Source organism: Hydrogenophaga taeniospiralis CCUG 15921, assembly GCF_001592305.1.
Taxonomy (GTDB): Bacteria; Pseudomonadota; Gammaproteobacteria; order Burkholderiales; family Burkholderiaceae_C; genus Hydrogenophaga; species Hydrogenophaga taeniospiralis.
Window position 1 is genome coordinate 166,531 of record NZ_BCWR01000011.1, and the last position, 54,483, is coordinate 221,013.

The 54,483-nt window shown below is 63.7% G+C and carries 63 protein-coding genes and 1 pseudogene (2 of these 64 cut by a window edge); 28 read left to right on the forward strand and 36 right to left on the reverse strand.

The window, feature by feature from the left end; genetic code table 11:
* The 7 genes from nifN to nifH all read right to left on the reverse strand — a co-directional run.
* Positions 1-354, reverse strand: partial view of a nitrogenase iron-molybdenum cofactor biosynthesis protein NifN gene (nifN, locus tag HTA01S_RS14970; protein ID WP_068173254.1) — the 5' end (the start) only. It extends 1,047 nt beyond the left edge of the window; 354 of the gene's 1,401 nt are visible here — the first part of the coding sequence; the start codon lies at positions 352-354; its stop codon lies beyond the left edge, outside the window.
* A 21-nt stretch (positions 355-375) separates the two neighbouring features.
* Positions 376-1,875, reverse strand: coding sequence for a nitrogenase iron-molybdenum cofactor biosynthesis protein NifE (gene nifE, locus HTA01S_RS14975; protein WP_068173257.1), 1,500 nt, complete (start codon positions 1,873-1,875; stop codon positions 376-378).
* A gap of 270 nt (positions 1,876-2,145) precedes the next feature.
* Positions 2,146-2,631, reverse strand: coding sequence for a hypothetical protein (locus HTA01S_RS14980; RefSeq protein ID WP_068173260.1), 486 nt, complete (start codon positions 2,629-2,631; stop codon positions 2,146-2,148).
* A gap of 30 nt (positions 2,632-2,661) precedes the next feature.
* Positions 2,662-3,027, reverse strand: coding sequence for a hypothetical protein (locus tag HTA01S_RS14985; RefSeq protein ID WP_068173263.1), 366 nt, complete (start codon positions 3,025-3,027; stop codon positions 2,662-2,664).
* Between the two features lie 144 nt (positions 3,028-3,171).
* Positions 3,172-4,731, reverse strand: coding sequence for a nitrogenase molybdenum-iron protein subunit beta (gene nifK, locus HTA01S_RS14990; RefSeq protein ID WP_068173265.1), 1,560 nt, complete (start codon positions 4,729-4,731; stop codon positions 3,172-3,174).
* Positions 4,732-4,802: 71 nt separating this feature from the next.
* Positions 4,803-6,266: a nitrogenase molybdenum-iron protein alpha chain gene (gene nifD / locus HTA01S_RS14995; protein WP_068173269.1), complete on the reverse strand. Its 1,464-nt coding sequence runs from the start codon at positions 6,264-6,266 to the stop codon at positions 4,803-4,805.
* Between the two features lie 100 nt (positions 6,267-6,366).
* Positions 6,367-7,260, reverse strand: a complete 894-nt coding sequence (nifH, locus tag HTA01S_RS15000; RefSeq protein ID WP_068173272.1) for a nitrogenase iron protein — start codon at positions 7,258-7,260, stop codon at positions 6,367-6,369.
* A 416-nt stretch (positions 7,261-7,676) separates the two neighbouring features.
* Here nifH and HTA01S_RS15005 point away from each other — a divergent pair, with 416 nt between their 5' ends.
* From HTA01S_RS15005 to HTA01S_RS25320, 13 genes and pseudogenes are all read left to right on the forward strand, one after another.
* Positions 7,677-8,285 (forward strand): hypothetical protein, encoded by a 609-nt coding sequence (locus HTA01S_RS15005; RefSeq protein WP_068173274.1) that lies wholly within the window; start codon positions 7,677-7,679, stop codon positions 8,283-8,285.
* Positions 8,286-8,337: 52 nt separating this feature from the next.
* Complete coding sequence (locus HTA01S_RS15010) at positions 8,338-9,180, forward strand: NAD(+)--dinitrogen-reductase ADP-D-ribosyltransferase (protein ID WP_068173275.1); 843 nt, start codon at positions 8,338-8,340, stop codon at positions 9,178-9,180.
* On the forward strand, positions 9,173-10,099 hold the full coding sequence (gene draG / locus HTA01S_RS15015) for an ADP-ribosyl-[dinitrogen reductase] hydrolase (RefSeq protein WP_068173277.1): 927 nt from the start codon (positions 9,173-9,175) through the stop codon (positions 10,097-10,099). Before HTA01S_RS15010 ends, draG begins: the two co-directional genes overlap by 8 nt.
* Before the next feature lie 54 nt (positions 10,100-10,153).
* Entirely contained in the window at positions 10,154-10,402 is a 249-nt protein-coding gene (locus HTA01S_RS15020; protein ID WP_068173280.1) for an FmdB family zinc ribbon protein, read from the forward strand.
* Between the two features lie 10 nt (positions 10,403-10,412).
* Positions 10,413-11,216, forward strand: coding sequence for a hypothetical protein (locus HTA01S_RS15025; protein ID WP_174545195.1), 804 nt, complete (start codon positions 10,413-10,415; stop codon positions 11,214-11,216).
* A 511-nt stretch (positions 11,217-11,727) separates the two neighbouring features.
* Entirely contained in the window at positions 11,728-12,750 is a 1,023-nt protein-coding gene (locus tag HTA01S_RS15030) for an NAD-dependent epimerase/dehydratase family protein (RefSeq protein WP_068173281.1), read from the forward strand.
* Complete coding sequence (gene rfbC, locus HTA01S_RS15035; RefSeq protein ID WP_068173284.1) at positions 12,750-13,280, forward strand: dTDP-4-dehydrorhamnose 3,5-epimerase; 531 nt, start codon at positions 12,750-12,752, stop codon at positions 13,278-13,280. The genes HTA01S_RS15030 and rfbC overlap by 1 nt, the downstream gene beginning before the upstream one ends.
* A gap of 67 nt (positions 13,281-13,347) precedes the next feature.
* Positions 13,348-14,643, forward strand: a complete 1,296-nt coding sequence (locus HTA01S_RS15040) for an NAD(P)H-dependent oxidoreductase (protein WP_068173285.1) — start codon at positions 13,348-13,350, stop codon at positions 14,641-14,643.
* Between the two features lie 39 nt (positions 14,644-14,682).
* Positions 14,683-15,621: a glycosyltransferase family 2 protein gene (locus tag HTA01S_RS15045; RefSeq protein WP_084236132.1), complete on the forward strand. Its 939-nt coding sequence runs from the start codon at positions 14,683-14,685 to the stop codon at positions 15,619-15,621.
* A 71-nt stretch (positions 15,622-15,692) separates the two neighbouring features.
* Positions 15,693-16,466, forward strand: a complete 774-nt coding sequence (gene rfbF / locus HTA01S_RS24760) for a glucose-1-phosphate cytidylyltransferase (protein ID WP_084236146.1) — start codon at positions 15,693-15,695, stop codon at positions 16,464-16,466.
* Between the two features lie 194 nt (positions 16,467-16,660).
* Positions 16,661-16,891, forward strand: a pseudogene (locus tag HTA01S_RS26030) (IS481 family transposase); the annotation flags it as partial.
* A gap of 194 nt (positions 16,892-17,085) precedes the next feature.
* Complete coding sequence (locus tag HTA01S_RS25315; RefSeq protein WP_157572120.1) at positions 17,086-17,343, forward strand: hypothetical protein; 258 nt, start codon at positions 17,086-17,088, stop codon at positions 17,341-17,343.
* 334 nt (positions 17,344-17,677) lie between these two features.
* A complete protein-coding gene (locus HTA01S_RS25320; protein ID WP_157572121.1) occupies positions 17,678-18,217 on the forward strand; it encodes a DUF2059 domain-containing protein in 540 nt (179 codons plus the stop codon).
* A gap of 221 nt (positions 18,218-18,438) precedes the next feature.
* Here HTA01S_RS25320 and HTA01S_RS15050 read toward each other — a convergent pair whose 3' ends face one another.
* Complete coding sequence (locus HTA01S_RS15050) at positions 18,439-20,133, reverse strand: AraC family transcriptional regulator (RefSeq protein WP_068173288.1); 1,695 nt, start codon at positions 20,131-20,133, stop codon at positions 18,439-18,441.
* A gap of 484 nt (positions 20,134-20,617) precedes the next feature.
* Between HTA01S_RS15050 and HTA01S_RS15055 the strand changes: the two genes are divergently transcribed.
* The 12 genes from HTA01S_RS15055 (at position 20,618) to HTA01S_RS15110 (ending at position 28,796) form a co-directional block, all read left to right on the forward strand.
* On the forward strand, positions 20,618-20,914 hold the full coding sequence (locus tag HTA01S_RS15055) for a RebB family R body protein (protein WP_068173291.1): 297 nt from the start codon (positions 20,618-20,620) through the stop codon (positions 20,912-20,914).
* Positions 20,915-21,019: 105 nt separating this feature from the next.
* Entirely contained in the window at positions 21,020-21,289 is a 270-nt protein-coding gene (locus HTA01S_RS15060) for a RebB family R body protein (protein WP_068173293.1), read from the forward strand.
* A gap of 87 nt (positions 21,290-21,376) precedes the next feature.
* Positions 21,377-21,646, forward strand: a complete 270-nt coding sequence (locus HTA01S_RS15065; protein WP_068173295.1) for a RebB family R body protein — start codon at positions 21,377-21,379, stop codon at positions 21,644-21,646.
* A 66-nt stretch (positions 21,647-21,712) separates the two neighbouring features.
* Positions 21,713-21,985 carry a RebB family R body protein gene (locus tag HTA01S_RS15070; protein WP_068173297.1) on the forward strand — a complete coding sequence of 91 codons (273 nt, stop codon included), beginning with the start codon at positions 21,713-21,715 and terminating at the stop codon, positions 21,983-21,985.
* 57 nt (positions 21,986-22,042) lie between these two features.
* Complete coding sequence (locus HTA01S_RS15075; RefSeq protein ID WP_068173298.1) at positions 22,043-22,240, forward strand: RebB family R body protein; 198 nt, start codon at positions 22,043-22,045, stop codon at positions 22,238-22,240.
* Positions 22,237-22,791 carry a RebB family R body protein gene (locus HTA01S_RS15080; RefSeq protein ID WP_068173300.1) on the forward strand — a complete coding sequence of 185 codons (555 nt, stop codon included), beginning with the start codon at positions 22,237-22,239 and terminating at the stop codon, positions 22,789-22,791. The genes HTA01S_RS15075 and HTA01S_RS15080 overlap by 4 nt, the downstream gene beginning before the upstream one ends.
* 40 nt (positions 22,792-22,831) lie before the next feature.
* On the forward strand, positions 22,832-23,173 hold the full coding sequence (locus HTA01S_RS15085) for a hypothetical protein (protein WP_068173302.1): 342 nt from the start codon (positions 22,832-22,834) through the stop codon (positions 23,171-23,173).
* Between the two features lie 49 nt (positions 23,174-23,222).
* A complete protein-coding gene (locus HTA01S_RS15090; RefSeq protein ID WP_068173305.1) occupies positions 23,223-24,323 on the forward strand; it encodes a hypothetical protein in 1,101 nt (366 codons plus the stop codon).
* 4 nt (positions 24,324-24,327) lie between these two features.
* Positions 24,328-24,885, forward strand: coding sequence for a hypothetical protein (locus HTA01S_RS25325; RefSeq protein WP_157572122.1), 558 nt, complete (start codon positions 24,328-24,330; stop codon positions 24,883-24,885).
* A 22-nt stretch (positions 24,886-24,907) separates the two neighbouring features.
* Positions 24,908-26,758, forward strand: coding sequence for a hypothetical protein (locus HTA01S_RS15100; protein ID WP_068173311.1), 1,851 nt, complete (start codon positions 24,908-24,910; stop codon positions 26,756-26,758).
* Positions 26,759-26,764: 6 nt separating this feature from the next.
* Positions 26,765-27,562 carry a glycoside hydrolase family 25 protein gene (locus HTA01S_RS15105; protein ID WP_068173313.1) on the forward strand — a complete coding sequence of 266 codons (798 nt, stop codon included), beginning with the start codon at positions 26,765-26,767 and terminating at the stop codon, positions 27,560-27,562.
* Between the two features lie 58 nt (positions 27,563-27,620).
* The gene (locus HTA01S_RS15110) at positions 27,621-28,796 is read left to right on the forward strand and encodes a PI-PLC domain-containing protein (protein WP_157572123.1); all 1,176 of its coding nucleotides are present in this window, start codon (positions 27,621-27,623) and stop codon (positions 28,794-28,796) included.
* 202 nt (positions 28,797-28,998) lie between these two features.
* Here the strand turns inward: HTA01S_RS15110 and HTA01S_RS26285 are convergent, their stop codons facing one another.
* Positions 28,999-29,115: a TOBE domain-containing protein gene (locus HTA01S_RS26285; RefSeq protein ID WP_407656116.1), complete on the reverse strand. Its 117-nt coding sequence runs from the start codon at positions 29,113-29,115 to the stop codon at positions 28,999-29,001.
* 147 nt (positions 29,116-29,262) lie between these two features.
* Here HTA01S_RS26285 and HTA01S_RS15115 point away from each other — a divergent pair, with 147 nt between their 5' ends.
* The 3 genes from HTA01S_RS15115 to HTA01S_RS15125 all read left to right on the forward strand — a co-directional run bounded on the left by HTA01S_RS15115 (position 29,263) and on the right by HTA01S_RS15125 (position 31,619).
* Entirely contained in the window at positions 29,263-30,027 is a 765-nt protein-coding gene (locus tag HTA01S_RS15115) for an alpha/beta fold hydrolase (protein WP_068173316.1), read from the forward strand.
* A gap of 21 nt (positions 30,028-30,048) precedes the next feature.
* The gene (locus HTA01S_RS15120) at positions 30,049-30,951 is read left to right on the forward strand and encodes an AraC family transcriptional regulator (protein ID WP_084236135.1); all 903 of its coding nucleotides are present in this window, start codon (positions 30,049-30,051) and stop codon (positions 30,949-30,951) included.
* 89 nt (positions 30,952-31,040) lie between these two features.
* Positions 31,041-31,619 carry a carboxymuconolactone decarboxylase family protein gene (locus HTA01S_RS15125; RefSeq protein WP_068173318.1) on the forward strand — a complete coding sequence of 193 codons (579 nt, stop codon included), beginning with the start codon at positions 31,041-31,043 and terminating at the stop codon, positions 31,617-31,619.
* Positions 31,620-31,687: 68 nt separating this feature from the next.
* On the opposite strand, the gene modC is transcribed toward HTA01S_RS15125, so the two are convergent.
* From modC to HTA01S_RS15245, 27 genes are all read right to left on the reverse strand, one after another.
* A complete protein-coding gene (gene modC, locus HTA01S_RS15130) occupies positions 31,688-32,761 on the reverse strand; it encodes a molybdenum ABC transporter ATP-binding protein (protein WP_068173319.1) in 1,074 nt (357 codons plus the stop codon).
* Positions 32,758-33,429: a molybdate ABC transporter permease subunit gene (gene modB / locus HTA01S_RS15135; RefSeq protein WP_068173321.1), complete on the reverse strand. Its 672-nt coding sequence runs from the start codon at positions 33,427-33,429 to the stop codon at positions 32,758-32,760. Before modB ends, modC begins: the two co-directional genes overlap by 4 nt.
* Positions 33,430-33,462: 33 nt before the next feature.
* On the reverse strand, positions 33,463-34,221 hold the full coding sequence (gene modA / locus HTA01S_RS15140; RefSeq protein ID WP_068173323.1) for a molybdate ABC transporter substrate-binding protein: 759 nt from the start codon (positions 34,219-34,221) through the stop codon (positions 33,463-33,465).
* A 30-nt stretch (positions 34,222-34,251) separates the two neighbouring features.
* The gene (locus tag HTA01S_RS15145) at positions 34,252-34,635 is read right to left on the reverse strand and encodes a NifB/NifX family molybdenum-iron cluster-binding protein (protein ID WP_068173325.1); all 384 of its coding nucleotides are present in this window, start codon (positions 34,633-34,635) and stop codon (positions 34,252-34,254) included.
* A gap of 19 nt (positions 34,636-34,654) precedes the next feature.
* Entirely contained in the window at positions 34,655-35,479 is an 825-nt protein-coding gene (locus HTA01S_RS15150; RefSeq protein ID WP_068173328.1) for a TOBE domain-containing protein, read from the reverse strand.
* Between the two features lie 294 nt (positions 35,480-35,773).
* Complete coding sequence (locus HTA01S_RS15155; protein ID WP_068173330.1) at positions 35,774-36,106, reverse strand: DMT family transporter; 333 nt, start codon at positions 36,104-36,106, stop codon at positions 35,774-35,776.
* 94 nt (positions 36,107-36,200) lie between these two features.
* Positions 36,201-36,347, reverse strand: a complete 147-nt coding sequence (locus tag HTA01S_RS25335; RefSeq protein WP_157572124.1) for a hypothetical protein — start codon at positions 36,345-36,347, stop codon at positions 36,201-36,203.
* A 75-nt stretch (positions 36,348-36,422) separates the two neighbouring features.
* Complete coding sequence (locus tag HTA01S_RS15160) at positions 36,423-36,719, reverse strand: 2Fe-2S iron-sulfur cluster-binding protein (protein WP_068173332.1); 297 nt, start codon at positions 36,717-36,719, stop codon at positions 36,423-36,425.
* 65 nt (positions 36,720-36,784) lie between these two features.
* On the reverse strand, positions 36,785-37,630 hold the full coding sequence (locus tag HTA01S_RS15165; RefSeq protein ID WP_068173334.1) for an SIR2 family NAD-dependent protein deacylase: 846 nt from the start codon (positions 37,628-37,630) through the stop codon (positions 36,785-36,787).
* Between the two features lie 41 nt (positions 37,631-37,671).
* Positions 37,672-38,835, reverse strand: coding sequence for a DegT/DnrJ/EryC1/StrS family aminotransferase (locus HTA01S_RS15170; protein ID WP_068173337.1), 1,164 nt, complete (start codon positions 38,833-38,835; stop codon positions 37,672-37,674).
* Positions 38,836-38,940: 105 nt separating this feature from the next.
* Positions 38,941-39,201, reverse strand: coding sequence for a hypothetical protein (locus tag HTA01S_RS15175; protein ID WP_068173338.1), 261 nt, complete (start codon positions 39,199-39,201; stop codon positions 38,941-38,943).
* Positions 39,202-39,203: 2 nt separating this feature from the next.
* Positions 39,204-39,428, reverse strand: coding sequence for a putative nitrogen fixation protein NifT (gene nifT, locus HTA01S_RS15180; RefSeq protein ID WP_068173340.1), 225 nt, complete (start codon positions 39,426-39,428; stop codon positions 39,204-39,206).
* 63 nt (positions 39,429-39,491) lie between these two features.
* Positions 39,492-40,652 carry a cysteine desulfurase family protein gene (locus tag HTA01S_RS15185; protein WP_068173341.1) on the reverse strand — a complete coding sequence of 387 codons (1,161 nt, stop codon included), beginning with the start codon at positions 40,650-40,652 and terminating at the stop codon, positions 39,492-39,494.
* The gene (locus HTA01S_RS15190) at positions 40,649-41,038 is read right to left on the reverse strand and encodes a DUF3024 domain-containing protein (RefSeq protein ID WP_068173344.1); all 390 of its coding nucleotides are present in this window, start codon (positions 41,036-41,038) and stop codon (positions 40,649-40,651) included. The genes HTA01S_RS15185 and HTA01S_RS15190 overlap by 4 nt, the downstream gene beginning before the upstream one ends.
* Positions 41,035-41,313 carry a nitrogen fixation protein NifZ gene (locus tag HTA01S_RS15195; RefSeq protein ID WP_068173345.1) on the reverse strand — a complete coding sequence of 93 codons (279 nt, stop codon included), beginning with the start codon at positions 41,311-41,313 and terminating at the stop codon, positions 41,035-41,037. Before HTA01S_RS15195 ends, HTA01S_RS15190 begins: the two co-directional genes overlap by 4 nt.
* A complete protein-coding gene (locus tag HTA01S_RS15200; protein ID WP_068173347.1) occupies positions 41,310-41,690 on the reverse strand; it encodes a nitrogen fixation protein NifZ in 381 nt (126 codons plus the stop codon). The genes HTA01S_RS15195 and HTA01S_RS15200 overlap by 4 nt, the downstream gene beginning before the upstream one ends.
* Positions 41,683-42,513, reverse strand: coding sequence for a 4Fe4S-binding leucine-rich repeat protein (locus HTA01S_RS15205; protein ID WP_068173349.1), 831 nt, complete (start codon positions 42,511-42,513; stop codon positions 41,683-41,685). The genes HTA01S_RS15200 and HTA01S_RS15205 overlap by 8 nt, the downstream gene beginning before the upstream one ends.
* Positions 42,510-43,085, reverse strand: coding sequence for a tetratricopeptide repeat protein (locus tag HTA01S_RS15210; RefSeq protein ID WP_068173351.1), 576 nt, complete (start codon positions 43,083-43,085; stop codon positions 42,510-42,512). Before HTA01S_RS15210 ends, HTA01S_RS15205 begins: the two co-directional genes overlap by 4 nt.
* Positions 43,086-43,113: 28 nt before the next feature.
* On the reverse strand, positions 43,114-43,515 hold the full coding sequence (locus tag HTA01S_RS15215; protein WP_068173517.1) for a HesB/IscA family protein: 402 nt from the start codon (positions 43,513-43,515) through the stop codon (positions 43,114-43,116).
* A gap of 26 nt (positions 43,516-43,541) precedes the next feature.
* A complete protein-coding gene (locus HTA01S_RS15220) occupies positions 43,542-43,736 on the reverse strand; it encodes a 4Fe-4S dicluster domain-containing protein (protein WP_068173353.1) in 195 nt (64 codons plus the stop codon).
* Between the two features lie 40 nt (positions 43,737-43,776).
* Positions 43,777-45,396, reverse strand: a complete 1,620-nt coding sequence (gene nifB, locus HTA01S_RS15225) for a nitrogenase cofactor biosynthesis protein NifB (protein WP_407656114.1) — start codon at positions 45,394-45,396, stop codon at positions 43,777-43,779.
* A 381-nt stretch (positions 45,397-45,777) separates the two neighbouring features.
* Entirely contained in the window at positions 45,778-46,734 is a 957-nt protein-coding gene (locus tag HTA01S_RS24770) for a carbon-nitrogen hydrolase family protein (protein WP_084236136.1), read from the reverse strand.
* Positions 46,731-49,916 (reverse strand): RNA-directed DNA polymerase, encoded by a 3,186-nt coding sequence (locus HTA01S_RS24775; protein ID WP_169804783.1) that lies wholly within the window; start codon positions 49,914-49,916, stop codon positions 46,731-46,733. Before HTA01S_RS24775 ends, HTA01S_RS24770 begins: the two co-directional genes overlap by 4 nt.
* A 31-nt stretch (positions 49,917-49,947) precedes the next feature.
* Complete coding sequence (locus HTA01S_RS24780) at positions 49,948-50,934, reverse strand: CHC2 zinc finger domain-containing protein (RefSeq protein ID WP_169804784.1); 987 nt, start codon at positions 50,932-50,934, stop codon at positions 49,948-49,950.
* A 952-nt stretch (positions 50,935-51,886) separates the two neighbouring features.
* Complete coding sequence (locus HTA01S_RS15235; protein ID WP_068173518.1) at positions 51,887-53,026, reverse strand: Fic family protein; 1,140 nt, start codon at positions 53,024-53,026, stop codon at positions 51,887-51,889.
* Positions 53,027-53,195: 169 nt separating this feature from the next.
* Positions 53,196-53,897 carry an ABC transporter ATP-binding protein gene (locus HTA01S_RS15240; protein ID WP_068173359.1) on the reverse strand — a complete coding sequence of 234 codons (702 nt, stop codon included), beginning with the start codon at positions 53,895-53,897 and terminating at the stop codon, positions 53,196-53,198.
* A protein-coding gene (locus HTA01S_RS15245) for an ABC transporter ATP-binding protein (RefSeq protein WP_068173361.1) crosses the window boundary here: on the reverse strand, positions 53,897-54,483 show its 3' portion. The gene runs 127 nt beyond the window's last position; only the last 587 of its 714 coding nucleotides appear in the window; the start codon falls outside the window, past its right edge; it ends in the stop codon at positions 53,897-53,899. Before HTA01S_RS15245 ends, HTA01S_RS15240 begins: the two co-directional genes overlap by 1 nt.

The window sequence follows — 54,483 nt, forward strand, 5'->3', positions numbered from 1 at the left end:
CACCGTGGCGATGTAGCCGTCCACGTCGTCGCCCTTGGTTTCGGTGAGGCCCGTGGAGCAGATGGCGATGAGCTTGGGCGCGGCGCGTTTGCGGATGTTGAGCAGCGCCGCCTCGATGTTGTCGTAGCCGCCCAGGATGGAGGTGACCTCGTTCATCGCCGTGGTCTGCAGCGGAATGGCCTCCTTGAAGTGCCGCACCAGCAGCACCAGGCCAAACGAGGTGCAGCCCTGCGAGCCGTGCATCACCGGCATGCAGGCGTCCAGCCCGAGAAAGGCGAAGCTCGCGCCCAGCGGCTGGCTCATCTTGAGCGGGTTGACCGTGCAGGCCTTTTTGGATTCGACGACGCGTGCCATGGTGGTTTCCTGCGGGTTGCGTCAGACCGGGATTTCTTCGGGTTCGAGACCCATCGCTCTTGCCGCGATGCCGCTCAGGTGGTCGGTGGTGGTCGCAACGGTGGACGTGATCGCACCCAGACTCTCACCATCGTCGCCCCAGGGCGCGGGGATGCGCACCTGCTGCCACACCGGGTTGAAGATGGCGCGATCAATCTCGGCCACCAGCTCCACCATGCCCTCGTAGCCGCCATAGGGGTGGTAGCGCTCCTGGTTGATGTCCAGCCAGGGCATGCGAGCCTTGAGCGCGACGAACTGCGAGCGCCCGCCCGACAACATGATGTCGGCCTTGGCGTCGCGCAGCATGGCGTACATCTCGCGCGGCGTCATGTCGTCGATCATGTGGGCGTCGGCGCCCTCGCCCATGATCTCCTTGATCTTTTCCTTGTCTTCTTTCGTGCTCTTCTTGACGCTGGTACCGACGATCTCCATGCCGCCCTCCTGCAGCGCCGCCACCACCGACCAGGACTTCACACCGCCCGTGATCAGCAGCACACGCTTGCCCTGCAGCCGCTTCTTGTATTCGGCGATGCGCTTGTAGGCGCGTGCTTCTTCGACCTCGATCAGGCGTTCGGTGCGTTCGATCAGGTCGTCGGGCGCGCCCTGCTTCACCAGCAGGCTGGCGATCTGGCGCAGGGTCTCGCTCATGTCGCTGATGCCGTAGAACGACCCTTCGAAATACGGGATGCCGTAGCGCTGCTCCATCTTGGTCGCGATGTTGATCATCGACTTGGAGCAGACCATCATGTTGACCTTGGCGCGGTGGGCGCTGGCGATCTCGTTGTAGCGGCCATCGCCCGAGATGCACGAGAGGATGCGGATGCCCAGCGCATCGAGCAGCGGCTTGACCTGCCAGAGTTCACCGACCAGGTTGTATTCGCCAATGATATTGATGTCGTACGGCGTGGTGAACGCCGGCTCGACGGTGCCGATCACGTAGTCCAGCAGGGCTTCGGCGCCGAGCTTGTTGCCCAGGTTTTTCGGACCGGCGAAACCCGGCGCGTTGACCGGGATCACCGGCTTGCCGAACTTCGCGCTGGCGCGCTGGCACACCGCCTCGATGTCGTCGCCCACCAGCGCGGTGACGCAGGTCTGGTAGACGAACACGGCGGGCGGGTCGTACTTTTCGATGATCTCGCGGATGGACTTGAACAGACGCTTCTCGCCGCCGTAGATCACATCGAGCTCGCTGATGTCGGTGGTGAAGCCGCTGCGGTAGAGCTGCGATCCCGACGAGGCGCTGTGCCGGTTGTCCCACGAGTTGCCCTCGCAGGCGATCGGACCGTGCACCAGGTGCGCCACGTCCACCACCGGCTGCAACGCGATCTTGGCGCCGTCGAACGCGCAGCCACCGGCGGCCGCGCCGGGGGAGAGCTGCTTGGTGCAACCCTTCTTGCGTTCCTTCTCGCTCTTGCCCTGGTTCTTGTCGCAACCGGGCTCCTCGAACACGTCGGCGATCTTGGCCTTGAGCGATACAGACATGGCGGACTCCAGAGAAGTGGGTTGTGGTCCTCATTGCAATTTGGGTGCCAGCCAGAAAACGCCGCGTGAAGGCGCGTTCCGCCGCCCATGGCGGTTCAATCGCCTGAGTCGTGGCGGTTTTGAAGGGATTGCGACGGCGGTTTTCCGACATCGCGCACGGGGCTCAAGGCCCAGGGAAACGCTGAACAAGTCCTTGCGGATGTGTGCCCATTGGGGGGATGGGCGGCAAGGCGCAACCGCCGGTGTGCCGGGCGTCCCGGCAGCGCCGGGTCAGTTGTCGTCGGCCAGCACTTCGAGCGCCACCAACTGCTCGTAGAGCGCACGCCGCGCGTGCCAGTGCGCCGGGCCGGCGATGCGTGGGTCGGCCCCTTCAAACGCGCCGATGGCGTCGCGGTCGCCGTGGTAGACGCAGGTGAGCCCGCCGCGCGCGGCCAGCGCGGCTTCGTGTGCGGCGGTCTCGCTCACCGGCTCGGCACTCAGCACGCCAGCACCCAGCAGGTGGTCGGCCCGGTACAGGGCCGTGTCCCAGCCGTGGCTGTCGCCCAGCGCGCAGATGGCCGGGTAGCACTCGCGCGCCAGCGCATCCACCTCGGCGTGGCCCATGTCTTCGAGCAGACACCGCGCGGTCAGCTGGTCGTGGATCTCCCAGGGCTCCAGCGTGTCACCCGCCGCGACCTTGCGCGCGAAGTCGGCCTCGTCGTAAGCGAACCACGCGCGCGGCGCGGCGTGTTCGGGCACTTCCACCACATAGATCATGGTCTTCTCCGATGGCCACGCAACTCGGCTTCATTCCACACCATCTGTGGCGGATTTGGTCCACACCGCCTTGCGGAGGCGCTGCGTGATGCCCGCGGGGCTGGCGTCGAAATGGCGTTGCGCGGCCGACAGCGCGCCCTGCGCCACAGCGGCCTCGGCCAGCGTCAGCGGCAGACGGCCCGCCACATGCGAAGCCCCGGGCAAGGCCAGCGCAATCGCCTGGCGGTTCGGATGCTCATCAAGCGGAATCAGGCTGTCGGTCTCCCGCACACCCGCCAGACAGACCCAGCCATCAATCACCTCCACCCGGCGGCCGTCCAGGGTGGTCCTGACGTGGACCACGTCCAGTGACGGAGGAGCCGGTACAGGCGAAGCACTGGACGTCGCGTTGACCATAAAGCACCTCAATAGAGAAAGTAGGCTCAGCAACTGCCCCGGGCGAGCGAAGGGACGCTCACCCGGGGCCGCCGCGGAACGGGCTTTGCCCGGCCGCCTTCGGCGCCCCCCTGGGGGGGGTGACGCCGAAGGCGGCGCGGGGGGTCACCGGATGATGTCGTAGCTGTAGTCCGTCTTGCCCGCCACGATGGTGTTCGCGTCCAGCGTCTCGAAGAACTCGTCGAGCAGGGTGACCAGCACGCGCATGCCGCCTTCGTAGCCCCAAGTGGGGAAACGGTGGTAGTGGTGGCGGTCGAAGATCGGGAACACCATGCGCACCAGCGGCGTCTTGGTATCGCGCTCCAGGTACTTGCCGTAGGTGTTGCCGATCAGGAAGTCCACCGGCTCGGTGAACAGCAACGAACGCAGGTGCCACAGATCGCGCTTGGGGTAGACCTTGCAGCCCACGCCGTAGGGCGAGGCGTCAAACAGCTTCTGCACCTTCTCGGCCCAGGGCTCGGTGCCGTTGGTGGCGAGCACGTGGGCCGGCTCAGCGCCCAGCTCCAGCAGGAACTGGGTGTAGCCCAGCAGCTGGTCCGGGTCGCCATACAGCGCGAAGCGCTTGCCGTGCAGATGGGCCTGGCTGTCGGCCATGGCGTCCACCAGTTCGCCGCGCTCCTTTTCCAGCTCGGCCGGGATCGGCTTGCCGGTCAGGCGGGAGATCTCCATCAGGAACTGGTCGGTGCCGGCCACGCCGATGGGGGCGTTGAGCACCACGACTTCCTGGCCGTGTTCGGCGATGAATTTGCTGGTCTTCTCGCAGCAGAATTCCTGGAACACGATGGTGGCCTTGGCGTGCAGGGCGGCGATCACTTCTTCTTTCGAGGTGCCGCCGGCGTACATGCGGAACTCGCCGTCGGTGGGCGTGTTCCAGTTGCCGGACGGGTCGCAGATGATGTTCACCTTGACGCCGAACAGGTCGAAGATGCGGCGGATTTCCTTCATGTTGCCCACGACGAAACCGTCGAAGCCGCCGATGAAGTTGATGCTCTCGTTGGGCACGCGCACCAGGGGTTCAGTGGTCTTGGCCTTGCCGTCCCAGAAGTGGCGCAGGATGCCCAGCAGCGCGTTGTCGTAGCCGGTGATGTGGCTGCCGACGAAGGCCGGGGTGTGGGCGAACGGCACGTCGAACTCGTCGGGCACGCTGCCTTTCTGTTTGCTGGTCTTGATGAAGGCGTCCACGTCGTCACCGATCACTTCGGCCATGCAGGTGGTGGACACGGCAATCATGTCGGGCTTGTACAGGCTGTAGGCGTTGGCCAGGCCGTCGACCATGTTGTTCAGGCCACCGAACACCGCCGCGTCTTCCGTCATCGAAGAGCTCACGCAGGACGTGGGTTCCTTGAAATGGCGGCTGAAATGCGAGCGGTAGTAGGCCACGCAGCCCTGGCTGCCGTGCACGAAGCTCAGCGTCTTCTGGAAGCCGTTGGCCACGTACACCGCGCCCAGCGGCTGGCAGGCCTTGGCCGGGTTCACGGCCAGCGAATCGCGGGCGAAGTTCTTCTGTTTGTAGTCTTCGGTTTTGGTCCATTCGACGATCTGCTTGATGCTCTCCTCGGAATGGTTGAACTCGAACGACGCCTTCTTGTTGCGGAAGATGTCCTGGTACTCGGGCTCACGGAACAGCAGTTCGTGGTCGAGGATCTTTTCGGCTGATTGGGGCATGGTGCTCTCCAGAGGATGTAAAGATTCAAGGAGCGGACGACCGGCCCATGCCAGGCCGCCCGCAGTCTTCTTCAGGCGGCCTTCTTCCAGGGCGCTTTCGTCAGGCTCCAAATGGGAGAGCTGATCGCCATGTCCATGTCACGCGCGAAGATGGCGAAGCCGTCGTAGCCGTGGTAGGGGCCGGAATAGTCCCAGCTGTGCATCTGGCGGAAGGGCACGCCCATCTTCTGGAACACGTACTTTTCCTTGATGCCGGAGCCGACCAGATCGGGCTGCACCTGTTCGACGAACTTCTCGAACTCGTAGCCGGTCACGTCGTCGTAGATCAGGGTGCCGTCTTTCACGTAGTGCGTGGTGCGCTGGTAGTCGTCACCATGGCCGAACTCGTAGCCGGTGCCCACCACCTCCATCCCCAGGTCTTCGTAGGCGCCTATCACGTGGCGAGGACGCAAGCCCCCCACGAACAGCATCACCTTCTTGCCCTGCAGGCGCGGCTTGAACTTGTCGATCACGGCCTGCATCAGCGGCTTGTACTTGGCGATCACGGCTTCGGCCTTGGCCTTGATGCTGTCGTCGAAGTGGCTGGCGATTTCGCGCAGGCTCTTCTCGATCATGGTCGGGCCGAAGAAGTTGTATTCCACCCATGGAATGCCGTACTTCTCTTCCATGTGGCGGCTGATGTAGTTCATCGAGCGGTAGCAGTGCAGCACGTTGAGCTTGGCCTTGGGCGTGTTCTCGATCTCGGCGATGGTGCCGTCGCCGGACCACTGGGAGATCACGCGCAGCCCCATCTCTTCGAGCAGGATGCGGCTGGACCAGGCGTCGCCACCGATGTTGTAGTCGCCGATGATGGCCACGTCGTAGGGGGTGGAGACGAACTCGGGGTGCTTGTTGGGGTCGGTGCGGTCGAACACCCAGTCGCGGATCGCGTCGTTGGCCAGGTGGTGGCCGAGCGACTGGCTCACGCCGCGGAAACCTTCGCAGCGCACGGGCACGATGGTCTTGCCTTCGTACTCCTTGCTCTTCTTCTTCGACACGGCTTCGATGTCGTCGCCGATCAGGCCGATCGGGCACTCGGACTGGATCGAGATGCCCTTGTTCAGCGGGAACAGTTCCTGGATCTCGTCGATGATCTTGTCGAGCTTCTTGTCACCACCGAACACGATGTCCTTTTCCTGGAAATCGCTGGTGAACTGCATCGTCACGAAGGTGTCGATGCCGGTGGTGCCGATGTAGTAGTTGCGGCGCGCGGCCCAGCTGTACTGGCCGCAGCCCACCGGGCCGTGGCTGATATGGACCATGTCCTTGATGGGCCCCCACACCACGCCCTTGGAGCCGGCGTAGGCACAACCGCGGATGGTCATGACGCCCGGCAGGGACTTGATGTTGGACTTGACGCCGCAGTCCGGCTTGCCTTCTTCGAACGAGCCCAGGTGCTTGGCCCTGCGCTTGGCCATCTTTTCCGGATAGGCCTTCAGCACTTCATCGATCAAGGCTTTGTTCGTGGCCTTGCGGTCTTCAACTGTGGCAGTCATGGGGTAACTCCAATGGATATTTGGTTTTGCTTGGGTGATCAAGGCCGACCCACCGGCACGGGCCAGGCGGGTCGGGCTTGTGAGCCGACGGATGAGCCGTTCAGGCGGCAGCCAGGGCGGCGGCGGCCGCAGCGGCCTTGCCGACTTCCGATTCGTCGATCGCTTGCATGATCCCGAACTCCATCAGCATGTCTTCGAGCTGGTCCATGGTGATGGGGGTCGGGATGGTGCCGTTGCCGGCGTTGTTGTGGATCTTCGAAGCCAGGGTGCGGTACTCTGCGGCCTGCTTGGAGTCGGGCGCGTACTCGATCACCGTCATGCGGCGCAGCTCGGCGTGTTGCACGATGTTGTCGCGCGGCACGAAGTGGATGAGCCTGCTGCCCAGCATGCCGGCCAGCGCTTCGGCCAGTTCCAGTTCCTTGTCGGTCTGGCGCTCGTTGCACACCAGGCCGCCCAGGCGCACGCCGCCCGAGTTGGCGTACTTCAGAATGCCCTTGGAGATGTTGTTGGCCGCGTACATGGCCATCATCTCGCCCGACATCACGATGTAGATTTCCTGCGCCTTGTTTTCGCGGATGGGCATCGCGAAGCCGCCGCACACCACGTCGCCCAGCACGTCGTAGGACACGTAGTCCACGCCGTCGTAGGCGCCGTTTTCTTCCAGAAAGTTGATCGAGGTGATGACGCCGCGGCCAGCGCAGCCGACGCCTGGCTCAGGGCCGCCGGACTCGACGCAGCGGATGTCCTTGTAGCCGATCTTCATCACGTCTTCGAGCTCCAGGTCCTCCACCGAACCGGCTTCCGCGGCCAGCGAGAGGATGGTGTCCTGTGCCTTGGCGTGCAGGATCAGTCGGGTCGAGTCGGCCTTGGGGTCGCAGCCGACGATGAGGATTTTCTGGCCGAGGTCGGACAGAGCAGCCAGGGTGTTTTGAGAGGTGGTCGATTTGCCGATGCCACCTTTGCCGTAGAAGGCGATTTGCCGAAGTTTGGCCATTGCAGTACTCCATTCAGGAAGGGTTGAAAAACCTAAGCTTGCGTAGCCGCGACTGGGTCAGCCTTTCGTGCCTATAGCTCTTATTCTTGGGTTCACGCCTGGCCGGACTGCTGTCCGCGCAGGCCTCTCATTGCAGCTTCCGTGCCATGCCCAGGCCACCGTGCGCAAAGGCCCGATCTCCATAGGGAAAACGGCCGATTTGGAAGGCTCGCGAACGGGTTGGCGGGCTTTGTCCACTTCCCGACAAAACGGCGAATCGCGTCGCAAAAAATCCAGTGCGCGGGCGGACGGGGTCGGGTTTGTGTCGGGTTTGCAGGGCCACGCAGCGGCTGGACGCCTGGTACGGTCATTGCTGATACAGCACGGTGACGAACACCCCGTCTCCCACCCTGTAGACCCAACCCGAAGGAAGCTTCATGACCGCCACCCTGGAACGCAAAGAGATCGACGACACCGCGTTTGCCCGCCTGGAAAGTGAGGGGCGCCTGCTCAACCCCCTGCTCAAGGCGCCCACCAACCAGTTCGGTCGCGTGGGCTTTCGCGGCGAGCTGGCGCTGCGCTTCGCGCCCAAGGTGGCCGACGAGGCCCGCCCGCCCGAACTGCTGTGCACGCAGGCCATGGCCGTGGCCAAGGTGGGCGAAAAGCACCTGCCCTTTTTCGCCGGTTACCTGCTGAGCTTCGAACACCTCAAGGACGTGGCCGAGGTGCTGGGCGACACGCTCAGCGCGGGCGGCAAATACTTCCTGTTCTGCAACAACATCGACCTCTCCAAGAAGTACCAGGTGCCGTACAAGGGCGCGATGTTCTACGTGTTGCCGATCGACGAGGCCACGGTCTACAACGAACTGCTCGACCTGTTCTACCTGGAGAAGGGCGACCTGAAGAAGAAGGACACCGCCGGCAAGCTCGACGCCGTGGCCGACGCCGCGCTCAAGTACGACGTGACCTTCGACACCATCACCTACGACGAAGGTCTGGCGCTGATGGGGCCGGTGCGCAACCCGAACGAAAACCGCCCGGTCTGAGTTCCAGCGCCCGGCCGCGCCGGCATCTGGACCCCGCCCCTCCCACCAGGCCATGGACGATGGACCGGATCAACCCCACCGCTGGTACAGCACCAACCTGGTCGGCGTGCCGGCGCCGGTGCTCGCCAGCACCGGTTTCAATGCCCACCCCACGCGCCTGGCCATCGCTGGCGTGCGAGAGACCCAGGCCGGGCTGTTCGCGCTGCTGGACCGCAGCCACGACCTGAACGAGGCGGGCGACATGTTCGTGCATTACCTGGCCACCGCCTTCGGCCTGCGCAAACCCGAGCCCCAGGCGCTCGCGGCCATGGGCCCCGCCGAGCAGCGGCGCTGGCGTAGCAGCTGGCGCACCCTGCTGCAGGGCTGGGGCATGGACGCCAACGGCCCGGCCGGCGCCGTGCTCAAGGGCTGGGTGGAAAGCCGCTTCGGCCTCGTGCCCAGCTACCACAAGGCACCGCTGGAGCGCTTTCCCTCGCTGGCCTGGGTGGGCTACCTCGAAGAGAAAGCGGCCAGCCGCCACCACAGCAACAACATCCTGCAGCAGCTCGACCTGCTCTACGAGTTCTGCCAATGGGCCCTGCGGCGCTTCCCGCTGCCCGGCAGCGCCGCCCCCAGCGAACACCTGCAGCTCTGGCGCGGCAGCAACCGCTGCGAAGAGCAGTTGATCCAGGGAAGCCTTCAAATGCGCCGCTGCACCGTGCGCCTGAACAACATCGTCTCGTTCAGCCTCTCGCCGGAAGACGCCGCCTGCTTTGGCGACTGGGTGTTCGAGGCGCGGGTGCCGGCCTGCAAGGTGCTGGTGTTTCCCGGCCTGCTGCCCGGCCATGTGCTGCGCGGTGAACAGGAAGTGCTCGCGCTCGGCGGCGACTACGAGGTGGTGGCCCGCTATGCGTGAGCTGTTCGACAAAGTGCTCGGCGCCTACCTCGGGCTGGCCATCGGCGACGCGCTGGGCGCCACGGTGGAGTTCATGCGCCCGCGCGAGATCGAGGCCCGCTACGGCGTGCACCGCGAGATCGTGGGCGGCGGCTGGCTCAAGCTGGCGCGCGGCCAGGTCACCGACGACACCACCATAAGCCTGGCCCTGGGCTCGGCCCTGCTGCAAGGCGGCGCCACCGCGCTGCAGGGCTTCGCCACCCAGCTCGACACAACGCTCGTGCACGGCATCGGCCAGGCCTTCGTGCAATGGCTGCAGGCCCGACCGGTGGACTGCGGCAACACCTGCCGGCGCGGCATCCAGCGCTTCCTGCTCGAAGGCACGCTGGCCGGCCCGTACAACCCGGGCGACGCCGGCAACGGCGCGCTGATGCGCAACCTGCCCGTGGTGCTGGCCACCCTGCACGACGAAGCCGCCTTCGAGCGCCTGTCGCTCGCCCAGGCCCACCTGACCCACCACCACCCGCTGTCCGACGCCGCCACCCTGGGCCTGGGCCGCCTGCTGCGCCTGCTGCTGCGCGGCGCGGGCCAGGCCGAGTGCCAGCGCTGGGCCGAAGCCTGGACCACCCAACACCCCGCCTTCGGCTTCACCCCCTACCGCGGCCGCGCCACCGCCTACGTGGTGGACACGGTGCAGACCGTGCTGCATGGATTCACGCGGCACGAAGACTTCGAGGCCGCGCTGGTGGCCACCGTGAACCAGGGCGACGACGCCGACACCACCGGCGCCCTGGTCGGCATGCTCGCGGGCGCGCGCTGCGGCGCCGGGCGCTTGCCTCAGCGCTGGCTGCACCGGCTGCAGCCCGCCACCGTGCAGGCCATCACCGACCAGACCAGCGGCCTGCTGGCGCTGGCCTCATGTCTGGAGGACCGCCCATGAAACGCCGACGCCTGTTTCGCCGCCCCACCCCACCCGCCCACCCAGGAGCCCCCCATGCCCATGTTTGACTACCACTGCAAAGCCTGCCAGGCCGGGTTCGAACTGCTCGTGCGCTCCAGCACCGTGCCCACCTGCCCGCACTGCGGCAGCACCGATCTGGAAAAGTGCGTCTCGCGCATCGCCCCGGCCGGCAAGATCGAAGCCATCCGGATGTCCAACCGCCGCCTCGCTGCCGCGCAGGGCCACTTCAACCACTACAGCCCGTCCGAACAGGCGCGGCTGCTCAAAGGCAAGAGCGTCTAGGCAAGGCCCCATGCCAGAGCAGACCTCCCCCGACGACCACGGCGCCGAAGCCTTCTTCCGCGCGCTGCGCGGCGCCTTTGAACACACCCTGGGCGAACCCGGCGCGGCCAGCGCCGAGCGTTGCCAGGCCGCGATGGCCCAGGCCTGGGACAGCTTTGACGGCAACGTGGCGATCCAGTCCGAAGGCCAGCCCCCTATCGCCTGCCGCAAGGGCTGCCCGAGCTGCTGCACCCTGCGCGTGACCGCTCTCGCGCCCGAAGTGTTCCTAGTGGCCGCCTACCTGCGCGCCACCGCGCCCGCACTGCGCGGCCACGGCATCGACCTCATCGGCCGCCTGCGCGCAACCGACGCCGCCACCCGCGGGCTGGGCGAAGAACAGCGCGTGGCGCTGCGGCGGCGTTGCGCCTTCATCGAACAGGGCGTGTGCCTGATCCACCGCGTGCGCCCCCTCGCCTGCCGCGGCCACGCCTCGCACGACCGCCGGGCCTGTGCCGACGCCGCGGCCGGCCGCGTGGACGAGGTGCCCTTCTCCGGGCCGCACCGCGTGGTGCGCGTGCTCGTGCAGTCCGCGCTGCAGGCCGCGCTGCGCCAGCAAGGCCTGGCCTGGGGCGCCTACGAACTCAACCACGCCCTGGTGCTGGCGCTGGACGACGCCGCAAGCCAGTCGCATTGGCTGGGCCGCAACGACCCGCTGGCCCCGGTCGCGGTGGACCTGGAACACCGCGACACCATGGCCGCTGGGTTTGACGCTCAGCCCAGAAACCCCGATCACACCAAGCCTTGTCCTTCTCAGCCATACATGCGCGCGACTTAAGCGCGGCTTAAGGTCGGTGGATTGCGCCACACACCAAGACTGAAAACCACGTTCCGTGCAATCCGGCATTGAGCCAGATCAAGTTTCATGCAATCCGGCATTGAGCCATTCAGACTTGCAGATGTATCCTGCCGTTCGTGTTAATTGGAACACATCGCCGTGCTATGCACGTCCTTAGCAGAACACCCTCCAATTTAGACAAAGCGTGCTCGCCACTTGGACGCCGTCTTATTTGATCACGCGTTGCCGCGCCGCCAACGCATTGTTGATCTCCCTTGCGGTGCAGGCTAACACGATACGCGCTCGCAGCGCAAATGCCTGCGGCTATCAAAATGAGTGAAATGCATTTCCCACCCAGGACACCAGCGCATGCATGAAAACAAAAGTGCTTTATCAATAGACACCCCAATCATGGGGCTCTCATCCCATTGATTGGAAAAATCATGCACATGAGGTCAGTCGATAAATTACCTGCAGAAAAACCTGAACATTTGAAAAAGGCAGAATAGTCGTGAAGATACTGGTTACCGGAACAGATGGTTATATTGGAAGCTTGCTGGGGTCAGTCCTATTGGAGCGTGGTCATGACGTGGTGGGCATCGACACCGGCTTCTACCGAGATGGCTGGCTGTACAACGCCATTAAAAAAGCGCCACAATGGATCAGCAAGGACATTCGGAACATCACCGAAAAAGACCTTGAGGGATTTGAGGCGGTGGTGCATTTGGCCGAGTTGTCCAATGACCCGCTGGGCAAGCTCAACAACGACATCACCTATGAGATCAATCATGTAGGCTCGGTTGAGCTGGCCAAGAAATGCAAGAACGTCGGCGTAAGCCGTTTTGTCTACACATCTTCTTGTAGCGCGTATGGTATTGGTGGTGATGACTTCAAAACCGAGGAGTCTGCTACCGACCCACAAACCGCATACGCCAAGTGCAAGGTCAAAGTGGAGCGCGATGTGTCACCTCTGGCCTCGGAGCACTTCAGCCCCACATTTCTGCGCAATGCCACGGCCTACGGACCTTCGCCACGCATGCGCTTCGACATCGTGTTGAACAACCTGTCTGGATTGGCTTGGACAACCAAGGAAATCAAGATGACCAGTGACGGACAGCCATGGCGCCCGCTGGTGCATGTTCTGGATATTTGCGATGCCATCGGCTGCGTGCTGGATGCGCCACGCGAGAAGATCCACAACCAGATTTTCAATGTGGGCAGCACCTCCGACAACTACCGCGTCAAGGAAATCGCCGAGATCGTTGCAGAAACCTTCACCGGGTGTTCGCTCAGCTTTGGCACCAATGATGCCGACAATCGCAGCTACCGCGTCTCATTCGACAAGATCAGCACCCAACTGGGCTTCAAGTGCAAGCGAAACGCCAAGATTGGTGCAGAACAACTCTACGAGGTGTTCAAACGAATCGACATGCCACCCGAAATCTTCAACTTCCGGGCCTTCACCCGCCTGAAGCAAATTGAGTATCTCATCCGCACCCAGCAGATTGATGACAAGTTCTTCTGGAGCGTTTGATGATATTCACCGAAACCAAACTGTCCGGCGCATACATCATTGATCTGGAAAAGCGCGGGGATTCCCGTGGCTTCTTTGCCAGGTCTTTTTGCCAGGACGAATTCGAGCGGCATGGTCTGGTGAGCAAAGTGGTGCAAACCAATGTTTCCCTGAGCAAACACCAGGGAACATTGCGCGGCATGCACTATCAGGAGTCGCCGTACGCCGAAACCAAACTGGTCAGATGCACACAGGGTGCCATCTACGACGTCATCGTGGATATTCGCCCTGAGTCTCCCACCTACAAACAATGGATTGGTGTCGAGTTATCCAGCAGCAATCACCGCATGCTGTTTGTGCCGCAGCACTTCGCACATGGGTTCATTACCCTGGTGGATGACTGCGAAGTCACCTACCAGGTTTCGCAGGTTTACCACCCTGGTTCAGAGCGCGGCCTCAGATACAACGACCCAGCCCTGGGAATCGTTTGGCCGCAAGAGGTCAAGGTGATTTCTGACAAAGATGCCAGCTGGCCCGACATGAAACAGTGAGCCGGGCACTCGCAATACCTGCCCCATCAGACCTTGGTGTCGCATTCAAAATTAACAAGTCAAGATCATGATAATTATTGACAGTGCGTTGAAGAAACGCCAGTCCGACAACAACCCTATTCGGGTGGCCATGGTGGGTGCGGGGTTCATGGGTCGCGGGGTTGCCCTGCAAATTATCAATTCCACTCCGGGCATGAAACTGGTGGCAGTTTCCAACCGGAGCATTGATCAAGCCCGGCGCGCCTACAACGAAGCCAATGTCCAGGACGTGGTGGTTGTGGAAACCGTCGCGCAGCTGGAAGATGCCATTGCGCAAGACCGCTATGCGATCACCGATGAAGCATTTCTGCTCTGCCAGGCAGAGGGCATCGATGCCATCATCGAGGTGACTGGCGCAGTGGAGTTCAGTGCTCAGGTGGTATTCACGGCCATTCAACATGGCAAACACGTGATCATGATGAATGCCGAGCTGGACGGCACAGTAGGCCCGATTCTCAAGGTCTATGCCGATAAAGCAGGCGTGGTACTCACCAACGTCGATGGCGACCAGCCTGGCGTGATCATGAATCTGTACAGATTTGTCAAGGGAATTGGGGTTAAGCCCGTCCTGTGCGGAAACATCAAAGGTTTGCACGACCCCTATCGCAACCCGACCACACAGGAAGGGTTTGCCAAGAAATGGGGGCAGAATCCCGCCATGGTGACCTCATTTGCCGATGGCACCAAAATTTCGTATGAGCAGGCCATCGTGGCAAACGCCACCGGCATGCGGGTGGCCAAACGCGGAATGTTCGGCCCAACGGTTGCCGCCGGCACTCCTATTACCGAGGCCGTCAATTGGTATCCGCTTGAAGAGCTGCTGCAAGGCCCGGGAATCGTTGATTACGTCGTGGGAGCCGCTCCAAATCCAGGTGTTTTTGTGCTGGGCACACATGATCACCCCCAACAAAAACACTACCTCAATTTATACAAACTGGGCGAAGGTCCGTTGTATTGCTTTTACACGCCTTATCACTTGTGCCACTTTGAGGTGCCCAATACGGTTGCGCGCGCGGTATTGTTCTCTGACGCAGCAATAGCACCCATTGCTGGACCGTGCGTTGATGTGGTTGCCACCGCAAAAATTGACCTGAAAGCAGGGCAAATCATAGATGGCATCGGTGGCTACATGACCTATGGATTGGCTGAAAACTCGCATGTTGTAAATCAAGGCCATCTGCTCCCAATGGGTTTGGCTGAGGGATGTCGTCTCAGGCGTGATGTCCCTAAAGACCAGGTTCTTTGCATGGATGACGTCACTGTGCCAGGTGGCCGGCTGAGTGACAAACTCCGCGCAGAGCAAAACGCGTACTTCAGCAATTGAAACCGCTCTCTTTGCTGCAGAGCTGATTTAAGGCTCAAAATGAACACTGCTCCGCTGGTCAGTATTGGTGTACCGGTATATAACGGTGAAAAGTCTCTGGCGCGCACGCTCGACTGCCTGCTGGGGCAAACCTATAAAAATATTGAATTGATCTTGTCCGACAATGCGTCTACCGATGCAACAGCGCAAATCTGCCAAGAATATTGCGCTCGGGACCATCGGATCAGATACGTACGACAAGAGAAGAACCTGGGGCTGCCTGGCAACTGGACCTATGTTGCCGAGCAGGCCAAAGGCGATTTTTTCATGTGGGCGGCGGCAGACGACCACTGGGAGCCTGAATTTATAGAGGTCCTGGTCAATAAGCTGCTCGCAGAACCTGAAGCCATATTGGCATTCTGTCCCTACCGCCTCTTCAATAAAGAGACTCAGGAATACGAAGGCGAAGAGGTTCTCGAAGACTACGGGCACCACTATGCGCTGGTGAGAATCTACAAGCTGACCAAGCAGTTACTTGATCGCAGCAACCACGCGCTCATCCGGCGTCAGCGCGCCAAGGACATTGAATACAAGCTTTGGCTGTTTCCAAAAATCACGACGGTTTATAACGTCGCTTTTCCGTCTCTGTATTTTCTTGCGGCCAAGGGAAATTTCGTTCTGACATCCCTGGACAAGCCCTTGTGGCGCAAGACCATGACCAGCAAACCGGCGCATGACTTGCCGCAGCACGCACGCCACCCGGGATTGACCTATCTTGGCCATGTGATACGAAAAGTGCACTTGTTTTTTCGATCGTTGGCCTACATCCAGCGTGGCGCGAATTCATATTTGTTCATGCTTGCGTGCGTGCCGATCCTGTTTACCAGAATGGTTCACGACATTGTTGTCCCGGTATGGGTGGTGCTGAAGGTGACTATTTCCGGCAAGAAGATGAAGGATTTGTCCCCCCATGATTTTTGGAAAATGGGAGTGCGCTGAACAAGCGCCGATAAATTTTCAAATATTACTCACACAGACATATTAGATAATCAAACCAAGGACACATGGATATGAAGGCGGTAATTTTGGCAGGAGGCTATGGAACTCGAATTAGCGAGGAAAGTGCAACAAAGCCCAAGCCCATGATTGAAATTGGCGGCAAACCCATGCTTTGGCACATCATGAAGATATACTCCACCGCAGGAATAAACGATTTCATCATCTGCTGCGGGTATAAAGGTTATGTGATCAAAGAGTACTTCGCCAATTATTTCCTCCATACGGCCGATTTTACTTTTGACATCAAAAACAATAATATAGAAATACACCATACCCAAGCTGAGCCTTGGCGAGTCACCTTGGTCGATACCGGCGAAGCAACCATGACCGGCGGGAGAATTAAAAGAATTAAGGATTATGTGGCTGGTGAAACTTTTTGCCTGACATATGGGGACGGCGTGTGCGACATGGATATGAATAAGCTACTGGCTTTTCATCATGAGCAAAAAACGATCGCTACTTTAACTGCAGTACAGCCACCAGGACGCTTTGGAGCTTTTACACTCAAAGAAGATGACCGCAAGATCCATAATTTCAGCGAAAAGACAAAAGGGGACGGGGCATGGATTAATGGTGGTTTTTTTGTCATGGAACCTGAGGTTTTTGATTATTTCTCCGGCGACGAAAGTGTTTTAGAGCAAGAACCACTTATGCAGCTGGCCCACCAAGGCAAACTGACGGCTTATCGCCACGACAGCTTTTGGCAAAACATGGATACCCTGCGGGATAAAAATTATCTTGAAAATCTTTGGGCAAGCACCAAAGCACCCTGGAAAATTTGGTGATTTTTTTCCTTCTAATGGCCGGTGAATGTGAAGGCAGTTGTCGCCTGAATCACGCGACCTTGATGGATAGATGTCGCATCCTGGATGATTGCATGGGCCTCTGAAGGTACCCCGTTGCTGGCAGCGCGCAATGCGATGCGCCAATTGGTGGATGATCTGCTGGGTCGTTCAATCCACGTTGCGGGAATTTCTTGATGAAGATCGCGCTGCACACGAACGCACGCACCCCAGCCATTCGGGCCGAGATTGTGGGCAGCGCGCTATGGCATCTCTGAAGAGACGGCCCGCAAGTGGAAGAAGCGCACCAGCGTGCACGATGCCTCCCACACCCCGCACCGTCGCAAACCACCCTCACGCCCGCTCAGGAATGTGTGGTGGTTGAACGACTTCGCACCCCGCTGCTGCCTTTGGATGACCAGCTGGCACCGGCCACTGTGGACCTGGAACACCGCGACGCCATGGCAGCGGGGTTTGATACGGTGGGGCGCTGAGGTTGGCGGCCTGTTTTGGCGTGGTGCGTTCCCGATGGGCGGGCTATAGTGCCCATCGCGGATGCTTTCGCATTGGGTTCAGAAAGCAGGGCGCAAGTACTCAGACTTCCCAACTGAAGGAGATAGGTATGCCGGAACTCGTGGTTTTTGCGGTCATTGGTGCAGTGGCTTTCTATCAACTCTATGTATCCACCATCCTTTTTCGGGCGGGTGAGTACGACCCCCAACAACAGTGGCTCCAGGTTTTGATGGTTTGGCTGTTGCCGCTGATCGGAGCCTTGGGCTGCCACCTTTTCCTGCGCAGCCAACGCACACCCAGTCCTCGTCAAGACAATCGATTTGTTCCTCAGGAACCAACCGGTGGACTTCATGGCGACTTGGATTGATGGGAATCGTTTATCGTCAGGGATGAGCGGAGTCTGTTCTTCCTTCTACAGGTACACCAATCAAAAATTGAAAGTCCGGGTTCAATTTTATTTGATAGAGTCCAAGATTGACTGGGCCACAGTTGCGTCCGACCTTCAATTGCCCAAATAAACCACAAGCTAGTTGTCATATATAAGCAATACCATGCCGCCTCGCGCACTGCCTCCCGACCGATATCGAGATGAACATTCGTGAAACTGGAGGCTTATAATCTTATATTCAGTAAGCCATCTAACATTTCAATACAGCCGACATAGTACCGGCGCGGCTGATTTTCCAGCGTTCAATTGCATTATGAGAAACATCAAAATCCTACTTGCATCCCTTCTTCTCTCGGTGACCGCTACGGCGCAAACCCCGACAGATAAACTCACTCTAGCGACGCAGCTTGTAGAAATGCTTGGCTACGGTGCGCGGTTTGAGTCCTATGGACGGCAATGCAGGACGTTTGAGGGATCGCAATTTGATCCAAACAAGCTTGTTCTCGACAATCCAAGCACATTCAAGCCGATAACACCACACTCCAAGTCGTGGTCCGAAATTGTAACCCTATACAAGGCATATCAAGAGAATATTTGTGCGACGTACCTGCCAGAATCCGTCAACGGGATGATTGCAGGCGATCTTGCGCAAAAATTGACGATCGCTGATTTGAAGGCTGCAATAGCATTCTACTCATCAAATCCTGGCAAGCGACTTAATTTTGCCATTGCAATGGCGGACGAGGCATTGATGCGTCAAATTGAGAGCAAGCTTTCCGATTCAACAGCCACAGCGGAATTGCTCCAAGATTTGCAGGCAATATATGCCAAATACGATCAGAATCCTGATTAAGCCACCTCGGGGTCCGTCAGGATTTCCCTGCACCTGCTGCTCAGTTCTTCGCCTCTGACGATCTCGCCCGTTTCGTATCGGATCCAGTTGTCCGCCCGTAGCCGCGAACGATGGCCGGTTGCAGGCGGTTGAACCACGTGGGCAAGGCGTCGGCCACGTACCGTGTGCAGGAGCGCTTGTGCAGGAAGATCGAACCACCTCCGCATACGGTCGCGGGTCGTTCATCCCTCTCCTCCGGTTGACGCGCGACAGTCGCGCTGGAAGGCGGAATTAAGCGTCAGTTGGGCCACGAGGTCGCGCTGTTTTCGGACCTGCAATTCCGGCATGTCGCTGGTGTCGCGGGAGGCTGGCGGGTTCCCCTGCGAGGCCCGGCGCAGGTCGCCGGGCGTCTGACCGACGATCAGGCGAAAGCACTTCTGAAAATGGCTGAAGTCGCTGAACCCCACGCTGAGCGCCACGTCGGTGATGCGGCGTTGCGGTGACGCCAGCAGCAAGCGCTTGGCCTGTGCAATGCGCACATGCTGCAAAAACAGCTTGAACGGCAGGCCCAGGCTGTCGCGAAACAAAAATCGCAGATGCGAGACGCTCACGTGGGCCTGGTCGGCCAACTGCTCGGCCGATATCGATTCATGGAACTGCTTGCACAGGTACTGCAGAGCGCGAGCCAGCCCCGCATGCAGCTGCGCGAACGCCTGGGTGTCGTGCTCCAGCACGCAGCGCACCCAGTGCTCGACAGGCCGTGCCAACACGTCAGGGAGGCTGGTCGGTGGCGGGGCTGCGTCGCGGTTTTCATAGCGCGGCGCTTGCGGCTCCGCCAGGGTATACGCCGTGCCGGCATCCCCCAGCAAGCGGGGAGACAGCAAGCTGATGTCGCTGGCACCGATGGGCGTGTTGGCGGTCAGCACCGCCATGCGGGCCACGGTCCACTCCAGTTGCGAGGCATTGCCGGGCCATGTGTAGTTGGTGCACCAGTGTTGCAAGGCGTCGGTCATGCGGTGCTCCGCGCTGTGGCCGTGGTAGTCCAGCACGGCGCGCGCCAGCACCGGAATGTCTTCGGGGTGTTGTGAGAGTGGCGGCAGGGTGATCACCTTCCAATGGCACTGGCTCCAGGCACCGTAGGGAATGGGGCTGGAGAGGTCGGGCAGGTGCTGCGCCTTCAGCGCCACCACCAGCCGGCAGGCCCGGTGGCCGTCCAGTTGCGTGGCGTGGCCCAGGGCCTGCTCCAGTTGCAGCCACAGGTGTTCCTGGTCGGCGCGGGTGCCGCTGTCGGTGTGGCACAGGAACAGGGTTCCCCCGCGCGCGCGATCCACCCAGCGCCAGGGCGGCTCCAGGGTGGTCGCGCAATCCACCTTGACGAAGACGTGCCCGGCCCTGCCGCCGCCGTGGTGGATGGCCGCCGCGGTCTGCAGGGCTTCATTGCCGCTGGTGCCCAGCAGCGCGACCGGGCACGCGTCGACACAGCATTCTTCGATGTGGCGATCCAGGGCCAGCATGGCCGGGCTGGAGCCAATCAGGCACGGCGCACCCAGCTGCGCCTGCACCACCCAGCGCTGGCTGGCCAGGCGCTGGATGGTGCCGGCGCACTGAAAGGCCAGCTCCGTCAGCGCCGACTCGCACACGGGGCCCATGGACAGGTGGGGCAACAGCTGCAACCGCAGTGCGCCGAGTGGTCGGCGGGAAAACTCCAGCGCCAGCTCCACCTTGTGTGGCACCTGCGGGGCGCTGCGGCCCATGGCGCCGTCCACCAGCAGGGGTTGCTGTCCGAAAAGCTCCAGGCTGGCCGCTTCCCACCAGTGGCGGCACGCGCTGCGCTCCAGCAGCCGCCGGATTTCGGCGAACTCGCTCAGGTAGGACACGACGGCCGGGCGATGCAGCCCACGGCTGGGCTCGCTCTCCGCGGCTTCCGTACGGATCAAGTGGGGGCCCCGCGAAGCAGGGTTTTACTGCGTCACGGCAGCGCTTCGCAATGGCCTGGCGATGGCCCTCTCGGCTGGCGCGGGGTGCCCCGGTGCACGGCGGGGCAAATGGCGTATAGCGCATGGATCACAGTACTTCTCCCTTTTCTCGGCCCGTCTTTTTTTATCGGCGCCAACCAGCGGCCATGGGGCCACTGATCGGCGCTGATTCTTAAGACTTGCGGGCCCGAAAGCAACCTCCAAAACCCCGGGGTTGCACCGCTTGCGCACGATTTTCCAATGGGATGCGGCGTGGCTGCACGGGCAAAGGGTGCGCAGCGCCAACACCATCGTCTGGCCCAGTTTTTCCGTCGTCTGCCCCACTTCGGGTCAGGGTGCGTGTCACTACTATTTGCCTGCGGCTCAAGGCAAAACAAATGGCCGAACCGCAGTTTTCCAACCGCCAACCCGACCAGCATCTGGTCCAACCAACAAGGAACGCACCATGGCCTTTCCGACCGCCGTCAACGATCAAATCACCGATTCCGTCACCCAGGCCAACACCAAGGTGTTGGGCGATGCACCTGCCATCGCGATGGGCAACCTGTACCAGGCCACGGCGCAGGCCCTGGCCAATGCGGCGCACAACGCCACCAACGCACAGCAGCAAAGCTACGTGACCTCGCAGTCCGCCACCACCATGGGTGTGGCCACCCTGTATTCGCTGGACACCGCCAGCACCGGCGTGGCCACCAAGACCATCCTGACCCCCAGCTCCGGCGTCCGGGGCCTGGGCACCTGATCGCCCCTGATCGCTTTTTTCCGCCTTTTTCTTTCCGTCAGTTTCCAACACACTGACGGCGCTGTGTTTCAGACCTTTCCCAACTAATTTCCAACGGAGGATTTCATGGCTTTTCCCACCGCTGTCAACGACCAGATCACCGACTCTGTCACGCAGGCCAACACCAAGGTGTTGGGTGACGCCCCGGCCATTGCCATGGGCAACCTGTTCCAGGCAACCGCCCAGGCCCTGGCCAATGCCGCACACAACGCCACCAACGCGCAGCAGCAAAGCTATGTGACGGCGCAGGCCGCCACCACCATGGGCGTGGCCACGCTGTACTCGGTGGACACCGCCAGCGCGGGCGTGGCCACCAAGACCATTCTGAGCAGCTGATCGTTGCCGTCGCACGTGTCCGTGAAACCGTCTTTGGCGCCTTGATTCACCGAGCCACCGTGCCACAAGCCAACAGGAGTAAAGAACATGGCCTTTCCTACCGCTGTCAACAGCCAGATCACCGATTCGGTGACGCAAAGCAACCTTCAGGTTTTGGGCACCGCGCCTGCCGTCGCGATGGGCAACCTGTACCAGGCCACGGCGCAAGCCCTGGCCAACGCGGCGCACAACGCCACCAACGCGCAGCAGCAGATGTACGTGACGGCGCAAGCCGCCACCACCATGGGCGTGTCCTTGCTGTACTCGTTGGACACGGCCGCCGATGGCATGGCGACCAAGGCCATCCTCGGCGCCTGAACACGCACCGTGACGTCTTGTCTTGATTTGTCTTCATCCCTTCTCAATCTTTAAGGAGTAGTTCACATGGCCTTCCCTACCGCAGTCAACAGCCAGATCACCGACTCTGTTTCCCAGGTCAACACCAAGGTGCTGGGCGATGCCCCGGCCGTTGCCATGGGCAACCTCTTCGTGGCCACGGGCCAGGCGTTGTCCAACGCCGCGCACAACGCCACCAACAACCAGCAACAGTCCTACGTCACCATGCAGGCCTCCACCACCCAGAGCGTGGCCACCATGTTGTCGGTGGACACGGCCAGCACCGGCGTGGCCACGGGCAAGGTGCTGGGCCTGCACTAAACGCCGTGGGGCGGCAACGCCCCGGCACGGTAATGGGCGACACCGGGTTCCCGCACCATGGCGCGTAGCGCGCCCCTGAGCCTGGCGCAAGCGCCCGCCATGGCGATGGGCATGACCTATCTGGCCATGGCGGACAGCATCGGCCTGGCCATGCAGAACGCGGTGTCCAACCAGCAACGCGGGCAGGTGACGGCGGCAGCCGCCGTCACCCAGACCCTCGTCTTGATCATCAAGTTAGGAGCGAATCCCAAATGAACAACGACGGCACCGTCAACGACCAGGTGGTGGACAGTGTGAACAGTGTCACCACGCTGATCTCTGGGCAGTCACCCGCGCATGCCTTTGCCATGCTCGACACGGTGATGGTCGAGACGCTGGGCATGGCCATGTACAACGCGGTCAACCGCCAGCAAAACGCGGGCATGGTGAGCTCGGCCTCCGTGACCGCCGCCTGCGCACGCATGCTCAACGCCTACCCGCCCTACACGCCGCCGCCCGTGCCCCCCGCGCCGACGCCGCCGGTGGTCAACCCCCTGCCCGGCCCCACACCATCCCCGTCGAACGAGGTGGTGGTGCAGACCGCCTTCAGCCAGGGCACCGCGGCCATCACCACGCTGCAGGGTGTGGCCGAAGCCACCAGCACCGTGGCGCAAGAGGCCCAGGCCGACCTGAAGAGCCTGGCGCAGCAGGCCAGCGCAACGCCTGCACCGACACCTGCACCCGCGCCAACCCCGTCGCCCACGCCGGCACCGGAGCCCGCACCCGCACCCGCCCCCGCGCCGACGCCCGCCCCACCCGCGCCGTAACCACGCCCACGCCGACCATCTCAGAGCTTAAGGATTCGCCATGGACAACACCAACGCCCAGGTCATCGACACCGTCAATCAGATTCAACTGGCCACGATGGCTCCGCAGGTGGTCATGACCAGCGGGGCCGGCAAGGCCTACCAGTCGGTGGCGCAGTCAACCGCCATTGCGGTGCAGGATTCAGCCGATGCGTTGCGCAACCTCTCGACCATCGCCACCACGGCCATCGGTGTGGCCATGGCCCAGCTCCTGGCGACCAAGGACGTGAAATACGTCGAGGTGATCACGGCCGCGCAGCAGGTGATGACGCAGGCCAACGTCGAGTTCGGCCAGGTCGGTGCCACGGCCGCCAACGTCATCAAGGGTTACCCTGCGGGCTGACCCGCGCTTGGTGCGAAGCGCATCACACATAGGTGAAAGAACCCACGCCATGACAGTCATCGTTGCCGGCAAGCTGATCCAGAAGAGTGAGAGCCTGTCTGAGCTCGCGCGTCAGACCTTGACCTATATCGACGGCGGCCCCCAGTGGCTGGCCTGGGCCCTGCCCAACCCCATGGTGTGCTACGAAGTGGCGGACGAGACCACGCTGCTGGCCGAGGTGCAGCAGGGGCTGCACGCCTCGCCCATGGCCTTGCTGCCGGGGCTGGGCCTGTGGGTCAGCCCGGTCAAGCTCATGTCGCTGGGCAGCGCCAACCTGCGCACCCTCGGCCAGGCCGAAACCGGCGACACCAGCGCCGCCGTGGTGCAACAGACGCAACGCATCATGGCCGACCACCATCTGGTGGACGCGCAGCAGCTGCGCAGCGCCAGCGAGTTTCTGCAAGACCTGGGTGTGGCGGAGGCGTCTGTGTTTCAGGCGCTGGATTTCAACGACCGCGTGGCCTTGCACGCGCTGGCCGCAGCAGCCATGGGACAGGACGGCGACAACCCCGCCCAACTGCGCCAGGAGGCGGCGGCCTTCGGCGTGCAGCAGGCCCGTACCGTGCCCGAGTTCTGCGACTACTACCAGGTGTACCTAGCGCATTCCAAGAAGATGAACGCACTGGGCGGCACGGCGGCCACGCGCGGCCAGTTGTGCAGCCAGGCCGTGCAGACCCTGCTGCCGCTGGCCTTCGGCGCGATGGAGTGCCCGCAACTGCCAGACCGCTTGCCCTCACCCGCCGAGGTCGAGCAGTGCCTGCGCAACTGGCTGGCCCGGGGGCACACGCTGGGCTTTTCACGCTTGTCGCAGGCCGTGCTGCAGATGGTCACGCAAACCATCTTCAGCAACGAAACCGGCGCGGACGCGCGCCGCCTGTTTGACCTCTACCTCAGCACGGCGCAGGCCTTCCTGGGTGGCAACCGTTTGAAGGAAAGCCGCCTGGGGCAGGACGGCGCCAGCCTCACCTTCACGCTGCAGAACGACACACAGCAGGCGGTGTTACACGTCAGCGCGGACCGGCTGCTGTCATTGCGCAAGTTTGGTTCCTGGGCAGCGCCCGATGCGGCCTCGGGCCTGCCCAGTTCCCCATCCACCTCGACACCGGAGTAGCCCCATGGCCAAGTCCGCCCCCATCCCCTCGCGTTCCAAGCCCACCCCGGCACCGACCCCGGCGCCGGCGACCAAACCCGCTGCAGCCTCAGCGGCCCCCAGCAAGGCCGCGCCGGCCGCCCAAGCCGTCGCCCCCACGGCCGCCCCAACAACCGCTGCAGCATCGCAGCCCCCTTCGCCGCCGGTGGCGGCACCCGTTACCCCACCGACACCCACCCCCAGCGATGCGCCTGCCGTCGCCCCCGCCGACCCGGCGAGCGATGCGATGAAGATCGCGCAGGCCCAGATCGATGCGGCCGTGGCCAGTGCCGCCGCAGCCGCCCAGGCGGCCGTGGCCGCCACCACCAACATCGCCGGGTCGCAGGCTGCGGCGCAGGCGGTCGCCCAGGCCGAGAGCGCGCTGCAGTCCAACGTTTCGGCCATGCAACAGGCCATGCAGCAAGCCATACAGGCGCAAACCCAGGCGGTTGCCCAGGCCCAGGCGCAGGTACAGGCGGCCATGGCGGCGGCCAGTGCCTCGCTGGCCAACAAACCGCCAGCGCCACCCGCTGCGGGCAGCTGATCGCCCAGACCAGGGACGCACCATGCAAGAAATCCCTCTGGTTCGATCCATCCGCCGTGACCTGAGCCGTCAACTCACGGCCACCATCAACGATGCCGCCACCTACCCTGCGGTACGCATCACCGTGCTGCAGTCCCTGTCGACGCTCTGGGCGCGGCTGCTCTCCTTGAAGGAAGTGCTCTACCAGGACCTCGGTGTGAACCCGGCACAGCCACTCTTCTACTTTTATATGAAGGGTGGCAATGCCTTTGAATGCGTGATCAACCCGGGCGGTCCGGCGGCCACGCAGCAAGGGGGCGGAAAGTCCGACTGGGACACCCAGATCGTGGTCGATCCCTGGGCACCGATCCCGATCCAGAACCACATCTACGCGGTGATCGAGGACCTGATCCTCGACGAACTGCGCAACTGCGCCGTCGAAATCGCCCGCTGGAATCCGGAGATCACGTCACCGAATCAGCTCCAGAGCCAGCAGTCGGCGCTTCTGTACCTGTACGAGGTCACCCGTGACGATCCACAGACCATCCGCCAGGTGTTCGATCACAACCGAACCGGTCTGTGGCTGAACACGCAACGCAAACTCGTCGACAGATCGATGCCCGGTGCGGAGTTTCCCGGCATGATCTTCAACGACGGCATCGAACCGTTTCTGCTCTACCGGCTGGGCTACACCTGGCATGCGGAACCGCTCCAATGGCCGGCGCCCTTGCTCCCGGGTCAGACCACGGGGCCGCAGATCGAGCGCCCGCTGCTGATGGAACTGATCGACGTGACGCTGCCGCGCCTGAACACCGTGGAAGCCGTTGAAGTGTGGGAAGACCTGCGCTCGGGTCACATGCAGATCGACCCCATCGACGTCTCGCTCCAGTACCAGGGGACGACGATCACGCAGACCCTGCCGCTGCCCTCACTGGTCTACCACTTCGACGAGCAGGTGCTCATGTTGTGCGAAGTGGCCGCGGGCGTGTCCAAGAGCGTGGACAAGGTGGCCAGACGCTTTGCCCGCCTGGCGCAGATCTACAACGCCGGCACGGCGTTGCAGCAGGCGGACTACCAGGCGCGCATGGCGGCCAGCGCCGGCATCCCGGTGGCGCAACTGCCCGTGCGCCCGCCCGTGGTGGGGGCGGTCAATGCGGTGCTCACCAACAACGGCGCGGGTGCCGCCCTGGCCGCTGCCCCTGGCACGCCAGAATACATGGCGGTCAACATGATGTACCTGGTGGCCAGCCGGCAATTGCCGTACGACGGCGAGCAGTCGATCGCGGGCCGCCAGACGATCAGCCTGATGATCGCCGGCCTGCTGCCCCCCTTGACCATCACGGATGTCGGGGCCAGCGACGACCTGGCGCTCTATTCCACCATCGTGCGCAATGGCTACATCTCGACCGACGCATTTCCCGGCTCCGGCATCGACATGGCGGCGTGGTTGCGGGTGCGTGATGCCAGCAAGCTGGAAGACACCGCACACCTGCTGCGCGACAACCTGCCCCACTGGCTCGCCAACCGGGCGACACAGGCGAACGTTCCTCCGCTCACGCCGCTCAACCGGTGGATCACGCAGACTTTTCTCAACAAGACCATCCGGGTTGAACTGCGCGAGCACACCACGCTGCGCCAGCCTGGCACGAGCCGTGAACAAACGCTGGTGATTTTTTGCGACGACAGGGCTGTTGCCTGCATCACACTGACCACCGCCATCGCCTCCCAGGCGCCGTTCATACCCGATCCGCTGATGCCCACGGTCTATCTGGCGTCTGTGCTGGACATGACCGAACAACACAAAGTCGCCGCAGCCACCATCAAGGACTTCTGCATCCGCAATGCGCTGACCAAACAATTCGACATGCTCAACCGACTCTTTCCCAGGAGCTGATGCCCGATGAACCCACACGCGCTACACCCTCAACGCCACACGACACTGCTCAGGCTGAGCACCCTCCTGCTGCTGGCGGCCCTCAGCGCCTGCGAGCCGCGCACACCCACGGTGGCCGAGCCGGTCAGCGCCCCGGTGGCCCCTGCGGCCCCCGCACCGCAGCCAGCCGCTCCCGCGCCAGCGCCCGTCAGCACGACCGACGTCGTCGAGGGGGTGGACCTGTCCAACTGGCAAGGCGGTGCGGTGAACTTTGAGCAGATCAAACAGGCCGGCAAGCACTTCGTGTTCGTCAAGTCGAGCGAAGGCGCCACCGTCGTCGACCCCGACCACGCCCGCAATGTGCAGCAGGCCCGCGCCGCGGGCCTGGCGGTGGGCAGCTACCACTTCTACGAGAGCGACGACACGCCGCAGGCCCAGTTCAGCAACTTCTCGGCCCAGCTGAGCCTGAAGCCAGGGGATCTGCCCCCGGTGGTGGACATCGAGCGGCTGAGCAAGGGCGACACCCAAGCCCTGGCGCCGGCACTGCAACAGTTCCTCGGCCTGCTGGAGCAGCAGTACGGCGTCAAACCCATCCTCTATTCGGGCGAGCACTTTGCCGACGAGTACCTGTCCGTCTTTGCCGACTACCCGCTCTGGCTGGCCGAATACAACAGCCAGGCCAGCCCGCAGTTGCCCAAGGGCTGGGCACGCTGGACCTTCTGGCAGCACAGCCAGAACGGCAACGTGGCCGGTGTGCCCGGCCCGGTGGACCTGAACCGCTTCAATGGCGGCCCGGCCCAGCTCCAGGCGCTCACGGTCCGATAGCCTGGAAAGCCCGGCCAAAGCGATTGCTGAAACCCCGAAGGACTGAACCATGCCCTGGATGACCGACCTCTTTTACGATCCTGCGCTGGAAGGGGCGCCGCTCGGCCCCTTCCAGAATCGGTCCTTGCACCAGATCACGCTGCCCGGCACCCACGATTCGGGCTGCTACCGGGACCAGCGAATTTCCAACGTCTACTCCGCCACGCAGACCCAGGACATCTTTCAGCAGCTCGCCGGTGGGGTGCGCTATTTCGACCTCCGGCCCTGCGCCAGGGGCACCGAGTTCTGGACCTACCACGGCCAGTTCTACTGGGGCGGGGAGCTGACCGGCGCCGACGGGATCCTGCAGCAGATCAAAGACTACTTTGACAGCCTGGCCCCGACTGACCGCGAGCTGGTGATCCTGAACGTGTCGCACTTCTACAAGTTCACCAACCTGCTGCACGCCAACCTCGTCGCGGCCATCCAAGCCACCTTGGGGCCGTATCTGGTCGAGTACACCCAAAGCAACATCGACCTGTGCAACTGCCCCTATTGGCAACTCCTGTCCACGCCGCCCATTGCCAACGGGCCACCTCCAGGCGCCGTCGCCGGTGCCGTTCTGCGGTCGCGTGTGCTGGTCCTGTACGACGGCGCGCTCGACACCCCGCAGGAGGCGTATGTCATGGGCCTGCCTTTTACCGCGCCACCCAATGGCATCCCGGGCTTTTTCGTCGTGGCACCCAAGTACGCAGCGCCCGCCAACCCGATTGAACTGTTTGACCAGTATTCCAACCTGGGCCGGGTGGAAGATGGTTACGTGCTCTCTGGCATACGCACCGACCAGCTCAACAAACTGCGCAACCGACAGAATTTTGCCTACACCACCCAGCCCTTCAACCCGGGCAACTGGACGGCCAATGCGGTGGGCGGCGTGGCCGGCACGCTGCACCTGTTGTCGTGGACCTTGACGCCACAGTTCTCACTGACGCTCACCGGCACCTGGGACCCCCTGGAGGCCGCACAACAAATCGCCAACCCCTTGCTGCTCAACCTGTTCTGCGGGGCCAATCGCGGCTGGAACGGTGTTTGCTACAACGCGGCAGCAGACCCCCAGATCAACATCATCTATGTGGACGACTACGACTCCACCAAACACCAGAACGCCGGGTCACCCTGGAATGGCATGGCGATCCCCGTGGCCATTGCCGCGCGCATGAATGTGGGGCCGGTGGGGGAAAGAAATACCTGGTGATTGCGGGTTCTGGGCGGGGCTTCATGCGCTCAACAGCCCGCAAGCTTCAATCCCTGAGCGAACTGTGCGGCGGCAACATGGCGGAGTTGCTGTTGCCGCGTGAGGCCTTTGGTTGGTAGCGGGCGGAGTTATGCCGCCGAAAAGTGTCCTCAGGGATCGGACTGCACTGTCAGCCGAAACCCAATTACGCAGAGCCTCATCGCTACCCGATCAAAGTCACAGCCTTGATCTGCGCCCAAACCACCTGACCCGGTACCCGCCCGAGCGCAGCCGCCGAGCGCCGCATCAACCGAGCGAGCAGTGAGGACGAAGTCCCCACCTGCAAGCGTCACAGCGCGACAGTCTGCACAGGAATCGAGACGATTTGCGACCTCGCCTTCGCGACCCAAAAACAGAATCTCCAAGCGCCATTCGCCGGCGCAATGCAGGCGGCTCACGCCCCTTCAAAACCACATCTGGAGACAACATGAACATCGGTTGCAAAGTACATGGACACGGCCCCACCAAAGTACTGTTCTTACATGGCTGGTTGAGTGATCACACCATCTTCTCAAGCGTTCTTCCGTACTTCGAGCATACGCAATACACCGTGGCATTGATGGACTACCGTGGATACGGAACGTCCCAACGGCTGGATGGGAATTTCACGCTGGACGAGGTGGCAGGAGATGCGCTCAAACTGGCAGAGCACCTGGGTTGGGCGGCCTTTCACGTGGTCGGTCACTCCATGGGAGGAATGGTCGCGCAGAAGATGGCCATCCGGGCGCCAGAGCGGCTGACCTCGCTGATCGCGACCACACCGGTTCCAAGTTCCGGCTTTGACCTCGATGCTGCAACCCGCAACTTCTTCGAGTCATCTGCGACAAGCGATGAAGCACTGATGGAGATCTTCAACACATTGACCGGACGCCGCCACAGCACCAGATTGCTCCAGGAGCTGACCCGAAAGGCCCGGGCAAGCACGTCAACGCCCGCGTACCTGGCGTACCTTGAAGCGTGGACATCCACGGATTTCTCAAATGAAACCATGGGGCTTTCGACACCCACCCTCGTCCTTGGCGGCCGGCATGATGGCGCCATCGACCAGAAGTTGCTTGCCCAAACCTACCTGACCTGGCTGCCCAACGCGACACTGACCATGATGGAGGGTGCAGGACACTACCCGATGATCGAAACACCGTTTGAATTCTTCACCGTGCTGGAACAACACCTTGCCGGGTTCGGCACGTAAGCCGACCTTCATCTGATCGCCATGGACAGTTTGACCACCTTGCTGAACCAGTATGCGTTGCGTGCCGGCGTCTTCTATGCCGGCAACATTTGCGGGATACACGGTTTTCCCGACGACGCCAGTCGCGGGCACCTGCATCTGGTCCGCACAGGCACCGCACAGCTGATCGGCATCGATGCCAGCCCCATCGTGGTGGACGAACCGACGGTGCTGTTCTTGCCAAGGCCCGGCCCGCACCGACTGGTGATCGACCAGGACACGGGCTCCGACATGGTCTGTGGCACCGTCCAGTTCGGGATGGGCGGCTGGAACCCGATCACCAGCACCTTGCCATCTGCGGTGATGGTCCCCCTGCGGTCCATGCCCTCCATTGAAGGCCTTCTGCGATCGATGTTTGATGAGGCGTTCGAGCAGCGGTTTGGGCGCCAGGCTGTTCTGGACCGTTATTGCGAAATCATCATGGTGAAACTCCTGCGCCACTGCCTGGAACACGGCCTGGCGCAGGGGGGTTCCATGGCGGGCCTGGCACACCCGCGCTTGTCCAAAGTTCTGCACCAGGTGCACGAGCACCCGGCAAAAGACTGGACGCTCGAAGCGATGGCCGAGTGCGCCGGCATGTCGCGCGCACGCTTCGCACTCTTGTTTCGCCAGGTCACGGGGGACACCCCTGCGGACTACGTCGGCTCATGGCGCATCACAACGGCGCAGCGTCTGCTCCGCAGTGGTCGAGGCATCAAGCATGTGGTGGACGCGGTGGGCTACACCAGCGCAAGCGCCTTTACGCGCGCATTCACGCGCAAAGTGGGCCTGTCTCCGGCGGCGTGGCTGAAAGGGCCGCATCCACAGCCGTTGACCACGCACACAGAGATGCCCGGCGAAACAAACGAGACGCAGAGGCAACTGGCCAACGGCCTGAATTCCTAGCATTCATGCACGCCTCAACGGTGCCCGGCAGTTTCGCTGTCACTGGTTTTGGGGCGCAGCGGTGCCCTGCACCACTCTGGAGAAATTGCATGTCTGCTTCCTCGTTCATCAAGTCCCTTTCGCCACTCACCCCGGCCACCGCCAAAGGCACGGCGGCATCCCAATTGGCCGACGCCCAAAGCAAGATGGGCTTCGTGCCCGCCATGTACGCCAACATGGCCCATGCGCCAGCCGTGCTGAGCACCTACCTGCACGGCTACGGGCTGTTCCGAAGCGAGTCGGGCTTCAGCCCCGCTGAGCAGGAGGTGGTCTTTCTGGCCGCCAGCATCGCCAACGGCTGCGACTATTGCGTCGCCGCCCACAGCATGGTGGCCGAGAAGATGTCGGGTGTGCCCGCGCCAGTGCTGCAAGCCCTTCGCGACGGTGCCACCGTGCCGGACAGACGGATGGAGGCCCTGCGTGCCACGGCCACGGCGTTGGTGCTGCAGCGGGGCCACCTCTCCCCTGCCCAGGCAGACGCCTTCTACGATGCGGGTTTCACGGAACACCAGCTGCTGTACGTGGTGTTGGCCCTGGCCGTCAAAACCCTGAGCAACTACAGCAATCACGCGTTTGATCCGCAGCTGGATGCCCCCTTTGCACCCTACGCTGTTTCAGCCAAAGTCTGACGCGAGAGCGGGTGGTGTCCAACATCAAGCAGCACCACCCTGCAGCCCGCGCCCCGCTCACGCCTGGCTTACCCAATCAACGCCACCGCCTTGATCTGTGCCCAAACCGCCTGACCCGGCTCCAGCCCCAGCGCAGCCGCCGAGCGCCGCGTCAACCGCGCGAGCAGGGACGACGAAGTCCCCACCCGCAAACGGCACAAGGCCAGCGCCGGGTGGCTGTCGTCGGCCAGCTGGTCAACCACCACCGGCAGGCTGTTGAGCAGGCTCGTGTCGGTCGCGGGCGAGAGCGCCAGGCTCACGTCGCGCGCCAGGATGCGGATGCGCACCGTGGTGCCCTTTTCCTGCCCGCCATCGCGTACCCAGAGGCAGCCGCCGGGAAACGCCACCCGGGCCAGGCTCCAGGCCGCGTCGCGCTCCACCACCACGCCCTCCAGCACCACGCCCGCGTCTTCGCCCAGGCGGATGGGCAGGTCGACGCGGGCCAGCGTCTCGGCCAGCGGCCCCGACGCGAGTGAGCGCCCGCCCTCCATCACCACGATGTGGTCGGCCAGGCGCGCCACCTCGTCGGGCGCGTGGCTCACGTAGACCACCGGAATGTCCAGCTCGCGGTGCAGGCGCTCCAGGTAGGGCATGAACTCGTTCTTGCGCGCCTGGTCCAGCGCGGCCAGCGGCTCGTCCATGAGCAGCAGGCGCGGGCTGGTGAGCAGGGCGCGGGCGATGGCGATGCGCTGACGTTCGCCGCCCGAGAGCCCGGCGGTGCGGCGCTCCAGCAGGTGGCCAATGCCCAGCAGCTCCACGGCCCGCTCCCACGCCACGCGTTGCTGCGCCTGGGCTGTGCGCTGGCGGCCGTACTGCAGGTTGGCGCTCACACTCAGGTGCGCAAACAGCTGCGGCTCCTGGAACACGTAGCCCAGGCGCCGCTGGTGGGTGGGCAGGCTGTGCGGGCCGTCCTGCCAGACTTCGCCGTTGACCACGCAACGCCCGCTGGGCGCGGCGTTGAGCCCGGCGATGCAGCGCAGCAGCGTGGACTTGCCACAGCCCGAGGGGCCGAACAGCGCGGTCACGCCGCGGCCGGGCAGTTGCAGGTCCACGTCGAGCGTGAAGCCGGGGAAGTCCTGGCGGAAGCGGATGTCGAGATTCATCCTCTGCGGTTCCAGCCTCGGCTGTTCAGCAACAGCAGCACGGCGAAAGAAAACACCAGCATGCCGCCGGCCAGCCAGTGGGCGTTGGTGTATTCCATCGCTTCCACGTGGTTGTAGATCGCCATGGACAGCACCTGCGTCTTGCCCGGGATGTTGCCGCCGATCATGAGCACCACGCCGAACTCGCCCACCGTGTGCGCAAAGCCGAGCACAGCGGCGGTGATGAAACCCGGCCGGGCCAGCGGCAGAGCGACGGTGAAAAACGCGTCCAGCGGCGAGGCGCGCAGCGTGGCCGCCGCCTCCATGGGCGCGCGGCCGATGGCGGCAAAGGCCTGCTGCAGCGGCTGCACCACAAAGGGCATGGAGTACAGGCACGAGGCCACCACCAGACCGGCGAAGGTGAAGGGCAACAGGCCCAGGCCCAGCGCCTGCGTGAGCCGGCCCACCGGGCCCTGCGGCCCCATCAACACCAGCAGGTAGAAACCCAGCACCGCCGGCGGCAGCACCAGCGGCAGCGTGACCACCGACCCCACCAGGCCCTTGAGCTTTGAGGGCGTGCGCGCCAGCCACCAGGCCACCGGTGTGCCCAGAGCGAGCAGCAGCACGGTGGTGAGGCCCGCGAGCTTGACGGTGAGCCACACGGCGGCGAGGTCGTCGGTCGACAACATGCGGTTCAGCCTGTGAAGGTCAGCCGCCGCGCCTCACAGCGCGATCTCGTAGCCGTAGGACGTGATCACCGCCTGCGCCTTGGCGCCCTGCAGGTACTTCAGCAACGCGGCGGGGCCGGCCTTGCCCTTGCCCGGGGTCAGCAGCACCGCGTCTTGCCGGATGGGGGTGTAGAGGTTCGCGGGTACCACCCAGGCCGAGCCTTCGACCTTGCCGTCTTTGAGCACCTGCGACAGCGCCACGAAGCCCAGCGGGCTGTTGCCGCTGCTGACGAACTGGTGGGTCTGGGTGATGGTTTCGGCGGTCACGAACTTGGGCGCCAGGCTGTCGTACACGCCCAGCTTCTTCATCGCCTCCACGGCGGCCGCGCCGTAGGGCGCGAGCTTGGGGTTGGTCAGCGCGATGTGGTCGAAGCCGCCGCGCTTGAGCACCTCGCCCGCCGCATCGACCATGCCCGGTTTGGCCGACCACAGCACCAGCTTGCCGATGGCGTAGCTGGCCTGGCTGCCGGCCACGGCCGCGCCCTCCTTGACCAGCCTGGCCGGGGTTTCGTCGTCGGCCGCGAGCAGGATTTCAAACGACGCGCCGTTCTTGATCTGTGCGTAGAACTTGCCGGTGGAGCCGAACGACGCCACCACCTTGTGGCCGGTTTCTTTCTGGAACTCGGCGGCGATTTGGTTGAACGGCGCGGTGAAGTTCGCAGCCACGGCCACCGGGATCTCGTCGGCGTGGGCCGGCGAGACCATGAGCAGCAGGCCGGCGAGCAGCGAGGCAGCAAAAGGCTTGATGGTCATGGAAACACTCCTTGGATGAAGAGAAACAACTCAATGCCGCGAAAACAGGTCGCGCACCTTGCACAGCGCGGTGGTCACGTCGAAGCGCGTGTCGGGCAGCGCCTCGCCAGCCAGCACCTTTTGCAGCGCGGCGCGCGGGTCGGTCTCGCCGGTCAGCAGCACCTGCGCGCCCCAGCCCGCCATGTGGCGCAGAAAGCCGTCGCCAGCGCTGCCCGCGATCAGCAGGTCCACGCCGCGCAGCGGGTGCGGGCCGTCGTCCTTGAAGTGGTGCGGCAGCTGTTCCTTGCTGAGCACGATTCGCCGCGGCTCGGGCAGCGGCCCGCTCTGGCAATCGAACAGCAGCCACTCGCGGGCCTGGCCCGCGTGGCCGCTGACCTGGCTCCATTCGTGGTGGGTGGCAATGGCGACTTTCATGAGAGATCTCCTTCGGAACTCAGTCGTTGACCATCAGGAACACGCTGGAGGCCTTGAACATGGCCGTGACCGGCTGGCCGAGCGTCAGGCGCAGGCGATCGACGCTTGCGCTCGTGATGACGGCGGTGAGCGTGTGCTGGCCACCGGGCAGTGCCAGCGTCACCTCGGCATTGACCGGCCCCAGGTGCAGGGCCTGGACCGTTCCCCGGTAGCGGTTGCGAGCCGACACGCGGGCGCCTTCGTCACCCACCATGAGCACGATGGACGAGGCCTTGACGAAGGCCATCACCTCCCGCCCTTCGGCCAGCCCCATGGCCTGCGCCGACTCGTTGGTGACCAGCGCGGTGAGCGACAAGTCGGGGCCGAGCGTCAGGGTCACTTCGCTTTCGACCTCGCCAGGGTGGAGGGCACCGACCGGGCCGGCGAACTGGTTGCGTGCACTGCTTTTCATGTGGAGCCTTTTGAGGATGGCGCGGTAGGCCGCGATGTCGGGATCGCCCGCCCGGGTGAGCTGCTGGCTCAGGCGCACCATGGCGGCCTGCGACTCCTGCTCCAGCGCGCGGTAGAAGGCGATCAGGCGGCGGCCAAACGCGGTGAGTTCGCTGCCGCCGCCGTTGCGCCCGCCGGTGGCGCGCAGCACCAGCGGCTCGGGCGCCACGTTGTTCATGTCGTCCACCGCGTCCCACGCGGCCTTGTAGGCCATGGGCACGGCCTTGGCGGCCTGCAGAATGGAGCCGTGTGCCGCAATGGCTTCGAGCAGGCGGATGCGCTTGTCGCCGAGGAAGCTGCCCACGGCGGTGTCGATCAGCAGCTTGCCCATCAGGGGCGGGCTGGTGGCACTCATCGCGGCATGTCCTGCCCGAGGGCGTGCCGCGTGCGGACCACGCACGGGCGGGCGTTGGGCAACGGGCTGTACAACGGTTGGGACATGACGGGCTCCTGTATCGATCACGACATAACGCACGGGCCTTGCGACAGCGTTGTGTGCTTTGCTACACAACGTCCACTCTGGCGTTGCTTATTGGTCTGGTTTGCAAAACGTGGGCCAGCTTTTGGATGAGAACGCGTGTCTCTTTCTCCGTGCTTTTTTGGGTGGATGCAGATCTCGTTCGTGGCACCTCGCGTGCTGCGGACGTGCCTACTGCGTCTCCAGGTTGAGCACGACCACGCCAATGACGATCATGACGACTCCCGCAATCCGCAAGAGCGTCATCGACTCGGAGAACCAGAGGATGCCGAGGGCTGCCGTCAACGCGGTACCGCTTCCCGCCCACACCGCATACGCCAACCCGACTTCCAAGTGCCTCACGGCCAAGGACATGAGCCAAATGGCCGCCGCATACGAGGCCACGACCACCAGCGACGGGACGGGGCGTGTGAATCCATCTGCATATCGGAGAGCAATCGTTCCTGCCACCTCCGCCGCGATGCTGGCTACAAGCAGCAGCCAGGAATAGGTCTGTACGCTCATTGAATACCCTTCGGGCTCCGCATCTATACCGGATGCAGAGCAGAGGGAAGGGAGCGGTACCCGAAACGATCAGCGAATGCTAACGATATATCGCTCAAGCCAGACTCATGCGAAACAGATCGGGTTGGCTCTGCCGGTACACCCGCAGCCACAACAGCGTCGCAGGCACCAGCGCCTGGCCGGTCTGCGGGTCGGTGTGGGTGAGCCCCCGGCCACCGCACCACAGACCCACCGGGGACACCGCGGAACCGGCTCCGCCGGGCCGTAGGTGTTGCCCCTTGGGGGTGGGCCGCAGGCGCTTGGAGGGGTTATGTCTTCATGCTGTCAGCAGCAGCTCCACCGTGACCGGCTCTTCACCGAGCACGGCCTGGCAGGCCAGGCGCGAGGCGGAGGCCACGCCCACCATGCCGTCGAGCTTCTGGTTTTCCACCGGCTGGATGCGCGAGAGGCTCTTGCGCCCGCTGGTGACGAAGACGTGGCAGCTCTCGCATTTCGCATCACCACCGCATTTGCTCACCACCGGCTCGCCCACGGCGAGCAGGGCTTTGAGCAGGGTGGTGCCAGCGGCGACTTCGTAGGTTTTTCCGGACGGAAGGACGGTGAGTGTGGTCATTTTTTCTTGCCTCAAGGCTGTGGGTAGGAAGGGAACGGGAAAGGAAACGGGGAACTGAAGAAGGTTCACGCAGCCAGCGCGGGCTGCAGGGCGTCGATCAGCGCCGCCGAAAAGTCGGCCAGCGCCATGGGGATGCGGGTGATGCCCTGCTCTTCGAGGAAGCGCGCTTCCATGCGCGTGGGCGGCTCGGGCAACACCGCCCAATGCTGGTCGCTGGAGCGCTTCATGATCTGGCGCGCGAAGCTGCGGGTGAGCTGGTCGTCGAAGCGGCAACCGAGGAACAGGAAGTGGCGCCCGATGCGCCAGCGCTGTACCTCCGCGGGGATGGGGGTCTGGATGTCGATCTCGGTGAGCACCTCGACGTAGTCGCTGTCGGAGACGAGGTAGTTGCCCGCCGGGTCGTGGCTGCCGATGGGCTTGTAGAGCAAGGGCCCGCCCTGCGGGGGCGGCTCGGGCAGCGGCGCGCCGGCCGGGTCGTAGGCGCCGGTCCACTGGCCGAAGTGTTCGGACTGCGACAGGCCCTGCACCTGCACCCAGCCACCGGCCGGGCGGGCCTGGCGCAGCGCGGCGGCGAAGGTGTCGTCGTACCAGGTGTCCACCCACAGCCCCGCGCCGCTGCCGGCCAGCGCCAGGTGCAGCGCGGACGGCGCGGGCACGCTGGCAAAGGCCTCGTTCATCAGGTGCACCACCGACTTGCGGTGCTTGAAGTTCTCGATGAACTGCGCCGCCTGCGTCAGGCGCTGGCGGATCTTGTGCGGCACGCTGACCTTGCTGGTCATGATCGCCGCGAGCGCCAGCGGCGTGGCCGGCACCTGCACGTCGCGGCACAACGACAACATGTCGGGCCCCAGGTAGGGAATGACGGCCCCCGCGTCGAGCTGGCGGGCGATGTCGTGGATCAGGTCGTTCATGGAAGGTCCTTGGTTCGGTCAATGACAAGCAACGGTGGCGGTCACAAATAGATGGCGGCCCCTGCGCCCACGTTCGTGGCGGTGTCCTTGAGGGTGGTCACGATGTACTGCACCTGGGTGGCATCCATCTGGGTGTGCAGTGGCAGCGCGAGCGCGCGGTCGCCGATGCGGTCGGTGTCGCGCAGCAGGCCGCGCTGGTGGCCGATCGCGCCGCTGGCTTCCATGTAGTGGTGCTGCTGGTGCAGCGGGTGGCTGTAGGCCGCGGCCTCGATGCCGCCGGCGCGCAGGTCGTCGATCATCTGGGCGCGTGCGCTGGCCGTGAAGCGTTTGCCCAGGTGCACCACGTAGAGCATCCAGTGCACCTCGTCCACGTTTTCGGCCAGGTACGGCGGCTTCACGCCCTCGAAGCTCTGCATCTGTTGGTGGTACCAGACCTCGACCTGCTTGCGCACGGCGAGCCGCTCGTCCAGCCCGGCGAGCTGGGCCAGGCCGAGCGCGGCGGTGAGCTCGCTCATGCCGGCCTGCAGCGGTACCCGCGAGCCGACCGACACGGAATGGCGGTCGCTCAGGCGGCGCTGGCGCAGGTAGCGCAGTTCGTGCACCAGCGCGTCGTCGTCGGTCACGAGCATGCCGCCCTCGCCGGTGCACAGGGCCGAGGGTTGCGAGAAGTCGAACACCGACACGTCGCCAAAGGTGCCCACGGTCTGACCCAGGTAGCGCGAGCCCAGGGCCTCGCTGCTGTCTTCGATCAGCGCCACGCCGTGCGCGTCGGCCAGCGCACGCAGTGCGCGCCAGTCGGCCGGGTGGCCGTTGGTGTTGCCCGCGAGGATGGCGCGGGTCTGGGGCGTGATCTTGAGCGCGGCCTTCTCGGGGCTCAGGCTGCCGGTCCAATAGTTGATGTCGGCGAACACCGGCGTGGCGCCCGCGAGCGTGATGGCCTGCGCCACCTGGTGCCAGCTGTGGGTGGCGCAGACCACTTCGTCGCCCGGGCCGATGCCCAGCGCGCGCAGTGCGATCCAGGTGCCCAGCGTGCCGCTGCCCACGGCCACAGCGTGGCGCCGCCCGACCCAGCCCGCGAAGGCGCGTTCGAAGGATTCGAGCATCGGCCCGTCGCCCCAGCGGGTGGACTGCAGCACCGCGTTGACGAGCTGCAGCTCACGCTCGCCGCATTCGGGTTCGTAAAGAGAGATGGCTTCGATTTCCATGTTCAAGTCCTTGAAAGCGTGCGCGGCACAGGGCCGCCCCAAGCAAGCACAGCCCCCTCGGGGGGCAGCGCAGTACACGAAGTGACAAGCGTGGGGGCCATGTGCTCAGTTCTGGGTGAGGATCAGCGCGGTGGCGTCTTCGGGCCGCTGGGTGACGCTCCAGCAATGGCCGTTGGAGGTGGCCAGGTAGACGCGGCGTGTGCCCAGCGTGAGGGCCGGGGTTTCTTCGCGCATGTCCATCGCGTCGACCAGCAACACGCGCATGTCGGGGTGGCGGGCGCGCCAGATCGCGGCCGCGTCGCGCAGCGAGGGCGCCGCGCCGATCACCTCGCCGGCGGCGCGCAGGGTGTCGGGTGGGATGGACATGCTCAGTCCTCCGACACCGACGACATCAGGCGCCGGGCTTCGACGGTGATGGGCAGGGTGGTGCCTTCGGGCATCGCCGGCAGGTCGAGCTGCCAGCCGTTGGCCAGCGTGACCAGCCCGCCCCACATGCCGGGCTCGACCATGGCGACGATGGGCTCCTCCAGATCTTTCTTGGGCACGTAGGCGCTCAACACGCCTTTGGCATCTTTGCGGATCATCACTTTCATGGGGCGCTCCAGTCAGGAAAACACAGGGTGGGGAAACAGACGTTTGTCGGGAAAAGCGGGCGGTCATGCCCCGGCCAGCGCGGCGTGTTCCTCGCGCAGCAGGGGCTCCAGCAAAGGGGGCAAGGCGCTCAGCAGGTGGGCCACGTCGTCGGCACGGCTCATGCGGCCCAGCGAGAGGCGCACCGCGGCCAGCGCCTCGTCGCGCGGCACGCCCATGGCGCCGAGCACATGCGAGGGTTCGGAGCCGCCCGACGAACAGGCCGCGCCCGACGAGGCGGCCACGCCCAGGCGCTCCAGGCGGTTGAGCACCACGTCGGCGGACACGCGGCCGAAGCGCAGGTAGCTGGTGCCGGGCAGGCGCGGCGCGCCCTGGCCCCACACGTGCACGGCGGGAAGAGCGCACAGGCCACGCTCCAGCGCATCGCGTAGCGCCGCCTGGCGCGCGGCCTCGGCGGCCACGTCGTCCCCACCGCCCAGCAACTCCAGCGCGGCGGCCATGCCGACGATGCCGGGCAGGTTCTCGGTGCCCCCGCGCCGGCCGCGCTCCTGGCTGCCCAGCGTCTGCGGCACGAAGGGCTGGCCCTGGCGCAGCAGCAAGGCGCCCACGCCTTTCGGGCCGTTGAACTTGTGGGCAGAGAGCGACACCGCGTCGGCCCCGAAGCGGGCGAAGTCAAACGGCAGCTTGCCGATGAACTGGGTCGCGTCCACGTGCAGCGCGGCGCCGGCGGCATGCGCCAGCGCGGCGACCTCGGCCACCGGCATCAACACCCCGGTTTCGTTGTTGGCGGCCATGAGCGAGACCAGGGCCACGTCGGGCCCGATCAGGCCGGCCGCGGCGGTGGTGTCCAGCGTGCCGTCGCTGCACACCGGCAGAAAGCCCACCGGCACGCCGGCCTCGGCCAGCGCGCGCGCCAGCCGCAAGTGGCCCGCGTGTTCAACCGCGCTGAACAGCACGCGGCGTCGCCCATGCCCCGCCGCGGCGAGCAGGCCGCGCACGGCCATGTGGTTGGCCTCGGTGGCGCCGCTGGTGAACACCACTTCCTGTGCCTTGCAGCCCAGCGCGCGGGCGGTGCTGGCGCGGGCGGCGCTCAAAGCCCGCTTGGCGCCCTGCCCCGGCCCGTGCTGCGAAGACGGGTTGGCCCAGAGCTGCTCGAACACCGGCAGCATCGCCGCGACCACGGCGGGCGCGGGCGGTGTGGTGGCGTTGTGGTCGAAATAGATCATGGCCAGAATTTGCGTTCTGGGTCCAGGCACAGCAGATCGATCAGCGCGTCCAGCGAGGCGTGTTCGACGCAGGCGACCCAGCGGCCGTTGGCGTGGTCGCGCTGGCACAGCCGCCAGCCCGGCGCCGCCCCGGGCACGGCCCCGGCCGGTGCCTCGCAGGGCTCCAGCCAGGCGATGTCGATGGTGCCGCCGCCGGGGTCCACGTTGCGCGAGCAGCAGGGGCTTTCGATGCGAAAGCCCTGGCCTTCGCGCAGCACGCGCGGGCGCACGTAGCGGTAGCGCACGCGCTGGCGCAGCGCGCGTTCCAGCCGATGCTGCACCAGGTCGCGCACCCGCCCCCCGGCCCTGGCGGCCGGTTCTTCGGTGGCGCAGGGCTCGGGCTTCATGCGGCCTCGTCCGTCTCAGGTCGCCAGCCGTCGGGCGTGGCCACGATTTCGAGTTCCAGGCAGCCGACCACGCAGCCGTCGAACTCGACCAGGTAGACCGGCTCGTTCACCTCGGTCGCATGGCCCACGTTGACGACCATGCCCACCGCGCCGCGCGGCGCCAGCAGGGCGTCGACCGCGCGCTCGGGGTGGCTACCATCGTTGAGCAGATCGTCCAGCGCCACCACGTGCTGGCCCCAGGCGTACAGCGGGGTTCGGGGTTCGATGCCGTTCATGGGGCCTCCGTGGACGTGGGGGTGGCGGCAGAGGGCCGGGCCGATCCGAGCGTGCTCAGCGCCTGGGCCTTGTCGCCCAGCTGCGCCAGCACCTCGTCGGGCAGGTTGTCCAGCGTGCACAGCTCCTTGGCCCGCATGCCCACGCGGTGGCCGGACTCGACGAAGTCCACCGCGTAGATATAGAACTGCTGCAGGAAGGTGTTGATGTTGACGACGTAGCCGATCTCGCCCTTGTGCACCAGCACCTCGCCGATGTCCCGGCCGTTGTAGGTGCCGTCGTTGCGGATCACCGAGCGCGCCACCACCCGCTCGCCGTAGCGGAAGCGCGGCGGGCCGGCCAGTTCGATCTCGTTGTCGTCGCGGTTGATGTCAGCCATGGGCCACTCCCGTGGGTGCCGCTGTGGGCAGGGTTCGCGGGCCGGGTGCGGCGGCGCGGCGCTCGCGCGCGCTGCGGCGCACCTCGGGGTCTTCGTCGTCGCACAGCGCCGCCAGCGTGGCCGGGTCGGCGCGCTGGGCCACCTCCCAGCGCACGCGCCAGTCGGGGTCGTGGGCCAGGCGCGGCAGCAGCGCCACCGGCAGGCGCTCGGCCACCACGCGGCGCACCTCGGGCGTGGGGTCGTCCAGCAGTTGCAGCAGCGCCGGCATCTCCAGCCGCTGCGCCACCCGCAGGCGCACGGCGCGGTCGGCATCGCGCGCCATGGTGGGCAGCAGGGCCAGCGGCAGGCGCAGCGCGACGAGTTCGCGCACGCCGTAGTCGGGGTCGTCGCGCAGGGCCGCCAGCGCCGCGGGCGCGAGCCGCTGCGCCACGCGGATGCGCACCTCGCGGTGCGGGTCGCGGGCCAGCCGGGGCAGTTGCTCCAGCGGCAGGCGCAGCGCGATCTGCAACCGCACGGTTTCGTCGGGGTCGTCGATCAGGGCGCGCAGGCGAAACACGCTGGCGCGGCGCGCGGCGATCGCCCGCACCTCGAAGTACGGGTGGCCGAGCTGCCCGTCGGACAGCGCAGGGTGCCAGCGGAAAAAGCGGTCGATGCGGCGGGCGTACACGTCTTGCAGGCAGGCGTGGCCCGGCTCGCAGCCCTGCTCGCCGGGCAGCGCACGCAAGTGGGCGCAAGCGCAGGCGGCGCAGTCGATAGCCCCGCCCTGCCAATGCTGCGGCGGGATGTCGCCCGCGGGCGCGCGCTGGGCCAGCGGCGTGTTCATGGGCCGACCCCGCTCCAGCCGCGCACCGGGTACGCGCCGGGTGATTCACCCGCGCCCGCCTCGCCGCCCCGCTCGTGGCGCGCCAGCACATGCGACAACAGGGCACCGCCCACGTGGTCGGCCGGGTCCAGGCGGCGCAGCTCGGCCAGCAGGGCGCGGGCCTCGTCCATCGCGCCCAGGCGCATGTGCAGATAAGCCAGGCCCTTGAGCGCGAACAGATAGAAGCGCACCGCCGCGTCGTGGCGCGCGGCATCGTCGCTCGGGGGCGCATCGCCGAAGTTTGGCCCCAGCGCGGTGCGGGCGATGGCCAGCGCGTCTTCGCCCGCGTCGCGTGCGGCGGCGAGGTTGTGGCCGTAGAAATGGAACCGGTAGAGCGCGATCAGCGGCGCGGGGTGGCGTGGCGCGGCCGCGCGGGCCTGCTCCAGCAGCGCCAGGGCCTGCGCGGGCTGGTCGCGCAGCAGGCCGGCCTGCGCGATCAGCGCGGCCACCTCGGGGCTGAGCGCGGCGCCGATCGCACCCAGGCCGAACGCCGCAGCCGCGTCGTCAAAGCCCAGGTTGGCGGCGTCGTCCATGGCCCGGTTCCCGTGGTGGGCGCTGAACTCAGGACGCCAGCGTGGCGGGCCGGCCGCGGCCGATGGCGCCGATCTCGATCTTGGTCACGCCGGGGGGCGCGGCGGACTCGGCGCTGCTGCAGCCACAAGCGGCCTGGTTCGGGTTGATGAACGTGAGGCCCGACTGGGTGGGTGTGTCGGCGAAATCGATGGTCACGCCTTCGAGCAGCAGCCGGCTCTCGGCCCCCAGGAACAGGCGCAGGCCTTCGATCTCCAGCACCTGCTCACCCGGGCCAGGCGCGGCCTCGGCGCTGAATTCCGAGCTGTAGCCCGAGCAGCCCCCCGGGCTGACCGCCAGACGAAAACCCGCGCCCGCCGGTAAGCCGGAGAAGCGCACGATGCGCGAAATGAACTTGACCGCGGCGGGCTTGAGAACGATGTTGGGCAGCATGGTGGTGGTCTCGGTGAGGATGGGGGTCACGCCTTCACGATGCAGCCGTCGACCGGGCAGACCGCGACGCACTGCGGCTCGTCGAAGTGGCCCACGCAGTCGGTGCACTTCTTGGGGTCGATGACGTAGGTGCCGCCTTTTTCGCGGATCGCGACGTTCGGGCACTCGGGTTCGCAGGCCGAGCAGGCGGTGCAGGTGGACGCGATGATCTTCATGGGCATGGTGGCTCTCCTTCTGGGAAACGTCGTGGGAAAACGAGGGTCAGGCGGCTTCGGCCAGGCCGCCGGTGAAAGCGCCCTGGCGGATCTGCGCGTCGCCGCGCTGCTGGTGCGTGATGGCACCGCTGGCGATGCGGCCGCGGTAGTCGTTGAACCAGTCGAGCGCGGCTTTTTCGATGAACTCGCCGACGTACTGGTCCACCGGCTCGACGCCGGCGGCCAGCAACTCGTCGCGCGGGCAGGCGCCAATCTTGGCGACCAGCACGGCGTGGCAGTCGTTGATGGCCTTGACCACCGAGGGCAGCTGTTCGTCGTCGCCAAAACCGCCCTGGCAATACAGGTCCACCCGGCGGTGGCCGACGAACAGGGCCTGCGCGGCCGAGACCTCAAACACCTGGAATTCGGTGACGTGGCCGAAGTGTTCGTTGACCCGGCCGCCGCCCTTGGTAGCGACCGCGACCAGCACCTTCATGTTGTCGTCCACACCGACGGCGTTGGCCGCTGCGGCCAGGGCTTCGTGTTTGGCGGCCTGCTGCGCCTGGCGCTCGACCTCGACCTTGTCCTGGTAGCTCTTGCGCTTGTCCAGGTCGTAGACCACGTCCATCTGCTCCAGCTTGTCGAGCGTGAACTCTTCCGAGCGGTCTTCGCCCAGCAGGCCCACCGCGTCGGCACGGCACTGGCGGCAGTGGCGCATGAGGTTGGCGCCGCCCATGCAGGCGTCCTGCACGGCTTTCAGCTCGGAGGCGGTCGGGCCGCGCTGGCCGGTCAGGCCGAACACCGTGCCGTGTTCGGCCTCGGAGATCAGCGGCATGATGTTGTGCAGGAAGGCGCCGCGCTTCTTCACCTCGCGGTTCACCTCCATCAGGTGCTCGTCGTTGATGCCGGGGATCAGCACCGAGTTGATCTTGGTGAGCACGCCGCGCGCGGTGAGCATTTCCAGGCCGAGCATCTGGCGCTCGTGCAATACCTTCGCGGCCTCGTAGCCGGTCACGCGCTTGTGGTTCCAGAAGATCCAGGGGTAGATCTTCTCGCCCACGGCCGGGTCCACCATGTTGATGGTGATGGTGACGTGGTCCACGTTGTATTTGCAGATCTCGTCCACGTAGTCCGGCAGCGCCAGGCCGTTGGTGGACAGGCAGAGCTTGATGTCGGGCGCCTGCTCCTGGAGCATGCGGAAGGTCTCGAAGGTCTTGGCCGGGTTGGCCAGCGCATCGCCCGGGCCGGCGATGCCGAGCACCGTCATCTGCGGAATCTCGCTCGCGACCGCGACCACCTTCTTGACAGCCTGCTCCGGCGTGAGCTTCTGGCTCACCACGCCGGGGCGCGATTCATTCGAGCAGTCGTATTTGCGGTTGCAGTAGTTGCACTGGATGTTGCAGGCCGGCGCCACGGCCACGTGCATGCGCGCGTAGTGGTGGTGGGCTTCTTCGGAATAACAGGGGTGGTTCTTGACCTTGTCCCAGATCTCCTGGGGCATGTCGTCGGGGCCGTCGGACGAACCACAACTGGCCTTGCCTTCACCGCCCGCAGTGCCACAGCCGCCACCGGCCTCGGGCACATTGAGCTTGGCGCCCAGCGGCTTGATCGAACCAATGGACACATACGTCTTGGCGGGCATGGCGCCGGGCGCTGCACTGCCACCACTGCTCAAGGCTGTCGACATGAAGACCCCTTTCGTGCAACCAACAACGGCCGCTTGGCAGGTCTTCAGCGAATTTCGTGCCACCGAAAAAAGCGTTTCAGATCAATGGCTTGATGGTTTTGTCGGTTGTCGGGAATGGGACAACGGAGGTGGTTTTGTTGGCGGGGCGTCGGGGTTGCGACAAAGCGCGGGGGATGGCTGGGAGGACGGGAGCGACTCAGCGTGGCTGAGGGCATCGGTGCCGTGAATGACCGGAGTACAGCGGCTGCGGTCGTACGTCCGGCTGAATTCGCCTCCTGGAAGCGGTCGTTCAACCTCGACTCTCATGGCAGCTGTCGACGCTTGCCCGCAAGGACCTGTTGGCTTGCCGGTGGGGGTTAGCGATGGCACCCGAGCATGTGGCTATCGCCCCTCTGTCTCATTGAACAATGGAATTGTCACTGGCGATGGTCCTTCCGTGGCCACAGAAGTGGTGGCGATGCTAGCCGTGAAGCCTGGCGGCAAATGCTTATACGTGGCGTCTGGCTTGGTATCAGAACCGTGAATGGCCGCATCGAGATCGCGTACTCGAAGAGGAACACACTGAGCGGTGAACAGCTGTCCTCCATCGACCGAGTATCCAATGCGCCTGAACGCTTCCCAGTAAGGGGTGACCACCAACGAGCCACCAAAGTGTCCGGTATTGCAAACCACCACGTTGCAGAAGACCGTCCTTGAAAGAGATACGGCCAGCGACTCAAAGAGCTTTACGTCACGGTTATAGGCAATGACAAACAAATGGTGAACGCGCCCACGATAGAGGAGCGCGCGCTCAATATCCATGAAGTCATAGCAAATGCTGACTCCGATGCGCCCATAGGGTCCTGCATCGAAGACGTAGACGTTGGGATCGGCCTCGAAAGTCCACGGCGGTGTGTACTTTTTGAAGCCTGCCGCCTCAGCTGGCGCGGGGTCCCGTTTGCCGAACCAGACTCTAGCTGCGTAGCGCGATGGCCTGCGCTTCCAGAAATTCCTTGGAACGATGACAAGGCCTTCGTTTTTCGCAGATTTCGTCAGATGGTTCAGACGGTAGTCGACGCCAACGATCGCTATCGCATTCATTGAACACACTAGCTGCTCGAAGTCGTCTAGTCGCGTTCTTGGAAGTGATAGCTCCGGGAGGAGAATGATGCGCGGCTGATCGTCGTGATCGGCCAATGCCCTCATTGCTCTCCGAATTTCGTGCCACGCACGGCTGTCCTCGGCTGCCGAGATTTTTGGCTCGTCGCTAGCGGAACTCCAGGCAAGCTTGGCATCTAAGGTTGTCTGAATTACGCCAAGGGTAAGCGCATCAACAAGTGTTGGATTCTCACGGTTCATGCCGGGCCCATTTCAAAGTAGCCTTTCCAATCAACATCGGTGAGGTGCATGAGATTGACGGGAGTGACCTGCCGGGACTGCTGATTGAAAGTCGATATTTGATTTCCTTCAAGTTCGTTCTGGGCGATTGAAATAATGCGCGCCAAATCGGCCGCATCGACGAGGCTTACTGGATCGTGCTCAGTGTCATCGTCGAATTTCGAGCTCCATGCTTGGTGTAGGCTAGCGAATATATTCTCGACTGCACGAGGTTTAAGACACGCTTCGAGAATCCCAAGAGTTGCCGAAGAATAGGTGATCTCATCCCGCAGGAGTTGCGGGAGATGCCTGAGCATGCTTTCGTGTCCCAGCCCGTTCCACTGTACTGGCAAGAGGAAGGAGCGCGAAAGCAAGGCAAAGAGACAAAGGCCAAGACCGCGAATTGGATTCTGCGCGGATGCTATGTCGCTCACAACGAGCGGGGCATATCGTCGGTCATAGATCTGACGCCGCTGGGGAACTTGTCGTAGGACTCCACTGCCAGCATCGCGCAACTTCTGCTTCCACTCTTGCCAAGAGACTGCTGGCGTATCGATGAGATGGCTCGGCAGTGCGAAATTGAGCGGATGCGCACAGTTGGAGCGCGCATCATTGTCTTTTCGCGATGCGCGTTGAAGATAGTCCTGATCCAGCGTCTCGGCGGTGGTCGATAGCAACAGCGCCGCTTGTCTAACGATCTCTAGGCACGTCCACTCGCCGAGTCGCCATTCCTTTTTAATTCCCGGGTCGTTGCTCCCCCATATTTTTTTCGCCCAGACTGGCAACGGCAGCAGTTTTCCCGTCTCAGATCCAAATAATGATTTCCGAACTCGAGACGCTGCCGTTGAAATAGCCGTCACGTGCTGAAAGTCCGGCTGATCGATACGATCCATCAAGGCATCAAACCACCACCCTTCTTGATTCGCTTGAATGGGCCTAGTTGCTGACGCGATCCGCACTAATGGCGCGATTGGCGCATCCGCCGGGAAGAAAGTCCAAAGATCATCGGACTCGGGTAGGCCATCGACGAGTGTTCCCAGGTGAAGAATCAGGTCGGACGCTCGACGAACCGGCTTGCGAAGGTCGAACTTGCATCCCCACCAAGCTAGAGCAACGCGCAAATCTGGCGCTACGTCATCGTCACTTAGCAACGCACGGCCCTTGTCGACAAATGCTTGACTCAGCCTTTGCCCCAAGAGTTGCAAAGAGCCTGGGGACTTTTCTAGCAGAACGGTGGCGCAGTACACACCGACGAAGAACTGATTCAGGCTCTTCTGTACAAACCATCGGTCTGCTGCGGGTACGCCTCGATTGGTGAGCCTTGCAATATCCCGCAGAGATCGCAGTGCGGCGGCTCTGCGCCAGCCTGCAGCATTGGTGTCGACAAGCAACTGTGCAGCCCGCACGGTTTCTGCAGCGAGCACAGAGTACGAATTGCCGAGTATGTAGCTGGCCGCCAGTCGATTGACCGGGTCGCGCCCGTAGCGATCGATGTCATCGAAGAAAAGTTCTAGTCCCGTGGCGCCTAGGCGGCGCGCAATCGTCAGCGCATGGGTCCACAGGCGGACGCGATCAGGCCGTTCGTGCAGGACTTTTCTAACCAATCCAAATACTCTGTCAGCGATGCCGGCAAGTCGGGCGTGAATCTGGGTGTCGTTGATCCCAGTAAGACTCGCGATTGGATCGAGTGAAGAGTCTTCGCCGTTGTGGCCCTTTGTTTGCCTCCCGGCCACTCGGCTTCGCCCAGCGCCGCCGTGTCGAATGTCGAGTGTTTCCGGTGACGCGAGCCTAGCTTCGGCGACCCGGGCAAGGCGGGTCGCCGCGAACGCCAAACGTGTGCGCCCTGGCATCTCTGCTTCAGGAACATCTACGAGCAATAGATGTTCTAGCTGCTGGGACAGAATTGAGAGTTCGTTATCTTCAAGCGTCGTGAAATCCGTCCTGCCGATTGCCGAAACAAGCGCAATCGTCTTTGTCATCAATGGAGTTGGGAATTCAGGATCGAGGCGGCACTCGTCCTTTGCTCGATTCCACTGCTCCGACCCGGCAAAGCGTTTGCTTGCATCGATTGTTCCTAGAAAGTCCCCTAGCGCTTTCGGTTCTGTTTTGGCCGGGTTGATGCTGGCGCCAGAGCCTAGCCTTTCGATCACGCTCTTGTAGTGGTCGATCCATTTCACTAGCTCCTCAAACGTCTTGGCCAAGATCACATGGTCGTCGACATAGCGGAAATGCGCGACGCGTCCGATTGGGAGCGATTTCTGTACTTCTTGGTCAACCTGCAAGAGGGCTGCATTTGCGAGAAACCCTGACACCATGAGTCCAGTGGGAATTCTGCGGAAGGTCTTCCTAGACTCGTCAAGTTCTATGTGCTTGAGTTCAGTATCTGTCCAACCCTCGAGATCCAATGGAAGCTGTGTCAGCGTCTTCAAAAGCCGTTGAACTTCAGGGCGCAGCTCGGCCGGGACGGACTGAGAAATTGCATCAACGCAAGCCACGAGAGAAATGGACGGGTAGAACTTCTCGAGATCTACCGATGCCCAGTAGATGTCGCTCTTGTTTGCGTCAGTTGGCAAGGAAGTCCAATAGTCGGCGAGAACGAATGGACAGCTGTCCGCCTTGTGCATGCGACGCTGAAGGTCAAGCTCCTCGCGTTCATCGTCATCTAGGTTGTCGATCTGTTCATGACCGTGCGCCGCGGCCGAAACCGCCAACGCCACATGCCGCCTAAACAGCGGCCAAGCCTGCTGAAACGGCCTGTAGATTCGGCCGGAGGAGTGCCTGTATGGGCCGATCTTCCTTAACTTTTTGCCGAGATCGTCTTCTTCAATCCATGCAGGCCGGAAGAGTCGGTTGCCGTAGCTCCAAACAGGCATGCGCTCGTCGACGAAGTGCCCAAGTACGTTTACGACTGCCACCCAGGCGACCTGATCCCTGACCGCAAAGTGGAAGTACTGACGAACCCTAGGATTCCCCTCTCCATCAGGGTTCTTTGGAAAAGCCATCGGCCGAATCGGCGAAATTCGGAATTTTCTAGAGCGTAGATCGTCAGCAAGGCGCTGAAGTTCGCGGCCCAAGTGAACTTCAAACGCAGCAAGCTCCGCCTCGTCTATCCAAACGTCGCCAGGGACAGAAGCTCGCTTCACTTTCTCCCATGCCCAGCGCATGTTCAGTTGGTCGCACACCTGACTTAGGAAACTATGCATTCATTCCTCGCGCAATCACATCACTTGCATCCATGTCTTTAGGTGGCACTGCAAATCGAATGCTCTTGCTTCTTGCCCGAAACTCCTTTGCAAGGAATTTCATGAACTTTTCACCTGCAGCATCGCCGTCGGGAACGCCCACCAGGTCAAACGGAAGCAATTCATCAACCCATTCAGAACGGAACGACGTGGCCCCTAGAACCGCAACCGCTGCTAGTCCTGCCCCTTCCATCGCAATTGCGTCTGGGACACCCTCGCAAATGTGGAGAAGACTTCCTGTCTGCAACTGGCTAAGTCGCTGGCTGTTGTACATGGGTTTGGGGATGCCACTCGGACCGAAGAACTTCATGCTGCTCTGAAGGCAGCGAATCTGAAAGTACTGTGTAGCTTCCTCGGAATTGAAGGGGAACAGTAGCGCGTAACCAGACCAGCTCAGTGCTCGTCGCTTCCCAGACAGCCCTGCGCTACGGATTCGTTCTGCGCCCCAATGCTTCTCCAATACCCGATACGCCCTTGCCGGATCCACGAGTTCCACGACGCCGCACTTAAGCGCCAGTTCCGGCGCAATTCCATGAGCTAGCAGGTAGGCAGTCCCGAGCGACTCTTTGACCCGGCCACAGTGCGCTACGAGCCAGGTGTACAGCTCGGGGTCCGGATTCGTCGTGGTGGCCGGAGGAGGGAGATTGCTTGGCTTCGGACTAGGCGCTCGAGAAATTGTATGAACGCGTCGGCCTGACTGCACGTCGCCGCCGATGATGCCGAAGTGGCCGGAAAGCCATTTACAGGCTTCCATGAATGCAAGGCCGTGAATTTTCTGAACTAGCGCGATTGCGTCGCCATGCTCACCGCATCCGAAGCACTTCCACGTATTTCTCGCTTTGCTGACGGTAAAGCTTGGACTCGCTGAGTCGTGCCCGTTGAAGCACATCGCCTTGGTGCCACGTAGGGTGATCCCTAAGGCCAAAGCGACATCCGCCATGGGCAATTCTCGAAGGCGCAAAAGCACCTGATCGCTCAATGGCCTCGGCTTGGCTGCTTGTAAGCTGGCTCGGCGCAAAAGCATTCCCCTGTGCCAGTTTCTGTTCTCAGACGCAAATTGTCACACAGACTAGGAAGATGGGGCTGCGAATCCGCTGACCTCTGAACGGCACTAGTTACGAAGATGCGGTGCCGGCCAGTCCCAGCAAGGTGGCTACGGCAAGGATTCCATCCATAAATCTAGGAGCCGATCTCTCTGTGCGCGGTGAACAGCAGCGCCAAAGCCCAAGCCCGAGCTTACGATGGCGAGCAAGAAGGTCGATTTGATTCGCTCTGGGTCGGCAACGACCCAAGCTTGGTGGAGCGCCTCGACGCAGGTTGATCTCTTACGGCAATCGCTGGCTAGCAAGTGCGTGGTTGCTTAGCTGGGGAAGCTGAAGTGCCGTGAAGCGGCCGTTGTTGAACTTCGGCTTTCAGCCTGAACCGGCACACCCCCCCCGCTTGATCCCCAAGCGATTCTGGCCGTCGCCATCACTCTCCCGCACAGACGCCCAAAGAGCACCGCCCTACCTTGACCCTCGGGCGCTCAGTGCCGCGAGCCTGCGGCCCAGAGCCGCAGCCACGCAGGTGTAGCCGTGGTCCAGCTCATTGAGCGCGACCTTCTCTTCGGCCTTGGCCTCTTCCATGCGGATGTCGTTGGCGCTGGCCGTTTGTGATGCACAAGCCGCTTTGCCTATCTTGTAGTCCGCGCTGATGCGGGTCTTGCCAGCCTGGTAGTCGGCCCTTGCTCAGGTTGGCTGCGAAGGCCGCCGAACACGGCGGAGGCGTGCCGCAGGCCACCACAAAACCTCGCCGACTCAGGCGCTGTACACGCAAAGATCAGAAGCTTGAAGCAACAAACCTCAGTCAGTGGACAAGCGTACCTCTGCGGCTACCCGGTGGTTCGCGCATCCTTACCTGTCCAACACATACCCCGTGCTCCGCCCCCCGCCCTCCAGCTTGCGCAGCACGCCCCGCGCCAACAGGTCGTTGATGTCGCGCAGCGCGGTGTCGGCAGAGCACTTGGCAATCGCCGCCCACTTGGCATTCGTGAGCTTGCCCGCCGCATCGCCCGGCGCGCGGTCCAGCACATGGTTCAGCACCAGCGTCTGCCGTGCGTTCATGGGCGTGCCCGCCCAGCGCTGCCAGAACTGGGCTTTGTCCAGCACGCCCGCCAGCAAGCCATCGGCGCCCTGCACGGCGCGCAGCAGGCAGGCCAGAAACCAGCCGAGCCACGGCGTCACGTCCAGCGTGCCGCGCTGGGTGGTTTCGAGCTGGTCGTAATACTGTTTGCGCTCGCGCTGTATCTGGGCGCTGAGGCTGTAGAACCTTTGCGCTGTGCCCTCAGCGCGGGCCAGGGCCATGTCGCCCACGGCGCGGCTGATGCGGCCGTTGCCGTCGTCAAAGGGGTGCAGGGTGACGAGCCACAGGTGGGCCAGGCCGGCGTGGACGAGGGCGTCGCCGGCCGGGGCGGCATTGAACCATTGAAGAAAGGTGGCGGTCTCTGCGGGCAGCGCGGCGGCTGGCGGTGCCTGGTAGTGCACCTTCTCTCGGCCCATGGGGCCGGACACCACTTGCATGGGGCCGGCCGCGTCGTTGCGCCACTGCCCTACTTTGATTCGCACGTGGCCGCTGAAGCCGGTGGGGAACAGGGCCGCGTGCCAGCCAAACAGGCGCTCGGCGGTGAGCGGTTGGGCGTGGTGCTGGGTGGCGTCGAGCACCATGTCCACCACGCCGTCCACGTGGCGGTCGGCGGGGGCCAGCGCGCCAATGTCCACGCCCAGCCGGCGGGCGATGGATGAGCGCACGGCGTCGAGGTTGAGCGCCTCGCCCTCGATGGCGCTGGTGGTGACCACTTCTTGCGTCAGGGCCTGCAGCGTGGCCTGGTCGCGCTGGGCCAGCCCGAGCTCGGCCATGCGGCCCGCCAGATGGCCCTGGGCACGGTGTACCTGGGCCAGCGGCGCGGCCAGCGCTGCGGCGTCAAACCGCCACTGCGGCCAGTCGGGGCGCTGCCAGAGGTAGGTGCGGCGGGGTTGGGGTTTGTCGGGGAACATGCGGCGATTGTGCGGCATATTAACCGCTTTATGTGCGGCGAATATGACAGCTATTCACCGCAGCTCCATTGCGGAGTTCGTGGACGAGGCTGCTGATGTCCTCACGGACGAGCTCGGCAACCCATTCCAACACCCATTCACAGCGACGCAAACGACGTCGCCCCTTCCGCTAAAAGTAAGCCGCTTCCAGGATCTCGGGCCGGGTCCTGATCTCGCTGGCGGGCCCGCTGTAGCGCACGTCCCCCGTGCGCATCACCACGGCCGAGGTCGCCACCGACAGCGCCACCTCGGTGAATTGCTCCACCAGGATGACGCCCACGCCCTTGTCGACCAGCGATTCGATGGTGCGGACCAGGCGCTTGACGATCAGGGGCGCCAGGCCCAGCGACATTTCGTCGATCAGCAGGTACTTCGGGCGCGCCATCAGCGCATGCCCGATGGACAGCATCTGCTGCTGCCCGCCGGACATGGTGCCGGCAAGCTGGCGCTGGCGTTCCGCCAGTTCGGGAAACAGCGCGTACACCTCGGCCACGGCGGGGCCGACCTGGTCCCCCGCCAGCATCGAGCCGGCCACGCGCAGGTTGTCGTCCACCGACAGCTTCGACAACACCCGGTGGCCTTCGGGCACGGCGGCCACACCCGCCAGGCGCACCACGTCGGGCGGGCAACCCTGGATGGCGCGGCCATCGACGCTGATGTGCCCCTGGGCGATGGGCAGCATGCCGGCCACGGCCAGCACCAGCTCCGACTTGCCCGCGCCGTTGGCGCCGAGCACCGCCGTGACCTGGCCGCGCTCGACCGACATCGAGACGCTGCGCACGAGCTCCCGCCCCTGTTTGACCACCGTGAGGTCTTCAATGATCAGTGCCATCAGCCCAACTCCTCCAGGCCCAGGTAGGCCGCCTGCACCAGCGGATCGGCCAACACCATTGCGGTGGGGCCCATCGCGATGCGCCGGCCGAAGTCCAGCACCAGCGTCTGCTCGCAGATGCGCGTGATCAGGTCCACGTCGTGGTCAATGACCAAGGTTGCCGCGCCGGTCAGGCCGTGGATCTGCAGGATCAAATCACCCAGGTGCTGGGTTTCGTCGGGGGTGAGCCCCCCGGCCGGTTCATCGAACATGACGATGCGGGGCCGGCCCACCAGGCAGCGCGCCACGTCGGCCAGGCGGCGCTCGTAGGTGTTGAGGCGGGCGGCCAGGGTGTGGGCTTTGAGGGCCAGGCCCGTGACTTCCAAAGCCCGATCCATGTCGGCCACCTTGTCTCGCCGGCTGCCCGGCAACTCGTCGAGGATCACGCGCAGGTTGTCGAGCACGCTCAGGTCGTCGGCCAGCTGTTCGCGCTGGAACGAGCGACGCAGGCCCCAGCGGGCCCGCTGGTGCGGCGCCTGGTGGGAAATCACCTCGCCGTCGCAGGCGATCTGCCCGGACGACGGCAAGAAGCCCGAGATGACGTTCA

Excerpts from the sequence above, each read along its gene's own strand:
- HTA01S_RS14985 (WP_068173263.1), bottom strand. The coding sequence starts at position 3,027 with ATGGTCAACGCGACGTCCAGTGCTTCGCCTGTACCGGCTCCTCCGTCA.
- nifE (WP_068173257.1), bottom strand. The coding sequence starts at position 1,875 with ATGTCTGTATCGCTCAAGGCCAAGATCGCCGACGTGTTCGAGGAGCCC.
- rfbF (WP_084236146.1), top strand. The coding sequence starts at position 15,693 with ATGAAGGCGGTAATTTTGGCAGGAGGCTATGGAACTCGAATTAGCGAG.
- HTA01S_RS25325 (WP_157572122.1), top strand. The coding sequence starts at position 24,328 with ATGGCCAAGTCCGCCCCCATCCCCTCGCGTTCCAAGCCCACCCCGGCA.
- HTA01S_RS15125 (WP_068173318.1), top strand. The coding sequence starts at position 31,041 with ATGTCTGCTTCCTCGTTCATCAAGTCCCTTTCGCCACTCACCCCGGCC.
- rfbC (WP_068173284.1), top strand. The coding sequence starts at position 12,750 with ATGATATTCACCGAAACCAAACTGTCCGGCGCATACATCATTGATCTG.
- HTA01S_RS25315 (WP_157572120.1), top strand. The coding sequence starts at position 17,086 with ATGCCGGAACTCGTGGTTTTTGCGGTCATTGGTGCAGTGGCTTTCTAT.
- nifT (WP_068173340.1), bottom strand. The coding sequence starts at position 39,428 with ATGAAAGTGATGATCCGCAAAGATGCCAAAGGCGTGTTGAGCGCCTAC.
- nifK (WP_068173265.1), bottom strand. The coding sequence starts at position 4,731 with ATGCCCCAATCAGCCGAAAAGATCCTCGACCACGAACTGCTGTTCCGT.
- HTA01S_RS24775 (WP_169804783.1), bottom strand. The coding sequence starts at position 49,916 with ATGCGCTGGGCATGGGAGAAAGTGAAGCGAGCTTCTGTCCCTGGCGAC.
- modA (WP_068173323.1), bottom strand. The coding sequence starts at position 34,221 with ATGACCATCAAGCCTTTTGCTGCCTCGCTGCTCGCCGGCCTGCTGCTC.
- HTA01S_RS25320 (WP_157572121.1), top strand. The coding sequence starts at position 17,678 with ATGAGAAACATCAAAATCCTACTTGCATCCCTTCTTCTCTCGGTGACC.
- HTA01S_RS15085 (WP_068173302.1), top strand. The coding sequence starts at position 22,832 with ATGGACAACACCAACGCCCAGGTCATCGACACCGTCAATCAGATTCAA.
- HTA01S_RS15070 (WP_068173297.1), top strand. The coding sequence starts at position 21,713 with ATGGCCTTCCCTACCGCAGTCAACAGCCAGATCACCGACTCTGTTTCC.
- HTA01S_RS15170 (WP_068173337.1), bottom strand. The coding sequence starts at position 38,835 with ATGGAAATCGAAGCCATCTCTCTTTACGAACCCGAATGCGGCGAGCGT.
- HTA01S_RS15005 (WP_068173274.1), top strand. The coding sequence starts at position 7,677 with ATGACCGCCACCCTGGAACGCAAAGAGATCGACGACACCGCGTTTGCC.
- HTA01S_RS24770 (WP_084236136.1), bottom strand. The coding sequence starts at position 46,734 with ATGAACCGTGAGAATCCAACACTTGTTGATGCGCTTACCCTTGGCGTA.
- HTA01S_RS24780 (WP_169804784.1), bottom strand. The coding sequence starts at position 50,934 with ATGGCGGATGTCGCTTTGGCCTTAGGGATCACCCTACGTGGCACCAAG.
- HTA01S_RS15195 (WP_068173345.1), bottom strand. The coding sequence starts at position 41,313 with ATGAACGGCATCGAACCCCGAACCCCGCTGTACGCCTGGGGCCAGCAC.
- HTA01S_RS15235 (WP_068173518.1), bottom strand. The coding sequence starts at position 53,026 with ATGTTCCCCGACAAACCCCAACCCCGCCGCACCTACCTCTGGCAGCGC.
- HTA01S_RS15080 (WP_068173300.1), top strand. The coding sequence starts at position 22,237 with ATGAACAACGACGGCACCGTCAACGACCAGGTGGTGGACAGTGTGAAC.
- HTA01S_RS15220 (WP_068173353.1), bottom strand. The coding sequence starts at position 43,736 with ATGCCCATGAAGATCATCGCGTCCACCTGCACCGCCTGCTCGGCCTGC.
- HTA01S_RS15120 (WP_084236135.1), top strand. The coding sequence starts at position 30,049 with ATGGACAGTTTGACCACCTTGCTGAACCAGTATGCGTTGCGTGCCGGC.
- HTA01S_RS15025 (WP_174545195.1), top strand. The coding sequence starts at position 10,413 with ATGCCAGAGCAGACCTCCCCCGACGACCACGGCGCCGAAGCCTTCTTC.
- modB (WP_068173321.1), bottom strand. The coding sequence starts at position 33,429 with ATGTTGTCGACCGACGACCTCGCCGCCGTGTGGCTCACCGTCAAGCTC.
- HTA01S_RS15010 (WP_068173275.1), top strand. The coding sequence starts at position 8,338 with ATGGACGATGGACCGGATCAACCCCACCGCTGGTACAGCACCAACCTG.
- HTA01S_RS15115 (WP_068173316.1), top strand. The coding sequence starts at position 29,263 with ATGAACATCGGTTGCAAAGTACATGGACACGGCCCCACCAAAGTACTG.
- HTA01S_RS15160 (WP_068173332.1), bottom strand. The coding sequence starts at position 36,719 with ATGACCACACTCACCGTCCTTCCGTCCGGAAAAACCTACGAAGTCGCC.
- HTA01S_RS15075 (WP_068173298.1), top strand. The coding sequence starts at position 22,043 with ATGGCGCGTAGCGCGCCCCTGAGCCTGGCGCAAGCGCCCGCCATGGCG.
- HTA01S_RS15065 (WP_068173295.1), top strand. The coding sequence starts at position 21,377 with ATGGCCTTTCCTACCGCTGTCAACAGCCAGATCACCGATTCGGTGACG.
- HTA01S_RS15020 (WP_068173280.1), top strand. The coding sequence starts at position 10,154 with ATGCCCATGTTTGACTACCACTGCAAAGCCTGCCAGGCCGGGTTCGAA.
- HTA01S_RS15040 (WP_068173285.1), top strand. The coding sequence starts at position 13,348 with ATGATAATTATTGACAGTGCGTTGAAGAAACGCCAGTCCGACAACAAC.
- HTA01S_RS15155 (WP_068173330.1), bottom strand. The coding sequence starts at position 36,106 with ATGAGCGTACAGACCTATTCCTGGCTGCTGCTTGTAGCCAGCATCGCG.
- HTA01S_RS15175 (WP_068173338.1), bottom strand. The coding sequence starts at position 39,201 with ATGTCCATCCCACCCGACACCCTGCGCGCCGCCGGCGAGGTGATCGGC.
- HTA01S_RS15215 (WP_068173517.1), bottom strand. The coding sequence starts at position 43,515 with ATGCTGCCCAACATCGTTCTCAAGCCCGCCGCGGTCAAGTTCATTTCG.
- draG (WP_068173277.1), top strand. The coding sequence starts at position 9,173 with ATGCGTGAGCTGTTCGACAAAGTGCTCGGCGCCTACCTCGGGCTGGCC.
- modC (WP_068173319.1), bottom strand. The coding sequence starts at position 32,761 with ATGAATCTCGACATCCGCTTCCGCCAGGACTTCCCCGGCTTCACGCTC.
- HTA01S_RS15145 (WP_068173325.1), bottom strand. The coding sequence starts at position 34,635 with ATGAAAGTCGCCATTGCCACCCACCACGAATGGAGCCAGGTCAGCGGC.
- HTA01S_RS15200 (WP_068173347.1), bottom strand. The coding sequence starts at position 41,690 with ATGGCTGACATCAACCGCGACGACAACGAGATCGAACTGGCCGGCCCG.
- nifD (WP_068173269.1), bottom strand. The coding sequence starts at position 6,266 with ATGACTGCCACAGTTGAAGACCGCAAGGCCACGAACAAAGCCTTGATC.
- HTA01S_RS15105 (WP_068173313.1), top strand. The coding sequence starts at position 26,765 with ATGAACCCACACGCGCTACACCCTCAACGCCACACGACACTGCTCAGG.
- HTA01S_RS15240 (WP_068173359.1), bottom strand. The coding sequence starts at position 53,897 with ATGGCACTGATCATTGAAGACCTCACGGTGGTCAAACAGGGGCGGGAG.
- HTA01S_RS15185 (WP_068173341.1), bottom strand. The coding sequence starts at position 40,652 with ATGATCTATTTCGACCACAACGCCACCACACCGCCCGCGCCCGCCGTG.
- HTA01S_RS15110 (WP_157572123.1), top strand. The coding sequence starts at position 27,621 with ATGACCGACCTCTTTTACGATCCTGCGCTGGAAGGGGCGCCGCTCGGC.
- HTA01S_RS14980 (WP_068173260.1), bottom strand. The coding sequence starts at position 2,631 with ATGATCTATGTGGTGGAAGTGCCCGAACACGCCGCGCCGCGCGCGTGG.
- HTA01S_RS15210 (WP_068173351.1), bottom strand. The coding sequence starts at position 43,085 with ATGGACGACGCCGCCAACCTGGGCTTTGACGACGCGGCTGCGGCGTTC.
- HTA01S_RS15205 (WP_068173349.1), bottom strand. The coding sequence starts at position 42,513 with ATGAACACGCCGCTGGCCCAGCGCGCGCCCGCGGGCGACATCCCGCCG.
- HTA01S_RS15165 (WP_068173334.1), bottom strand. The coding sequence starts at position 37,630 with ATGAACGACCTGATCCACGACATCGCCCGCCAGCTCGACGCGGGGGCC.
- nifB (WP_407656114.1), bottom strand. The coding sequence starts at position 45,396 with ATGTCGACAGCCTTGAGCAGTGGTGGCAGTGCAGCGCCCGGCGCCATG.
- HTA01S_RS15150 (WP_068173328.1), bottom strand. The coding sequence starts at position 35,479 with ATGAGTGCCACCAGCCCGCCCCTGATGGGCAAGCTGCTGATCGACACC.
- nifH (WP_068173272.1), bottom strand. The coding sequence starts at position 7,260 with ATGGCCAAACTTCGGCAAATCGCCTTCTACGGCAAAGGTGGCATCGGC.
- HTA01S_RS15060 (WP_068173293.1), top strand. The coding sequence starts at position 21,020 with ATGGCTTTTCCCACCGCTGTCAACGACCAGATCACCGACTCTGTCACG.
- HTA01S_RS15100 (WP_068173311.1), top strand. The coding sequence starts at position 24,908 with ATGCAAGAAATCCCTCTGGTTCGATCCATCCGCCGTGACCTGAGCCGT.
- HTA01S_RS15190 (WP_068173344.1), bottom strand. The coding sequence starts at position 41,038 with ATGAAGCCCGAGCCCTGCGCCACCGAAGAACCGGCCGCCAGGGCCGGG.
- HTA01S_RS15055 (WP_068173291.1), top strand. The coding sequence starts at position 20,618 with ATGGCCTTTCCGACCGCCGTCAACGATCAAATCACCGATTCCGTCACC.
- HTA01S_RS15045 (WP_084236132.1), top strand. The coding sequence starts at position 14,683 with ATGAACACTGCTCCGCTGGTCAGTATTGGTGTACCGGTATATAACGGT.
- HTA01S_RS15090 (WP_068173305.1), top strand. The coding sequence starts at position 23,223 with ATGACAGTCATCGTTGCCGGCAAGCTGATCCAGAAGAGTGAGAGCCTG.